The organism is Catalinimonas locisalis, from assembly GCF_038039535.1.
Lineage (GTDB): Bacteria > Bacteroidota > Bacteroidia > Cytophagales > Cyclobacteriaceae > Catalinimonas.
Map to the genome: position 1 here is coordinate 461,374 of NZ_JBBPHP010000001.1, position 57,671 is coordinate 519,044.

Sequence of the window (57,671 nt, forward strand, 5' to 3'; positions counted from 1 at the left end):
TCAGAAAGGGTAGCCACACGTTGGCCATGCCTTTTGGACTGATTATTACCCAGTGAAAACTGTATAGATATCTTATGTTGTGAAGCTTCCCTAACGCTCAAAAAGTCAGTCGCTATATTTAGATTATTGGATTGATACAGTAAGGGAGAGTTTTGCTGGTCGCTCAGCAGTATATGCTCATAGCCTAACTGATGTTGCCAGACAGATTGCTTTTCCTGAGCAAAGCTACGAATAAAAAATCCTGAGGTAATGAGCAACAGGAAAGCCTGGGCGGTGACTAAAACTCTTAACATAGGTTGATGGTTAGCTCCTTCGGTATAGCAAAATAACAGAATGAGTCTTCAAAAAAGGATGGTACTCTCACTCAAAATTGTGAAGTGGACAATCTTGTATGGGAAATGGACACTAGCAGGACAGCCATTTTTTGAATGCGGTGATCTTCAGCTTACTGATTTTTTGATTGGAAAGAAGATCGGGGGATAAGCTAAGCAGAATCTTTCTGGAAGGCAGGGTTTGGTAAGACTTTACCGCGTCGCGCGAAATGATAAGCTGGCGGTTTGCCCTGAAAAATGATGAGGCTAATTCTTTTTCAAGCTGATCTAAACTGGCATTCACCATATATTGCCCCCCATCTTTGGCTATGAGAAAAGCGATTCTATCCTGAAGAAAAATATAGGCAATTTCTGACTGAAGCAACTGAAAGGATTGGTTTCCGCGAAATGCCGGTATTTTTACCTCAGCTTGTATCAGCTCTTTTGGAGGCTTCTCATTTTTCACAATAATTGTGGAGTACAAAAGCTGCAGCACCATAATCCAGATCCAGCTAACCGGTAATTCAATCTGGAGAAAGTCAGAGTTTTCCGGCCAGTTGGTTTGCCAGAATAGGCTGACATATACGAAGTCCATCAAAGTCAGAAAGAGGGAAATGATCAGCAGGTTTGTACTGAGCTGATACAAAAATCTGGTTTTGAATATCTGGATATGATCAAAGCTGAATAAAACATATTTGAATATGAACCAGGCACCGTATGAAATGGCAATAGCCCAGAGGGAGTTGAATAGGGTGTAGACGCTTTGCAACTCATACAGTTCCAGTCCGATGTTGGATGAAAATACAGCAACCAGCGGGATAAAATAATACTTTATCCAATGGTCATTGTATACCCTACCAGATGGTTTTGAAAGAATCAATTACAAATAAACTTTTGCCTCTGATTCTAAAGATCGCTAAAATTTTTGAATACAAGTAAGTAAGCACATGATGAATCATGTGCTTACTTACTTGTATAGAGTTAGATTATCGCTTCAGGATCTTCAATGCATATGTTTTCCCCTGATGAGCAATCTGCAGCTGATAATGTCCGCTACTGAGGTGCGATAGAGAGCAATTGATCTTGGTATGATTGACGGCAGCAGTAAATACCAGTTTCCCGTGCGTATCAAAGATTTTTAATTCTCCACCTATCAGGCTAGAAGGTATTTGCAGATACAACATATCCTCTACCGGGTTAGGATAAAACCTAAGCTGCTGCCTGATCTCATCCTCAAAAGCCGTCACTTCTCCCTCTACTTCTTCTTTAGCCACAATGCTGATCTCTTCTCCGGCCACTACCGTAAGTTCCAGAGACTGTTGCGCTACCTCAAAGCTTGCGGAAGCATCCATTGGCAGGGCCTTGTGGTCCGCTTTGATGCTATAGCTTCCGGGAGATAGATTGGTAAACATAAACTTACCATCACCATCGGTAGAGGTAGTGGCTACTAAGTTTTGATCTTGATTGTCTATGAGGTAAATGGTAAGCCCAACTACGGGAATGCCATCCAAAGCTTCCTGGCTGATCATCAGTCGGCCATTACTGGCTTGTGCACTCTGAATAAATCTTCCCCGGAGCGTTATCCCTATTTCTTTCAATACTTCAGGAATTGAAATAGGTCTCAGACTAACTTCTGTATCTTGGGTGAGGCTTACTCTCTCAGCTTCAGACAGTAATAAGTACTGACCCAGATAAGTAGGAAGAAATGGACCTTGCTCCGCTTTTATCTTGAGCGTATACTCACCCTCCGCCAGGTTCTCGTAAGAGAGCGATGTTGTAAACATACGTTCCTGATTGATCAACTTATATACTCCATCCTGCTTTTTGAATAAGCTAAGCTTGAGGGGAAACGTGTTATTAGCTTCGGTATCAATACGGATACTCAACTGATGAAGCGTATCTTTTTCTATGATCTTTTCTTGTCCGATAATAAAGGTATGGTATACAGAGGCAGCTGGCAAATAATGATCGTTACCTTCCTGAGAAGCGGTAATAGTGACCTTTCCGGTATCTATCAGACTTACTGATTTTCCGCTTAAGACAATCGGACCATTGAAGGAGAAAGTCAGAGGCAGGCCAGCACTACTACTGGCCTCCAGGCTAAAGCTTCCTTCTTCCAGCAGCATATCCGGGATAGCAGTAAAGTTGATTTGCTGCGGTGCTTTGCTGATGTTAAAGCTTTGGCTGACCGTCTCAGCGGCAAGATATTCTCCATTACCACTTTGGCTGGCCTTTATAGTCACTGAGCCTACGCCTAGAATACTGACTGTCTGATCACTGATGCTGACAAACTCCTGCCCAGCAATCACTTCATAAGTAACTGCCAGCCCTGAAGAAGCTGTAGCACTTAGCTCAAAGCTCTCGCCATAGACCTTATCAGGGATAGTATCAAAAGTGATGGTCTGTGTCTCCGGACGAGTGTCAATGACAAAAATCTCAGCTTCAGTCTCACAGCCAGCAGGGTTGATCACGCTTACACTATAAGTACCTCCTTCCTTAATCCAGAGTGTGTTTTTACTGCCTATGCTGATATGCTCCTGGCCTTCAGTTTTGTACCATTCAAATGTTAAAGTATCAGCAGCATAACCCTCTATGGCAGTAAGCATGAGAGAGTCGGTATTCAAATTCATAGAGGCAAGTAGACTCACTTCGGGTGAAGGTTTTATGCTAAAATGATCTACCAATACCGTATCATCAAGATAAGGATTAGTGAGGGTAAGCCGAACGGTATAGTCACCTTCCTGATCCAAACTATGCACCAAAGTTGGAGAGGTGGTGATAGAATCTGATAAGATAATAGAGTAACCTGTGTCCCTACGAATAAACCAGCGATACGTCTCATACCCATTTCGTCCATTAGCAGTAAAACTAATCTCCTGATCTATACAGTTCTTAGAAGCTGAAACGGATAAAGTAGGTTCTTCATTTTCAGGACTTACATAAATGGTAACCGGATAACTGTAAAGGGTAAGATCAGGTGCTCCGGCATTTGTTACCTTACATGTATATCTACCTTCATCTTGGATAGTTAATGATGAGAAGGTATAGTAATTGACATTGGTAGTATCAAAAGCCACATCATCCTTAAACCAGACATATTGATTGTCAGTAATTTCCTCGTCTATGCCTAAGTCGATGGTATAAGAATCACCTTCATCTAAATATAAGCTAGCGTCTACGCCAATAGCCCGCTGAGGAGCGTATGCCTTACCTAAATAAGAATCAAAATATGTTAAATTGGGCAAGATATCATCAAAAGTGAGTTTATTAATGCTTGCAGAATGCATAAATGAGGGGCCTATCCCTTCAGGATAGACTGGTAATTTTGCAAGATGATTGCCCTCTATTGCTAAAGAGTCAAATTCTGAATCATTTTCTACAAAGATATTGAGTATTTCTTTAGGGAGCTCTCCGCTAAACTGGTTGTAGGATAATCCCAGATTGACCAAAAGTTTCAGCGCTGCTAATTCTTTTGGGATTAGTCCTTCTAGGTTATTGTAGCTAAGATTTAGTTCGCCTAAATTAGTTAATTGAGCTAACTTAACAGGGATTTCACCTTCCAACCGATTCTCAGACATATAGAGATAAGACAAACTATTAAGCTCTCCTATTTCTGAAGGTATTGTTCCGGATAAATTATTATTGTGTAACGATAAGCGTGACACTCGGTTTTTCCATTCACTTACTGTCACCCCATACCAACTATCAAGCGGTCCTGTAAGCCAGTTGTCATTTCTTGTCCAGTTATCTCCGTCGGTAGCATAATAAAGCGCTACCAGGGCCAGGGAGTCGGATACGAGCAGGGCAGAAGAAGTTTGGGCGGTAATTTCTGAAGATGACCCCGTACCACATGTGCTTCTTGGAGTTACTCTTACTGAATAAGAGGTTTCCGACATTAAACCCGAAGCGGTAAAAGTTGTACCTGTTATAATGTTTGAAATTTCAGGACTAGAAAACAAAGGGTCATCGTCTATCTCTACCACATAGTCAGTAGCCTGCTCTGTTGCATCCCAGTTTAGGGTGAATCCATTTTCAAAAGCAGCTGTAGCTAGCAGGTTAGCGGGCTGTGTAGGAACACCTTCAGTAATTATTGATTCAACGGTAGAAGTAATCGTTCCGCAGTCAGTCTCACTACTTACCCGGTAATAATACGTTTGTCCTGAAATAAGACCAGAGAAAGTATAATTAGTAGAAGCAATATTGCTGCTTGCAATGATATTACTAAAATCCGACTGCTCCGAAATTTCTACCAGATAGTCAGTCGCACCGGGTACAGCATCCCAATCAATATCAAAACCATCACAGGAAGTATTAGACGTACTAACTGAAGTAATAACCGGAGCCTCATGAATTGTAAAGTCAAAAGTATACATCGCTGGACAACTCCCTGAAGTAGTATAAGTCACCTCATGGGTTCCGGAAATGCTGTTACCAAGGTCTATCTCACCAGTCGTAGTATCTACAAAAACCAGCCCGGAAGTAGAAGAAAATGTGCCTCCCGGAGTGCCTGTGATATTTGCCACCGGATTGGCCTCATTCTTACAATAGCTTGACTGCGCATAAGAGAAAGAAGCATCTTCTGCTGTAACAATTTGAAGCATAAAAGAATGGCTACTGGCAGGACATGCTCCTGCGCTTGCAATAGTATTAGTTATGGTATACACGCCGGGTGTACTGGCTAACAGATCAATTTCTCCGGTATTTGCATCAATTAGCAGTCCTGGAGAAGAAGAGAAGGTGCCACCCAGAGTATGTATTTCCGGAAGCGGATTACTACTATCCTGACAATAAGTGGAATAGGCATAGCTGAAATTAGCAGATGGAATATTTTCAGTAAGTTGTATTTGTTGACTTACAGAGCATCCTGAACTTAAGCGGGTAGCTATTACAGTGTAGATATCAGTAAGATTTGTGCCTAAGGTATCGGGAGTAATGTAATCAGTAGCTACGATTTCAGCCGTTGGGCCAGTAGTAACAGTCCCTCTATACCAGACAAAGTCATATATGCTAGGATTATTAATTACGGCCTGTAGTTGTCCATTATAAGGTTGATTACAGGCAGTTTGAGGATTAGTGATTTCCACTGTCAAATCATCTATATTGATTTCCTTGGTTACCTCGATTGCTATACCATCAGTATATTTACCGCATTTGGTAACTGGATCAAACATACGAAGGTCGTATAAGCCTTCATCCAGACCAGTAAATGAGCCATTGTTATGTATAAGAATGGTATCCTGTACAGGGCTAAGCTGGATAAGCATATACCCATAATCTGAAGCATATCCTGTGGATGGTTTGGCAGAAATGGAGCCATTAGGACTTTTACAATTGGTGTTTACAGTAATTGTGGGATAATCCATCACCGGTCCATCCAATGTCATATCAATCGTTTCGCTACTCGAGCATCCAGTGAGTTTGTTGATAACCGTTACTTTGTACAGAATAGGTTTGAGGTTAGATACTGTATCGCCAATTGCTAATATTCCAGCCTGCTGCTCATCTTCCCATTCAATATCATATTCACTTTCATCAGCAGTTTGACCATTGATCAGCACTCGGGCTACTCCATCCGCAGTGCCGGGAACACAAGACGATACTGGCTGCAGTTCTTCTAAAGTAATAACTTGCGTATCCGGCCAGTCTTCAAGCCTTTCAACCTTTATAGTGTCTGCCAACCCAAGACAACCATAGTCTGTATTTTCAACAACGATCTGATATGTTCCTGAATCGAGACCAGTAAGTAAGGCATCTGTACCTACTACCTGGCCTGTTTGTATGTTGGTCCAGGTAAAGGAATAATTAGAAGTAGGAAATGGTGTGTCGTCAGGAGCTAGAACCTGTACCTCACCATTGTTTAAAGTTACATTTCCGGGGCAGTTTCTATTGTCCCTGATCTTTACCGCTTTTACCTCAAAAGATTGAGGTACTACCATTATGCTGAAAAGCGTAGGGGTATCATCACATTCTGCGATGCTTCCATTTAATTCAGTAAGCGGGTAGAATGCTTCGTTGCTACTATTGTTTTGCCCTATGTCATTAAAGGAAGCGAATAACTCATACTCGCCGGGTATCGCTTGTACGGTAATGATGGTATCTAATATTTGAGTGGCTTGCAAACTTTCATTCAGATTTAAATTGATAGTAGTCAGATAGGGGCTTTCATCAGTATTACTGTAAGTTGCAGTAGGATTGCCAGTATAGAAAGAAATTGGTATAGCTTCAATCACAGCTTTATTTCCAGTGTTTTTAAAGCGCAACCTTACATCTATTTCATTTTCAGCACAGCTGGCAGTAGAGATAATTTGAAGTCCTTCTCCTTCAAAATCTAATTTGGCAGCAGGAAAGACAGGGTCGCCACAAGGTGTGATGAGTGAAGATTGAGAAAGATATTTATTTAGGGGCAGTGTATTAGGGCAATTTGCGTCTAAACTTTGATGATGCGCCTGCTGATATCTGGGGATACTCAGATCATCATTGATATTGACATTGTAGTAGGCATACTGGTTCCACACTTTTCTGGTAGGAGCCCAGCCATTGCCCTGAGCCGCTTTGTAAGCGCGTATAAATCCATTTGTCCGGGTTCCACTGGTAGCAGGTGAGCTGCCGAATATATTTTCTGCTTCTCCGCAGGAAAGAATAATTTCCGTCTCTCCATCACCATCCACATCAGCGATGATAGGATACTCTACCTGTGTTTGAGAGCTACAAAAAGTACCTGAATACTCGGTTAAGGGGAGGCCGGTAGTACCATCAATAACATACAGGTCAATCTCATCCCTGTATAGAATCTCAGCACTTCCATCTCCATCAAAATCATAGAGACTAAGGCTGGTGATTCCTGAACCACTATCCCAGAAATCATCATGGTTAACCCATTTTTGGGTGAAATCCCTTTCCAGCGCGTAGAGTGATGAGCCCGATACAAAGGTTGCTTCCAGCTGACCATCTCCATCAATATCAGCCACGCTGATACTGCCCATACCCCTTTCCCAGTAACATTCATCGCCAGTATCACAATTATTACCTGCCAAATCTGAGTATGTTCCTCTGATCAAAGTAGGAATGTTATTTCCGGGTTTGGTTACAGTGAAAGTTTTTACGGCATCATTGGCGATGTCCCAAAAGAAAGCGGTAGTGATACTATCAATACCTCCATTGGCTCCTCCTATAAGGACATCCAGGTTTCCATCTTGATTATAGTCTACTACAGCGGTCTGGCTATGGGTTTGTCCGCCCCAATCCGCATCAGCAGGATAATAGCCTGCATAATCTGCGGGCAATAATCCCGCATTGTTCATATTCTTTGCCTCAGTTAAGCTATTGCCACTAATACCTCCGGTATTCGTGATATTTACAGTGTAAACGATATGACCCACAGCCAGTTCTAAGCCTGGGGAAGGCAAAATATCTACTGCGGCAGGAGTAGCATTTAACTCTTGATGCCAGTCATTGGCTGAAGGGTACATACTGCTGCCATGACTTCCTTTGAGTAATAGCGTGCCAGTTTCTGCATTCCAAATCTCATTTACAGAATATAATTCAGCTTTGCCATCATGGTTAAAATCCGCTAATGCCAGATGTCTACCGAATCCGGTAAAAGTGCTGGTCGCTGTCCATTTTAATGTGAGATCATGCTCATAAGCACGGATAACACCATTGAGATCAATGGTGAAAATCTCACCAAAGCCATCACCATCTACATCTCCTACTGTCGGATAGGCATACAGTTGACCAGTTTTCACTCTTACCTGATTCAAAGTACTACCTGTACGTCCATCCAGAACATAAAGCCAGCCAGTTTCACTGTTCATGCTAATGACTTCAGGATAACCATCCTGATCCAGGTCAGCAACACTAGGCATGCCTAATGCGGCACTCGTTTGTATATCTGAATCCCAGGCGGGTTCTGGTTCAAAACTTACATTTGCAGGAAAAGAAGTACATGCGGCTTCGTTACTAATATATTTATTGGGGTTGGCGGGATTATCCGAGCAATCCCTGTCATAATAATCAATAGTGCCATCTCCATCATCATCTATTCCGTTAAAACAGTTGGTTTCTTTATCACATTGGGGTAGAAAACCGCATTGTGGATCTTCACAGTCAATGAGACCATCACCATTATCATCAATGGCGTTACCACAGATTTCAGGTGACTGTGCATAAACGGAAAGGCTGAAACAAAGAGAAATGAATAGTAGAATTATATATTTCATGCAGTAAGTATTTATACTGCAATATTCTACTATAAAATTGTATTAAAAACAGAATAAATTAAGAAAAGCTACATGAAAGAATACTTATAATAAGTCGTGCGTCCGTCACACAGTATTGAAAATAAAAAACCGGAAGCTTTGGCCTCCGGTTCTTCAACATAATTTGTACGAAATTTAATGTTAGCCCGTAGCCCAGGTCTTGCCGCCTGCTTCTTCTACTGAGATACAACCTTCGTAGCGACCAGGTACCTGTGAATACTGTAGCACCTGAGTAGCCCCTATTTCAGAAGTATAGAAGCCAAGCATTACCAGTTCTTTGGCCATCAGGAAGAAAGGCTTACCTGCGCCTTCATAGCCCTGTACAGCATCAGCCTGCATCTGGATAATGGCATCCATCTGCTCAGGTTCCAGATTAGCAAAATCTTCGCCGTATTGACTTTGGCTGTCCTGGTTTAGCTTGGTAATGCCGTCTACAAAGTGTTGCTGCTCTTCTTCAGTATACACATCATTGAGCATCATGTCCATAAATTCGGGTATGCCTACATCTTTGGCACCGGGTGTGTCAGTTGCCGGAATGATGCGCTCCGCCAGCTCGGCAGTAGCTACCGCCTGGTCGTCAGTGAGGAATACCGGCTTCCAGTCTACCTGCTTTTCGGCAGTACAACCATTCAGTACACCGGCAATGGCAGAAGAGGAGAGAGCTCCTCCCATCATGAGCGCGGTTCTTTTTAATGCGGTTCTTCTATCCATCATATCTATAGATCGTTATTAGGTCAGAATTAAACATTCATTTTTTTCAACTCATTCACCGCATGATCAGCCGCCCTGGCAGTCAAGGCCATATAGGTCAATGAAGGGTTAACACAGGCAGCAGAAGTCATACAGGCACCGTCTGTCATATACACATTGGGTACATCATGCAATTGGTTATTGGCATTGAGCACCGAAGTTTTAGGGTCTCTACCCATGCGGGCAGTTCCCATTTCGTGTATACCCAACCCTGGCCAGCTTCCGGCATCATAAGTGTTGATGTTTTTCATACCGGCAGCTTCCAGCATCTCAGCAGCGGCTACTTCCATATCTTTACGCATGGCCTTTTCATTTTCTTTGAATTCAGCATCAAAGCGCACGGTAGGCTGTCCCCACTTGTCAAGATTGTCGTAATCCAGCATCATCTTGTTTTCATGATAGGGTAAGGTCTCGCCAAAAGCAGTCATCCCCAAAGACCAAGGGCCGGGCTGCACAATGGCGTCTTTCATTCCCGCGCCGAAATTGAGTTCACTGACTGCCGCAGTCCAGTTGTCACGGCTTCCGCCTCCCTGATATCCGTAACCACGAAGATAATCTTTTTGCTCGCTCTTTTTATCCACATTGCGGAAGCGGGGAATATAAAATCCGGTAGGACGGCGACCATAATAATATTTGTCACCAAAGCCATCATAAGTACCACTGGCACCTACGCGGAAGTGGTGGTCCATCAGGTTGTGTCCCAGTTCACCACTGCTGTTGCCCATACCTTCGGGGAAGGCATCCGATTTGGAATTCATCAGAATAGCGGTAGAGGCTACGGCAGAAGCATTGACAAAGATCACTTTTGCGTAGAACTCCATGTCTTCCATCGTTTCCTGATCCACCACGCGTACACCGGTAGCTCTTTTCTTCTCGGGGTCATAAATGATAGACGTAGCAATAGAGAATGGTCTTACCGTGAGGTTACCGGTGGCAGCTGCGGCGGGTAAGGTAGCAGCATTACTGCTGAAATAAGCACCATAAGGACATCCACGAATACATTTGTTACGAAACTGGCATTTGGTACGCCCGTTATGGTTTTGTGTTAGATTAGCTGTACGGCCGATCGTCACGACATGCCCCAGTTTGTCTTTTACACTTTTTCTGAAATGGTCTTCCAGACAATTCATCGGAATGGGGGGAAGGAAGTTACCATCAGGCAATTGGGGTAAGCCTTCTTTCTGTCCCTGAATGCCAGCGAAGCTCTCGGCATAATCGTACCAGGGAGCGATGTCTTTGTAGCGGATAGGCCAGTCCACGCCATAACCGTCACGGGCGTTTGCCTCAAAGTCAAGATCACTGAAGCGGTAGCTATGGCGCCCCCACATAATGGACCTTCCTCCTACATGATAGCCACGCATCCAGTCAAAGCGCTTGTTTTCCTGATAAGGGTGTTCGCTGTCTTTAACAAACCAGTGCTTGCTGGATTCGCGGATAGTATAACCAGTACGGCTTTGCTTGGGATAGTGTTCCGCTATCTCTTCAGGAGATACGCGGTCACGGTGGGGGAGTTCCCAGGGAGCTTTGGTTGCGGTGGGGTAGTCTTTGACGTGCTCCACATTTCTACCTCTCTCCAGTACCAGGGTTTTCAAACCTTTCTCGGTGAGCTCTTTAGCAGCCCATCCTCCGCTGATACCGGAGCCGATGACGATGGCATCGTAGGTATTAGCCTGTTTTGCTTTTGCGTTAATATACATTAATGAAAGTAAAATTTGGTGAAGTAAGATTACAAAAATAGGATTTCAATATAGCAGTTAGAGTCTGATTTTGAAAGAAATGTAATAATTGAACCTTTAAGTTCTCACTATAATAATGGAATAGCAGACTATAAAATTCCTTTTAACTCACTAAGACAATAAATTTCATAGGTTGTACGCGTTCTGTGGGACACTTTGTTAGGGTTAAAGTAGATGCAATCTATATTGGCATTATGCGCTCCGGCAATGTCAGTGAGCAGATTATCGCCAATCATAATACATTCCGAAACATCTGCACCGATAAGCTCAAGTAAATGTTTGAAAATACCAGGCCTAGGCTTGCGGAGGTCAGCGCCATCCGAAGTCACAATATGAGTAAAATAATCGGTGAGTCTGGCACTTTTGAGCTTGATATGCTGCACATCTGAAAATCCATTGGTCACAATATGCAACTGGTATCGCTCTTTCAAATATTCAAGGATATCATGCGTAAAGGGGAAGACATGAGGTTTAGAGGGGCATATCCTAAGGTATTCATCCTGAATGCTATGAGGGACAAGCGTCTCGGCCACGCCTAACTCTGAAAATATTTTCTTAAAACGGTCTGACCTTAACTTACTCTGCTCATAAGCTCCCTGCTGGTGGAGCGCCCATAAGTGATGGTTTACCCTGTGGAAAGTCTGGCAAAACTCCTGCACACTGAAATTACCCAGGCTGGTCAGCTGAAAGTTTTCATACAACTCACAAAGCGTTTCAGTAGCATTCTTCTCGAAATCCCAGAGGGTATGGTCCAGGTCAAATAAAATATGTTTGTACTTTGACATAAAGGTTTAACGCTTTCTCATCGGCATATGGTATTGGCTTTAAAAGGTAAGCATCTGCAAATAAAAATGTTGGTACATTTATCAGTTAATATTACAGTTTGAGAATTAAATTTCTTAGTCTGTCCAAGGCTTTCACACCTTTTCGGTAAGGCTCAACCAATTCCTTCTGATACCGTTATTTACAATGCACTTCCTTTTTAGTGCCTTCAATAGACCAAAGGGCTAATTTTGTTAAGAGTTTAAATCAATTATTTTTGCACCAAACCTATCCAATACAGAAAAATTATGGCTGATAAAAGTTATGATCTCATCGTCATCGGGAGTGGCCCGGGCGGTTATGTGGCAGCAATAAGAGCCTCACAACTGGGAATGAAAGTAGGTGTAGTGGAGAAAGCAGAACTGGGAGGCATATGCCTGAACTGGGGCTGCATCCCTACCAAAGCTCTACTCAAAAGCGCCCAGGTATACGACTATATCAAACATGCAAAAGATTATGGTATAGACATTAAAGACCATTCGGTAGATTTTGCTACCATGGTAAAGCGTAGTCGCAATACTGCCGACAAGATGAGTAAAGGTATTCAGTTCCTCTTTCGCAAAAACAAAATAGACATACTGGCCGGTCATGGCAAGCTCATTAACAAGGGTTCCGTGGAAGTAACCGACGAGGATAAAAAGTCAGAAATTTATAAGGCTAAGCACATTATCCTGGCTACCGGAGGCCGTTCTCGCGAATTGCCTAATCTGCCTATTGATAATGAAAAAATCGTTGGTTATCGCAAGGCGATGGTGATGGAGAAGCAGCCCAAGAAAATGGTGGTAGTAGGCTCAGGAGCCATCGGAATGGAGTTCGCCTATTTCTATCATACCATCGGTACTGAGGTAACAGTAGTAGAGTTTATGCCACGTATACTGCCGGTAGAGGACGAAGAAGTATCCAAGCAACTGGAGAAAATATACAAGAAGTCTGGCATCAAAATCATGACCAGCTCGGAAGTAACCAATGTAGATACCAAAGGCAAAGGCTGTAAAGTAAAAGTAAAAACGCAGAAAGGCGAAGAGACTATTGACTGTGATGTGGTACTTTCAGCAGTGGGTATCGCTACCAATCTGGAAAACTTAGGCTTAGAGCAGGTAGGGGTTAAACTCAACGATAAAAAAAACCAGGTAGCGGTAGATGAATATTACCGTACCAATGTTGACGGTGTGTATGCAATTGGCGATATCGTAAAAGGTCCTGCATTGGCACACGTAGCTTCTGCCGAAGGCATCATATGCGTAGAGAAAATCGCAGGCATGGAAGTAGAACCTATGGATTATAACAACATCCCTGGCTGTACCTACTGCTGGCCGGAAGTAGCTTCGGTAGGCTATACTGAGCAGGCTGCCCGCGATGCCGGTTATGACATCCGTGTAGGTAAGTTTCCTTTCTCAGCTTCAGGTAAGGCAAGTGCTGCCGGAGCCAACGATGGTTTTGTGAAGGTGATCTTTGACAAAAAGTATGGAGAATGGCTGGGCGCTCATATGCTGGGGGCCAACGTAACCGAGATGATTGCTGAGGTAGTAGCGGCTCGTAAACTGGAAACTACCGGTCATGAGATCATCAAGTCGGTACACCCTCACCCTACCATGTCTGAAGCCGTGATGGAAGCCGCTGCCGCAGCTTATGATGAGGTGATTCATTTGTAATGAAATAAAATAAGAGCAATAAAATAGAATGTACTTCTATTTTATTGCTCTTGCTTCTTGATGAAAAGGGGCTTTATCGGTTTTGGTTATGGGTGGAGTGCGGGGTTTCAGAGTACTCAGAGTCATATTACAAATAAATTTATTAAACGTTATTACTTTCAAAGTAGCGTTTAATTCTTCATTGCGGATAGTCAATGTTGTGCTCTCAGTTTATTTATGTTCGGTTATTCCTTCGTTACTAAGTTCTACAAAACTACTTCTCTTCAAAGCTTTTTTAATGATTAAAGTGTTATTTCTGAAAAGATTGAATAACTGTCTATTCTTCAGATTTCCAGTCGTAATTAGGAATAACTTCTTTGGCTTCCCCAGAGTCATATGTGAGTGGTAAAAATCAAAATCTTTGGTTACAACAGTAAGGTTTTCACGATCAGCAAACTTGGTAACTTACATGTCGGGTGTTTCATCTCCTTTTGGAAGTTCGTCAACGTGGATGGATTCCATTCCAAGCTGGCTCAGTACTTCACAAAGCTTTACTGGAAGTTGAGCATCCACGAGCAGCTTCATACTGAAATTTTAGTGTAGCTCGAGTACTTTGTTACTTTCGCTGCGTAGGCCAAACATGCTAAAATATCTTCTTCTTCCAGATTAGGATAATCTTCCAAGATTTCAGCATGAGTTGATCCGGCGGACAAAAGGTCAAGAATTAAATCTACAGTATACCGCTTATTTCTAATGGTGGGTTTACCGTGACAAATGTCAGGGTTGACGGTAATTCTATTTATAAGTGGACTTTCCATATCCTAAAATTACGAAATTTTCAATGGATCTGTTCCTCTCAAGGGAGCACAACTGGCAGCTATGTTATAAAATCGTATATGTTCTAATATTTCTATAATTCCCCGTATTTGATTTCTACGATGAATTATGGTATCCAAAACTGAAAAAACACTAAATAGCACAAAATAGAGGATAGTGGAGAAAAAAATGAACGATAGAAAAAATTTGTAAATATTCATGTTGGGAAGGTAGTTAACGAGTGCTAAAACAATTGTTATATATATACCTACTAAAGCAAGTTTGTTAACAGTGATGGAGGGCTTTGAGTACGAATGAACAAATCTGATTAAATCATCAAGACTCTGTCTGTCTTTTGTCCATTCTCCTATTTGCTTTTGAAATTCGTATGCTCTAATTTTTTTCATTGTTTCCTCCCAACATCTACAATCATTAGCTTTTGATATTTCCTGTGTTTTTTGACAAACCTGAAGCAGATGAGATTACACCTTCTATTACCAATATAAATTGACTGAATTGCACCGACTAAATTAAGTGAGTTAAAAATCCATAAAAGGATAGTACCTTTTGCTGGATGGAGAAGAGCAAGTTAAACATACGTAAGTGTAAAAAGCATGGAAAATGCAAGCCAAGAAAAAATCTCCATACGTGATTTTAAGAGCAGCTGATCATAAATGAGTCTCTGAAAGGAGCTTTTCTGGTATATTTTAATAAGAGGGATAATTGATAAGGGTTCCATAAAGCAGTTTATTTTTCGTAAAAGAACAAAATGGTATTATTGTACATACTTACTTAAAATCCGCTTTCCATAATACAATAGTCCAAAAACAGAAATAGCCAGCAAGACTACAAACATCAATTGGGCAGTAAAGTCTGAGCGGCCTTCTTCTATCAGTGTTCTTAGTTCCTGCGCCTGGCTTCCCAGCCAAATAAATAGCAGCGTACGGGGTAACATGCCAATCGTTCCCGCTAATAGAAATTCTTTCAGTCGTACTCCTGCTATGGGCAGCAGCACATTCATGATGGCAAAAGGTAGCACCGGAGAAATTCTGGCCATGATGATCAGACCAAACTGATTATGCTGTATGCCGTCCAGAAAACGCAATGCTTTTTCGCCTCTGCCTCCGGGAAGCTCTCTAATCGTTTGTATGAAATGCCCATTGTCTATCACATGGGTAAGCTGATAGCCTAAAAAAGAAGCCAGTATGTAGGCGATAATGACAAAAGGAGCGCAAAGCATGCCTAAAAAATACCCGCTCAGCAAGGCTATAAAAGTAGTAGGAGTAAGTGCCAGCGCCATACTAAAGCATGAAAGCACAAAAAATACTGCCCATTCCAACTGCCCAAACGTTTGGATAAATTGCTCATGACTTAAAGCATATAGGGTGATGAGTGAACTGACAGTAAGTGGAACAATGGCCATCCAGAGCGTGAGCAGGGCAGAACGACGGTTGGTACGTAGAATTTGGGTGAATAGTGTCAAAATTATTGGCGCACATTAAAGAATAAGAATCATATATTGGCTAATATTGTTCATAGCGCTCAAGCAGCCAAATTTTAAACGATAACAATTTTTTATATGAAGTTCGGAACGAAAACAATTCATGCTGGTGTAGAACCCGACCCTACCACCGGTGCGATTATGACGCCTATTTATCAGACTTCTACCTATGTGCAAAGCTCTCCCGGCAAGCACAAAGGCTTTGAATATGCCCGTACCCAAAACCCTACCCGCCTGGCGCTGGAAAAGAGCCTGGCAGCCCTGGAGAATGGTACACATGCCCGCTGCTTTGCCTCGGGAATGGCTGCCACCGACGCGGTGATCAAACTACTGAAGCCGGGCGATGAGGTCATCAGCACTAATGATCTGTACGGAGGAACATACCGTATTTTTACCAAAGTCTTTGCTAACTACGGTATCAAATTTCATTTTGTGCCTATGAATGATCTGGAACAGATCAAAGCCAAGATGAACAGCAATACCAAACTGCTTTGGATAGAGACGCCTACTAACCCTATGATGAACATCATAGACATCAAAGCAGTGGTAGATCTGGCCAAAGACCATCAGGCCAAAGTAGTGGTAGACAATACTTTTGCTACGCCTTATCTGCAAAACCCTCTGGATATGGGGGCTGACATTGTGGTGCACTCTATTACCAAATATTTAGGTGGCCATTCGGATACTGTGATGGGCTGTACCATCGTAAAAGAAGCGGAACTGGATGAGAAGCTGGGCTTTTTACAAAATAGCTGTGGAGCTGTACCCGGACCGCAGGATTGCTTTCTGGTACTTAGAGGCATTAAAACCCTCCATGTACGCATGCAGCGTCATTGCGAAAACGGTCGTATGATAGCTGAATATTTGAATGCCCACGAGAATGTGGATCGTGTATACTGGCCGGGCTTACCTACTTTACCCGGTCATGAAGTCGCGAAGAAGCAGATGCGTGACTTTGGGGGGATGATCTCCTTTGTACTAAAAGGAGATAAAATGGAAGATGCTTTCCGTGCTTTGGAGAAATTGCGAATGTTTTCTCTGGCAGAATCTTTAGGAGGTGTAGAATCACTGGCCGGTCATCCTGCCAGCATGACGCATGCCAGTATACCTAAGGAAGAACGGATAAAAACCGGACTGAGCGATTCTCTGATCAGGCTAAGCGTAGGTATAGAAGATGCTGAAGACCTGATTGCCGATCTGGAGCAGGCCATTGGCTAATCATATTATTATCTTATTGAACGGACGAAGCCTGCTGATCTCAGCAGGCTTTTTTTGGTGGCAAAGAAAATTTAGTAACACATTTCGCAAGGAAACTGAGGATAATTACTTACCTCTTGTCAGTATTTTATAATATTAGCTTTGGCGTCATAGCCTAAATAACTGATATTTGTAAGATTGTCCCGGACAGGATCGTCCCGGATAGGATAGTCTTGCTCAAAATAATTGTATGGAATTTATGGTCATTGCTTATGATGCCGATGATGAAAATGCACTGGCTCGTAGGCTAAAAGTAAGAGAAGCCCATCTTAAACAGGCAACCCTGATGAAAGAAAAAGGGCACTTGATTGAAGGAGGGGCGATCCTCAACGATGATGGACAGATGATTGGTTCTACCCTATACTGCCGCTTTGATTCCCGTACAGAACTAGATAAGTGGATTGCCAATGACCCCTACTGGCTGGGTAATGTCTGGATTAAGGTTGAAGTAAAGCCTATAAAACTGGTGAAGCTTTAAAATGATTAATCTCACAAACTATTTTACCGCTCCACCACAAATTCATAGCTTCCTGAAGCTAGTTTGCAGATAATTTTACCTTCTTCCTCTTTGATGTCGCTAATACCTTTGGCTCTTTTTAATCGCTTTCCACTTTCCTCAACAGTCTTTACAGAACCGGCAGGCAAATAAAGCGTAGCTGTGGAATTGGCAGGAACCCTAGCTTTGTACACCAACTGTCCTTCTTCCATTCTCCATTCGCTCTCAATTCTTCCGTACATGGAGTCATAGTAACCTTTGGCCCATGTCATTTCACCAGTAGGATCAGGGGTAGGCTGGAGGATAAATGTTTTGAATCCGGGCGTCTCTCGTTGTATACCCAGGGAATAGTTATACATCCAGGCGGCTACAGCTCCGAAAGAATAGTGGTTGAAGGAATTCATGCTGTTATTACCTCCAAAACCTTCCTCAACGGTATAAGAATTCAAACGCTCCCAGATGGTAGTCGCACCATTGATCACCGAATACAGCCACGAAGGATAAGAAGTTTGCTGTAATAGACGATAAGCCACATCATCATAGCCATTTTCTGAAAGCGCTTCGTTCAGCGAAGCCGTGCCTATAAAGCCGGTCATGAGCGAATACTCAGGGCGCATCACCATCTTTTCGTCCACATTCTCTCTTTTGACTGCTTCAGCCAGATATTGTGCAGCATAAGGTTGATGTTCTTCATTGAATACCTTAAAGGCCAGAGGAATAGCATAAGAAGCCTGTGTATCTACCAGGTCACCGGCTTTGGGCTTTTTGTCTTCCGGGATAGGAGGACCAAAAGTTGGACCCTGATGACCGGAATGTATGGTTTTATGCGTTTCGGGATCTACATAAGTTTGATTGAAAAAAGCTTTACGCTCTTCATATTGTTGCCAGAATTTTTCTGCTTCCACTTCTTTACCCAGCAGCTCAGCGGTTTTGGCCAGAATTTCCAGGTCCCGAACCTGATAGGCCGTCCATAGTAGGGTATTGTCATTTTTAAAACCTTCCGGGCTGAGCCAGTCTCCTAATGGTCCTTCATTCAGGATACCCGTTTCAGGATTTTGTTTAGAAGCCAGGAAGTTTACATAATCCTTCATGGCATCATAGTGCTCATTTAGTAGGGCCAGATCGCCAAACTGCTGATATACCTCCCAGGGCACAATGATGCCTGCACTGCCCCAGAGCGTACCGCCAAAACCACCACCTACCGGAGCAACATCAGTAAAGCGTCCATCTTCACGCTGAATATCCCGCATGGCCAGCATATGCCGTCTCATAAAAGGTTCTATATTGCCCAGATAGGTAGAAGCCCGGGAGAATACATTGATATCACCGCTCCAGCCCATGCGTTCGTTTCTGGCAGGGGTATCGGTAGGAATAGAAAGAAAATTACCCCGCATAGACCAGCTGATGTTTTCCCAGAGTTTATTCACCAACTCATTGGAAGTTTCGTAATGAGAAGCAAGTTCGTCAATGGAACTGATTACTTTACCTTTCACATCTTCCAGTGCCAGTGCTTCATCAATGCCGGTGATTTCTACAAAGCGATACCCATGAAAGGTAAAGCGAGGCTGTATCATTTCATCGCCACCTTTCAATATCCAAAGGTCCTGAGCTAGGGCAGCACGAATATTTTCCAGCATGATCATGCCTACATTATCACCATATTCCTCCAGCTCAGGGTACTTTACCTCGGCATAGCGCATGATGATGGTATCTCCGGCATTTCCATTCTCTATCTTTATCTGCGGAAAGCCTACCATATTCTGGCCCATGTCGTAGACAAATACGCCGGGCCGAACCTCTTCTACACTTTGGGCTTCCAGCGTTTTTACGATGCCGGGGTTCTCTCCAATCTGACCAATGAGCGAGAGCTCATCATAATCAAAAGTAGTGGTGTTTCCGGCACGATCAGTAGTGGTCTCCAGATAAGCAGTGCCCTCTAACGGAACTACTTCAGCGGCTTCCCACTGGCTGTCGTCGTAATCGGTAGTAGCCCATCCCTCAATGTTTTCTTCAAGCTGGGCATGATATACTTCGCCCTGAAAAAAGCTGCTGTAGCGAATGGGGCCATTGTCAAAATACTTCCAGTCATCAGGATTGGAAGTAATGGTTTGCTCACTGCCATCTTCATAAGTAATAACGAGTTTGGAAAGGAGCGACTGACGGTCGCCAAAAAAATTCCAGTGCTCACCGCTGAAGGTAATGTTGCCACTCCACCAGCCTTCGCTCAGCCAGGCGCCCAAAGCATTCTCTCCATCTTCCAGCAGCGCTGTCACATCATAGGTTTGATACATATGGGTTTTGTTGTACTGGGTGAGACCCGGGCTGAAATAAGATTCGCCTACTCTTTCTCCGTTGAGGTACATTTCATAAATACCCCGGGCAGTAGCGTATAACCTGGCTTTCTGAATGGCTTTGTTGTCGGTAGCAAACTCAGTGCGCAGCATAGGTGCTGCATTCCGGCTCAGGTCAGCCAGTATTAGTGTACCATCCTCACCTCCGCTTACCGTATAGCCCTCTTCAGATACAGAAATTCCTGCATTTGGTTGTTCAGTAAAAGCTGAGAAAGCTCCCTGATAACTCTCTGAGTTCTCTAAATCTTCGGCAAAGAGGGCATTAGAGGGCGCACGGTAGTTCCTTACCTCTACGTTTGAAAAAAGAGCTTGTTGACCGGCTTCTACCTCAAAACCAATATCAGCCACCATAGGATAGCTGATATAGTTATTGCCACTTCCAACGGGATTTAAGTTGATGCCACCACCACCAAAAGGAGAGGGAGAATCATCACTTACATTAATTTTATTCTCTTGCTCCTCTCCACCCAGGTAGATTTCAAACAGGCCAAAATTGGCTTTTACATGAAAATGATGAGGCTCATATTTATTTTTTTTGCTGACAAGACGTAAAGGAATATCATAACTTTTGAAGGGGACATCTTGATTATCTTCAGAAGCATAGCCTACCCGGTAGATGTTGAATTTGGCCAGACCTTCCTCCGAACCATCCACTTCGGAGATATCCAGTTCAAAGCTGATGAAACTCTCATCCTGCAGATTTTCTATTCCCTGAAGGTTGAGATCCTTATCCATCAGCCGTTTGTCATTACCACCCAATACAAAAGATGCCTGGGTGGAGCCGGAGGCTTCATCCAATTGTAGCTGATAGTTGAGTTTAAAAACAGACAGGTAATGAGGATAAAACACCAAATCATCATCACCGCCACCGATCCATTCAGCACCGTTCCAGGCTGCCAGAGATGGGTCAGGATTCATCAGGCCGGTCTCAAACCAGGAAGAATTTTCAGTAATATCGTTATCCTGGTCCCATACGGAGACTATCCAGGTATAACGAGTAGTGGGTTGCAAGGCAGAGCCTTCATAAGTAATGCCTAGAGAAATATCACTTTCCCTTTTTTGAGTATCCCATACCACTTTTTCTTCTTCATTCATCACCACAATGCGGTAGGCAGTCTGATAGTAACCTCGCTCTCCCGATGGGGATTCCATCTGCCAGCTAAAGCGAGGGTTTTCCACATCAATACCGAGAGGAGTATTCTGATATTCCGCTTGTAGATTGGTAATTTCGGTTTGTCCCTGCGCTTGCGCAAAGGCTTGAACCCCGCCCAGCAGTACAATCCATACAGTAATTCTCAGTAGGGCTGTTGTATTCATAGTATTTCAGCAGAAAGGTTGTTCGTAATCTTGTGTTAGTTGTGCTATGCTAAGGATCGCCGAGAGCAGACCATGCATTTACTCTTAAGAAGATAATTTTTACTTAAGAAGTTATCCTGTAGCATCCTGCTATTGTGTGTGGATAACACAATAATAATGTTGTATGGCTGCTTTTATCCAAAATTCGGTGATACTTCAAAAAATCTTTTCTTTTCCGTAATTTTGCGCACTTAAAATTTGTTCTTGCTTATTGAAACCGTTGGAGAGGATTTGATTTTTGAGGCAATACAAAGTTTTAGCGGATTCAAATAGCATTAAGAACAACATACATATAAAGAAAGCGAGCGCATTTACATGGCGAATCTTACACAAGAAATAGCGAAGAGAAGAACTTTTGGTATCATCAGTCACCCGGATGCGGGTAAAACTACCCTTACGGAGAAATTACTCCTTTTTGGAGGAGCGATACAAACTGCCGGAGCGGTAAAATCCAATAAAATCAAACAGCACGCTACCTCCGACTTTATGGAGATAGAGAAGCAGAGAGGTATCTCAGTAGCTACCTCCGTGATGGGTTTTGAGTACCAGAACGGTCATGCTGAACCCATCAAAATCAATTTGCTGGATACTCCCGGTCACCAGGATTTTGCTGAAGATACCTACCGTACCCTAACTGCAGTAGATAGCGTCATTATGGTCATTGACTGCGTAAAGGGAGTAGAGACGCAGACTGAAAAGCTTATGGAAGTCTGCCGTATGCGTAATACGCCGGTCATCGCCTTCATCAACAAACTGGACCGGGAAGGTCAGGATCCATACGATCTGCTGGATGAGATTGAAGCCAAACTGAATATCAAAGTGCGCCCGCTGAGCTGGCCTATTGGCATGGGTAAGCGCTTTAAAGGTGTATATAGCCTGTATAATAAGAGTTTATTTCTTTTCCAGCCCAGCAAGCAAAAGCTACAGAATGAAGGGGTGAGTATTAAAGATATCAACGATCCTGCGCTGGAAAAGCAGATTGGGGAAGATTTCGCCGCTCAGCTTCGTGAAGATGAAGAGCTGATCAATGGCGTATATCCTGAGTTTGACATTGAGGCTTATCGTCGTGGTGAAGTAGCACCCGTCTTTTTTGGCAGTGCCGTCAATAACTTTGGAGTAAAAGAGCTGCTGGATACTTTTATTAACATTGCTCCTTTTCCGAAAAGCCGTGCCACTGAGGAAAGAGATGTGGATCCTGAAGAAGAAAAGTTTACCGGCTTTGTCTTTAAGATACATGCCAATATGGACCCTCGTCACCGCAACCGTATTGCCTTCGTGAGAGTATGTTCCGGTAAGTTTGAGCGTAACAAAAACTACTACCATACCCGTCTGGATAAAAACTTCAAATTCTCCAATGTGACCGCCTTTATGGCACAGGATAAGGAGATCATTGAGGAAGCTTTTCCCGGAGACATTGTGGGTTTATATGATACCGGAAACCTGAAAATTGGTGATACTTTGACCGAAGGGGAGAAGGGTACCTTTAAAGGGATTCCCAGCTTTTCACCGGAGATTTTTAAAGAGGTGATTAACCAGGATGCCATGAAAACCAAGCAACTGGATAAAGGTCTTAACCAACTTATGGACGAAGGAGTAGCGCAGTTATTTACTTACGAGATGGGTTCCAGAAGAGTAGTAGGAACAGTGGGTGTGCTACAGTTTGATGTCATTCAGTATCGTCTGCTGCATGAGTATGGGGCTAAATGTACTTTCCAGCCTATCAACCTTTACAAAGCCTGCTGGATCAGTAGTAAAGATCCTAAAAAGCTGCGTGAGTTTATCCGTTCCAAAGAACGCTACATCGCCAAAGATAAAGAAGGCAAGTATGTGTTTATGGCAGAAACCAAAGCCTGGTTGCAAATGGTACAGGAAAACTTCCCTGATATTGACTTCCATTTTACCTCTGAATACTAAGCTAAGAGTGATCTCTTCATAGAAAGTCAATTGTAGAATTCAAGTATATTATTTGAAAATTTCAAATAATATGGGAGAAATACAATTTTTTTGAAAACAATTGGCAAGTGTCAGGTTAATCTTTAGTACTTTTAAGTACAAATTTTTGGAACAAATAAGACTATCGTATGAAAACTATGAAGAGTAAATTTTTTGCAATGTTATGCGCAAGCCTTTCTGTCCTGATGATTAGTTCGGCAGATCTTTATGCCCAAGGCCTACCAGGTGCTGCGCAACAGCAGCCGGTAAAAGAAAATTTTACCGATGAAGAATTAAAAACATTTATACAAGCCAATAAAAGTGTAGTGCAGGTGCAGCAGGCAGCTGAACAGAAAATGATTCAGGCGATAGAAGAGACCGAGATGGATGTGAATCGTTTTAATGAGATTGCCACTGCACAGCAGGACCCACAAGCTGATGCTGAAGCATCTGCAGATGAAATGGCTACTTTTAATGAAGCAGCACAAAAGGTGATGAATGTACAGAGAGAGACTCAATCTGAGATTGCCGCAGCGGTAGAGGAAGAAGGTATGGAGTTCGACGAGTACCGTCAGATTATGATGGCGTATCAGAATAGCCCCAAGGTGCAGCAACAAATCACTAAACTAATAGAAGAAGAACAAGGCCAAAATCCTGAAAACTAGGTATTAAACTTTTTCTGAAATTATATAAGACTGCTTCTCATTGGGAAGCAGTTTTTTTTTATCCTAACCTTCTTTTAAAATGATTTGCTCGGTCAAAACTAATTGTTACCCTAAAAGACAGGCTTTATTTACTGAAGGAGATTGGTTAAATTGAGTGAATAAGTTAATGAAAAATGAATCCCTCAGTTCCTTCCCTAGACCATTGGACCATCATCTTTCTGTTTGCTGCGGCTCAGGGGCTATTCCTTTCCTGGGTAATCTATTTTCATAAAAAAGGAAAGCGATCGGCCAATCACCTGTTGTCAGCCATCGTTCTGCTCTTTGCCATTTCGTTGGTATACTATGTAGCATACTGGACACAATACATCAATTACATTCACCGGGCCTTTGGCATTGTGCTGCTCTTCCCTATGCTTATCGGGCCACTATTTTTAGGGTATTTCCACCGACTCAACGGAAAAGCCTTTGAGCGAAAAGATTGGCTACATTATTTACCTTTTACCTTGGTTTTTGTATGGTATGCTCCCATTTACTTCAATGTAGAGACTTCAGCACTGAGCCAGAGCGTAACCAATGTATTGTATAGCAGGCAGGCAATGTTGTTCAGAGTTGTTTCGCTGAATGTTCATGTAGTAGCCTACTGCGTTTATCTCTTTATCTACCTAAGAATACAGCAGCAGCTCAGCCTGGAGGGAGATGATTTTACCTCAAAAAAACTGAAGTGGATGCATAAGTCAGCGTATTGTTATCTGGGATTTAGTTTAAGCTTCGTAAGTTACTATCTGCTCGTTCATACCATTGATTTCAATATCATGTACGATTACGCAATCTCAGCTTCTATGACAATTTTTATTTACACTGTAGGCTATATGGGATATTGTCAGCCGGAAATTATGGCGGGATATGCTGAAGAAACCGGTGAAAAATATGCTAAATCGGGACTCAATGCACAGGAAGCGGAAGCATATACTGCGCATTTACTACAATATATGAAGCAGGAGCAAGCCTATCTGTCTCCTGAGCTTAAGCTGGATGATCTGGCAGGTGCTTTACAGATTTCCCGGCATCATCTTTCGCAGATTATTAACGAACAAATTGGGCTAAGCTTTTCCGACTTTATCAATCGCTACCGTGTAGAGGAGGCTCAGCGCTTATTGGCGGATGCAGACTATCAGGATGTCAAAATTCTGGCAGTGGCTTTTGACGCAGGCTTCAATACCAAAGCATCCTTTTATAATGCTTTTAAGAAAACAACCGGAACCTCGCCTACTGAATTTCGTAAGCAGCAGCTTAAGCTGCAAAAACAGCTTAACTAATCTGGAATAAAGAGTCTAATCCTATCGGGATGTACCTTTAGCGATTTTATTCATGGCATTTTGTTGAAAAAGAACAGTTGTTATGAAAAAATGCAGTAACACATCTCATCTGCTTTTCTTCTTTTGTCTGCTAAGTTTTAATGCCTTATCCAATGATGAACCTCCTGCTCCGGAAAGTTATTTTGATTTCTGGCTAGGAGAATGGGATCTCAGGTGGTACCATGAAGATGGTAGTGTAAGCATAGGCTATAATCGGATTGTCAGAATTCTGGACGGAAAAGTGATACAGGAAAACTTTGCGTCATACAGTGAAAAGGAAGAAGTACCTCTGAAAGGGATGAGCCTTTCCGTATATAATCCCCGTTCTCAAAGCTGGCATCAGGCCTGGACAGATAATCAAGGGAGCTATTTCAATTTTACAGGTGAAGTAGAAGGAGATAAGCGCATTTTTTCTACCGAACAGCTCACCAAAGAGGGCACTAGCATTATACTCAGGATGGTATTTTCTGAGATTAAAGAGGATAGCCTGCTCTGGACCTGGGAGGCTTCAGAAGATGGAGGGAAAAATTGGCGGCAAATCTGGCAGATTCATTACCAAAGACGGCTAAAGAGTAAAGAATGACATCGGCATCTTTAATTTTTGCTGCATTGGTGGGGCCTTATCTTTTTTCACTTAGAGAAGCTCATTCGTATGAAAAATTATCGGAGACCCTCTTCAGATATAAAGTAGGAAAATGGCATATCAAATATTGTGAGCCTGGTGAGACTATGAGCATCAATAGTGAGGTAAAACTAATTCAGGGTAGAAACCTGATACAGGAGGATCTGGAAGTAAAAAAACTAGGCATAAAAGGCAGAGGGCTTAGCAAGTATCAATCAAGCACAGATACCTGGCATCACATGTGGACCGATAGGCGAGGCGCGTATTTTGAGTTCATAGGTTCATTTGCTCCTGATGGTGAGTTTTTTGAAACTACCATTACTTCATGTTGTGGTAAAAAAATCAGCTCGCGCATGAATTTTGAAGATGCGCAAAATAGATTCAGTCGTTTGTCAGTATATAACTATGAAGCATGTTGTTGGCAGAATACCGCGGAGATCAGGTGCGAAAAGCTGAAATAATGAGATTCGCATTCTCTGAAAAATGATTTTTTTGTAGCTTCACCCTTGATGATAAAACCGGATATTTTATATGAAGACAACCATTTGCTGGTTATCAATAAGGCGGCGGGTACTTTGGTGCAGGGAGATATCACAGGCGATGAACCTCTGGTAGAAGCTGGCAAGGCTTATTTAAAAGAAAAATATAACAAGCCAGGAGCGGTTTTTCTTGGTGTGGTACATCGCCTGGATAGGCCGGTAAGCGGAGTGGTAGTCATGGCTCGTACCTCCAAAGCACTTAGCCGGATGAATCGCCTCTTTCAAACCAAAGATGTACAAAAAACATATTGGGCGATTGTATCTTCCCGACCTGAGGCTCCTGAAGGTAAACTGGTGCACTGGCTACGAAAAGATAATAGCCGTAACGTGACCAAAACCTTTAATAAAGAAGTAAGCGAAAGTAAAAGAGCTGTGCTTGATTATGTTTTGAAAGCCCAGCAAAAAGATGATTATTTGCTGGAAGTAAAACCTTTAACCGGAAGGTCTCATCAGATCAGGGTACAACTGGCAGCCATGGGTTGCCCTATCAAAGGAGATATCAAGTACGGTTACCCCTCTCCCAATGCTGACCAGAATATTGCTTTGCATGCCCGCAGTATAAGTTTTGTGCATCCTGTCAAAAAAGAAAGAGTATTTTTTGAGGCATCACCCCCTGATACCATCTATTGGAGGGCTTTTCACCATCTCACATAAATTTATCTTGTATCTTATAAATAGCCAGAATGATGTTAGACATATTCTTACTGGAAAAAACAATTTGCACTCAAATCAACTACTATGAGCTGGCTTGAGAAATTACAGGGTCGTTGGGAAGTGAAAAGTATCTGGCAGGTCATCGTCATTCTGATCGTATTTGCCTGTACCGGTTTTACAGTGATGTTTTTAAAACAGCCTTTGTATAATTTAGCCGGCATTACAGAAGAAACATCGGCCTGGATCAAAGTCCCTTATTACCTGCTGACTATTTTACCTGCTTATCAGGTAATATTACTGGCTTACGGCTTTATATTTGGCCAATTTCGTTTTTTCTGGGCCTTTGAGAAGCGGATGCTCAGTCATATCGGTCGGCTTTTCGTAAGAAAAAACCAGTTGCCATAAAAAAAGCGAGCACTTCTCAGCACCCGCTTCCAATCTAAATCAGTAATCTTTCTTCCTAAGAGGCTTTTTCGGCCAAAACAGTAATGTTGTTGTTCAAAACCTCCACTACACCACCTTCTACATATACGTTGGCAGTAGTATCACGGGTACGATAGCTAATATCACCTTTGCCTAATGAGCTTACCAATGGAGCGTGGTTTCTCAATACCTGAAAAGAGCCATCGCTGCCGGGAAATGTGGCCATTTCTACTTCACCGTCAAAAACCTGTTTATCTGGAGTAATGATCGTCAGATGCATACTTTATGATATTAAAAAGCAGGGAAGTAATTATCCCTGCCGTGAATATTGCAAATATTACTTGGCTTCTGCCACCATTTTCTCACCCGCTGCAATTACCTGTTCAATAGTACCTTTCAGGTTAAACGCAGGTTCAGGCAGGTGATCAAGCTCACCATCCATGATCATGTTAAATCCTTTGATGGTGTCTTTAATATCTACCAGTTCCCCGGGGATACCGGTAAACTGGGTCGCTACGAAGAAGGGCTGAGACAGGAAGCGCTGTACACGACGTGCACGATGTACCACCTCTTTATCTTCTTCAGAAAGTTCGTCCATTCCGAGGATAGCAATAATATCCTGTAGCTCCTGATAGCGCTGTAATAGCTCTTTTACGCGTTGTGCAGTGTTATAATGCTCATCTCCTACGATACTTGCTGTCAGTATACGCGAGGTAGAATCCAGAGGGTCTACTGCGGGGTAAATCCCCAACTCGGAGATTTTACGGGAAAGAGAAGTAGTCGCATCCAGGTGAGCAAAAGTAGTGGCCGGTGCAGGGTCAGTAAGGTCATCTGCCGGTACATATACTGCTTGTATGGAAGTAATAGAACCGCGCTTGGTTGAAGTAATCCTTTCCTGCATGGAACCCATCTCAGTAGCCAGCGTAGGCTGATACCCTACTGCGGAAGGCATACGTCCTAAAAGAGCTGATACCTCAGAGCCAGCCTGGGTAAAGCGGAAGATGTTATCAATAAAGAAAAGAATATCATTTCCCTGATCGGAGCCGGCACCGTCACGGAAATACTCCGCTACGGATAGTCCGGAAAGCGCCACACGGGCACGTGCTCCGGGAGGTTCGTTCATCTGTCCAAAGATCAGCGTAGCCTGTGATGTTTTCAGTTCTTCCAGGTTTACCTTACTCAAATCCCAGCCTCCGGCTTCCATAGATTCTTTGAAGTCGTGGCCATACTTGATGATGTCAGCCTCAATAAATTCGCGAAGCAGGTCATTTCCCTCACGGGTTCTTTCACCAACGCCGGCAAATACAGAAAAACCGGAATAAGCTTTTGCAATATTATTGATCAATTCCTGGATCAGTACAGTTTTACCCACACCTGCACCACCAAACAGACCTACTTTTCCTCCTTTGGAATAAGGTTCTAAGAGGTCAATAACTTTGATTCCGGTAAACAGGATTTCTTCAGAAGTAGTGAGGTCCTCAAATCTGGGAGGGGTGTTGTGAATGGAGCGTCCTTTTCCAAAAGCAGGTTGAGGAAGGCCGTCAATGGCTTCACCCACTACATTAAAAAGTCTCCCCCGTATTTCATCGCTGGTAGGCATTTTGATCGGTTGTCCTGTATCAATCACTTCCATTCCTCTTGCCAATCCTTCAGTACCTTCCATAGCGATTGTACGTACTCTATCTTCACCCAGGTGCTGCTGCGTTTCCAATACCAGCTTAGAGCCATCCGGACGGTTGATGATGAGCGCATCCAGGATATTAGGCAGCTTAGAGTTTTCTCCTTCAAAGCTAATGTCTACTACAGGCCCGATCACCTGTACGACTTTTCCTTTATTTGCCATTATTCAATATAAGGTTAGATGAACTTTCTGATTCAAGGTCGCAAAAATAGAAGATTAGCACTTGGATTCCAATCTTTATCACCTCAAAATCAGCAGGAAAAGTCTTTAATCTACTTCTTCTACCCTGAATTTATTGGACAAAGCGAGCTGCTTTCCTTCGCAACGAATCAGATAGATGGATTGTGACAGACTACCTACACCCAATTCATAAGATTCTTTAGGCGCAAGCTGTAAGTCCTGCTCAAACACTTTGCGTCCGCTGAGGTCGGTGATCCACACGCGGTAGTCACCAGGCTCAATAGCACGGGTGAAAAGCTTGAGGCTTTGCTGTCCTTCACGGGCAAAGGCAGTAATCATAGGAATATCGTCGTCGGAGAGAGTAACTGTAGTGATGTCAGAGTATTCAAAGGAGCCGTCAAAATCTACAGTACGCAGGCGGTAAAATACCGAACCGCTCAGGCGATTGGCCACCTGCTCGTCTATGTAGCGGTACTCGAGAGGAACATTGGAGTTACCGGCAGCCTTGAGCCTACCTACCTCTTTAAAATCTTTACCATTTTCACTACGCTCCACTGCGAAGAAGTCAGAATTAATTTCAGAAGCCGTTTCCCAGTTCAGCTCCACATGCGGCTCCAGTAGAGAAGCAGAAAAAGAGGTGAGTTCTACGGGGAGGGGTTTGTTAACATCTGAAACGGTATATTGAGAGAAGCTAGATACATCTACCTCTATACTTCTCTCAGTTGCACTGACTACAGCATTTATAGGTATCTCATTAACTTGCACCCAGTTATCTTCAACTATCTCACTTCCTGAGTTTTTCCAAACTATTGCTACACTGGGGAAAACATTGTTATCATAAATAGAAGACCATGATAAAGTTAAGGAGCGTGAACTGAAATTATCATTATCTACACTGATATTCCAATATGTACGAATAGACTGAAATGTCTCCCCATTGACCTGATTTTGGATTATTCCTGCGCCACCAGTAATCCGCTCTACAAATAAGTTCGTAAGGGCATCTGAACCAGTCTCATCATTAGGTGCAATAGTTATCCCTAAAGCGCTAAAAGTTTCATTAGCAGGCACATTTTTAGGAATTGATGTGACTCTACCAATGATTCTTCCATTTTGCTCTGAAAGGCCCTCAATGGCTTGATCTGTTAATCGTAATCTTCCGTTTTGTTCCGAGTCAACAATGATATTTCCACTGTTTAATGTAATCTCATTGACCTGAATAACATTGTTTATACTAACTCCATTGTTGTTAATTAAACTTACGCTAAGGTTTTCAATAACAGGAGTATTGTTATTGTACGTAACTCCTATTAAAGTGGCGGCTTTGTCTACATCTAAAGCGTTAAATGAAATTGTGCTGCCATAAAGTGTAAGCTGTCCTGATTCATCCAGCGCAGAAAAAGCATTATCCAATAATTCTGGATCGTCATTATTACGCTTATAAATAGCTAAAGCAGCAAAGTTAGGTTGAAAACCTTCCGTTTGTAGTTCTGTATCTGTTGAGAGTTTTAACCAAGGACTATATTCAATATTTCCTGTAATTGACCCAGTCACGTCCTGTAGGATGCTACCTTCTGAACTCCACCAATTATTCGGAGCATTTACTAAAACACCAGAACCATTTAAAATAGCTTTATTAGTGTTTCCTGAAAGATTATTTTCACTGATGGTACCAGTAATAGATGCCCCGGTTTCAATTTGTATCCCATTTGTATTGTTGTTGATGAAATTATTACTAATGCTAACGCCTGCGTTTTGAGCTACTACAATACCCGAAGCAAATCCAGAAATAGTATTTTGACGAATGGTAAGCCCATTACCTCCCCCTAATAAAATAGCGTTTGCATTAGTATTGCCTATAAGCTCTAGCCCTACTATGGTTACACCACCAACAGTGATATTGAATAGTTGAGTATCACCAACAGCAGGTGCAAGGCTTGCGTTTTCACCTAGGCCGGTAATAGTTAGAGGTTTATTTACTAGAATATTTCCTTCTTCATATTCTCCCGCCAACACTTTAATAATATCATTATCTGCTGCCCGGTCAATGGCTTCTGTAATCGTAGCTAAGGGGTTGTTGATGCCATCGTTATTGTCATTTCCTACTGGAAATGGTGCAACTTGATAAGTTGTTGTTTGCGCAAAAGCACCGAGACTTAAACAAAGCCAGGCTGCCATTAGAAAAAATCGTATACTTCTCATAGTTCTAGTTTAATTAGTTCGTCAGTACAGGACTGTTAGCAATTTAACTGAAAAACAGCCTGATGTTCTTATGCATGTAAGTAATCCTATCATTTAAGTATTGCCACTTCAAAAAGTGTTTTCCAGCGTTCAACAAAGTACTGTCTGGCTGAAGGACAATGCTCTTTCCCCGAACAAAAATACTTTTTTTAACCTCTAATATGGTAATTTTTGAGCAAAATATTACGCAAAAGCATGAGATATTTAATAGTGGATTGAGAAAAAGAGGTCACGGTAGAAAACCTAATGGAAATATTTTTAAAGGTAGGAATTGAGAAAAACGTAATAAAAACCGATTGCGCATTTTTATATTTTGATAAGATACATAGGAATATCTCATATAATGCAGTGAATGATAAGTTTTTTTGAAATTTCTTTATATTTCATTGTTCATAATAATGATAAATAATTTTGTGGTTGTCTTATTATTTATGTTTAATTTTGGCAAGTTTTTGAGAAATTTATATCATTTTTTCAAACAGCTGTTTAGCTGAATCGTTATCTGATTAATTTATTTACACAAGTTAACTAACTGCTTATGAGAATTTTTACACAGCTTAGGTATATCCTAACGCTGCTTGGTGCATTTAGCGTTGCCAGTGTAGCGTATGCGCAAACCACGGTCTCTGGTACAGTAACGGCTCCTGAGGAAGGGGCTTTACCTGGTGTGAACGTATTGGTACAGGGCACTTCCACAGGTACTGTGACCGATCTGGACGGAAATTATAATGTTACGCTGCCAGAAGGCAGTGATGTGCTGGTGTTTTCATCTATCGGTTATGTAACCCAGGAAATTCAGGTTAATGGACGCTCTACGATTAATGTAGAACTACAGGCTGATGTCCAGTCACTTAGCGAGGTTGTCGTGATCGGATATGGAACACAAGAGAAAAGAGATGTAACAGGTGCAGTATCATCTGTAAGTTCTGAAAATTTTAACGCCGGAGTAATTGCTTCTCCTGAGCAATTAATTCAGGGACGTGCTGCAGGGGTGCAGATCACCCAGGCAAGTGGAGAGCCCGGTGCGGGCGTAAATATCAGAATTCGTGGTACTTCTTCTGTACGTGGTGGAAATAACCCTCTATTTGTAGTAGATGGTGTGCCGCTGGCAGGTGAGGACGTAAGTGGAGGTGGAGCAGATGTAGGTGCCGGTAGTTCTTCAGCCAGAAACCCGCTTAACTTCTTGAATCCCAACGATATTGCCAGCATAGACATTCTTAAGGATGCCTCTGCTACAGCTATTTATGGTTCTAGGGGTGCCAACGGAGTGGTGCTTATCACTACCAAAACCGGGGAAGCCGGAAAAAGTACTCTGAACTATTCTTATAATGTAGGGATCAGTAACATCACCAAAAAGTACGACCTCTTAGATGCTGATGAGTTTGTAGCGGCGTATGCTGATATTAATGGTCTTTCTGCTGGAGATGAGGCCTTGGAAACGCTGGATCTTGGAGCTAATACAGACTGGCAGGATGAAATCTTAAGAACCGCAATCTCTCACAACCATGACTTATCTTATAGTGGAGGTAATGACAACGGAAGCTATAGACTTTCACTAGGCTATACGGATCAGGAAGGTATTGTAAACAGGAGCGGATTGAGAAGGCTGTCAGCGCGTTTTAACGGATCAAGTAGCTTTATTGATGATCGTTTGACGGTAAGTACACAGGTAACTGTATCTGATATTCGTGATAATAACGTACCTATTTCTGACAATGCTGGTGCCACCGGTGACCTCTTGGGAGCTGCGTTGAAGCTTAACCCCACTTATCCGGTATATCAGGATGGTGAGCTATACCAAAGAAGTGTAACCGAGCTTAACCCTGTTGCATTTTTAGAGCTTAGTAATGATTATACCAATACTGTAAGAGCTTTGGGTAATGTAACCTTTGATTTTAAAATTGCCGAAGGTCTTAATTTCAAGACAGTTTTGGGAGGTGACCGTTCAGCTTCTACCCGTAAGGCTGGCTATTCCCCGGATCTGGTTGTACAGGGTATTGTGGGTCAGGGGCGCGCTGCTTTTGAAGATGTTAATGCCATCAATACACTGATGGAAAACTACTTTACATATAATAATGACCTATCTGATAACCTTCGGCTGGATGCGGTAGTGGGTTACTCATATCAGCGTTTCCAGAGAGAAACCAAAACAACACAGGCCGCTGGGTTCAGGGTAACAGATCTTGATTTAATTCTGAACAACCTTGCTTCGGTTAACTATACTTCAGGTTTAGGGGGCATTATCGCAAACTCTAGCTATAGAGTAGATGAACTGCAGTCATTCTTCGGTCGTGTGAACTTTGACATTGCTGATAAATATCTTTTGACGGCAACAGTAAGAGCAGACGGTTCTACCCGTTTTGGTGAAGAAAACAGGTATGGAGTATTTCCTTCATTTGCTGCAGCATGGAGACTGGGCGACGAAGATTTTGTGCCTGAAGCATTTACTGACCTTAAGTTAAGAGCCGGTTATGGTGTTACTGGTAATCAGGAGTTCCCGAGCAATCGCTACACAAGCCGCCAGCGCTATAGCGAGGAAGGCTTCAACGTATCTCCCACTGGAGTAACAGTAGTACCAAGTAGCAGACTACCTGTTGCGTTTGAAAACCCTGACTTGAGATGGGAATCTACTACGCAAATCAACATTGGGATTGATTGGGGATTTTTTAATAATCGGTTAAGAGGTTCAGTTGATTATTATAATAAGACTACTCAGGATCTCCTCTTTGTAACCCAGAGCGCACAGCCTGCACCTACTGACTTTGTGTGGGAAAATCTGGACATGGATGTAATTAACGAAGGTATTGAGGTGGTAGTAGATGCTGACCCGGTAGATACTGAAGTTTTCGGCTGGTCAATTTCAGCAAACGCTTCTTATAACGATAACCGCATAGAAAACTATGATGGTTTAGTAAATACAGGTGCCATTAGCGGTCAGGGGTTATCAGGTGCTTTTGCCCAACGTATCGCAAACAATCAACCTCTTTTTGCTTACTACTTACGTCCTTTCGGAGGTTTTGCTGATGATGGGCAAACTATCTACCCTGAAGGTGATGTGCAGCAATTTGTAGGCCGTAGCCCACTGCCAAAATACAATGTGGGCTTCACAAATAATTTTAATTACCAAAGGTTTGATTTGAGTATATTCTTCAATGGCCAATTTGGTCAGTATGTATATAATAATACTGAGAACGCCTACTTTACTGCCGGAGCATTGGCAGGGGGAAACAATGTCACGCGTGATGTGGTTGGAAATGGCGAGTCGCGTGTCAATGCCCCTGAGGTTTCTACCCGCTTTCTGGAAGATGCATCGTTTGTAAGGTTGCAGAACCTGACATTAGGGTACAATTTTAACATGGAAAATGTTGAGTTTTTATCTAACCTGAGGCTCTATTTTACCGGGCAAAATCTATTTGTCATCACAAACTACAGCGGGCAAGACCCGGAAGTGAATGTGAACAAAGCAATAGATGATGTGCCTTCTTTCGGGATTGACTATACTGCTTACCCCAGAGCAAGAACATTCTTGTTCGGACTCAATGTCTCATTTTAATGATTAAACAATCTTTGATATGTATTATCATAAATCTTTAAAAAGTTTAGCACTGCTTCTCTGTTTCAGCTTATTTTACATAGGCTGTACAGATTTGGAAGTGGAGGAACTGGAATCAATCGTAACAGAAACCGAAAGCGGTGAGTTTACTGGAGATGCCGGTGCGCTTTTAGAATCAGCGTATAATCAACTTGGTACCTTTGCTGATCAGGCGAATATTTATGCGCTTCAGGTGCATTCCTCAGATGAAATGATTCCCCCAACCAGAGGTACGGACTGGGGGGATAATGGTGTGTGGCGTTTGCTACATGCTCATAACTGGGATGCTACTCACCAGTATGTACTTGGATCATGGAACTTATTAAACAGCCGTGTATTCCTGACTAATCAGGTGCTTGCCTCAGACAATCCTGCTCCCACTGCGCAGCAGGAGGCAGAGGCCAGGTTTTTGAGAGCATTTTACATGTGGCACGTCATGGATATGTATGGGCAGGTGCCTTTTAGAGAAGTAAATGAGGGAGTAGAAGTAGATCCCAGGGTATTTAGCCGTGAAGAAGCTTTCAATTTTGTTTTAGAAGACCTTGAGGCAGCTTTGCCAAATCTTCCCTCGTTAGCGCCATCACCTACTAACGATCAGGCATCCAAAGCAGCAGCGGCTACCATGTTAGCCAGGCTTTACCTCAATAAAGGTGTATACATGGCAGAAGTAAATGAACAGGGTGCGCTTAGCCCTACTTTTGATCCGGCTGATATGGCCAAGGTAATTGAGTATGCTGATATGGTAGAAGCTGAAGGCTATGCGCTGGAGGAAGAATTTTATCAGAACTTCACAGTAAATGCTCAAAGTGAACTTATTTTCGTAAACCGTGAAGGTGCCGGTAATCCTGAAAACAGGTATTATATGACACTTCACTACGATAATAACCCTAGTGGTTGGAATGGTTTTGCTACCCTTGCCGACTTCTATGCGAAGTTTGAAGATAGTGATGTTAGAAAAGGAATTGAAGCCACTCCCGATGGGACTCCTTTCTCAGGTATTGGTCGTGGGTTCTTAGATGGGCAACAGTATAGTGATAGTGGTACAGTGATTATCAACAGCAGAAATAATCAGCCTTTGTCTTTTGAACCTGAAGTACCTTTGATTGGTGCGGATACTGACGATGGTTACCGCGCTATCAAGTACCACCCGGCTGACAAGGGAAGGTATATTCAGCTACGTTATGGAGATGTTTTCCTAATGAAAGCAGAAGCAATGTATAGAAGCGGACAGACAGGCGAAGCTCTGGCGATGGTAAATGAACTCAGAGAATTGAGAGGTGCAAGCCCGCTTAGCAGTCTGGATGATGCCGCGCTTCTGGATGAAAGAGGAAGAGAGTTATACTGGGAAGGTATCAGAAGAACTGATCAGATCAGGTTTGGTACTTTTGATGATACCTGGGGCGACAAAGAAGTTACTGACCCTTTCAGAGTGCTGTATCCTATACCACAGCAGGCTTTGGATTCCAATCCTAACCTGATACAGAATCCTGGATATTAAGCTGAAAGAATAGCTTTCTCAATAGTTAATAGAGCAGGTAGCTATATGCTGCTTGCTCTATTTTCTTTTTAAGATTTTATCTTTCGGGGAACTACTACTATGCTCCAGCCATTGGAAGGATAGAAAGAGAACAACATTTGATTAAGGGTATCATGAAACATAGCTTTTGGTTGATAGCACTGCTGGTTTGGGGCTGTTCGGATGCCGGTGACCACCTTTTTACCCCCCTCTCAGAAAGTGAAGTAGGCATTGATTTTACCAATGAACTCAGCCTCAGCAAAGACTTTGACGTATTCAGGTATCGTAATTACTACAACGGTGGTGGCGTGGCCATAGGAGATATCAACAATGATGGTTTCTCGGATGTCTACCTCACTGCCAATATGCAGCCTAATCGTCTTTATTTGAATAAAGCTAATGCTAAAGGTGAGACTTTTGAATTTCAGGATATTACTGAAGTAGCCGGTGTGGGAGGCGAAAAGATTTGGTCTACCGGAGTAAGCATGGCTGATGTGAATGGCGATGGCCTACTGGATATTTACGTCTGTAACTCAGGAGATATAGAAGGCGGCCATCGGGAAAACGAGCTTTTCATCAACGAAGGCAATGGTCCTGATGGCTTACCTACTTTTAGTGAGCAGGCAGCCGCTTATGGGCTTGACGATAAAGGCTTTAGCACGCATGCCGTATTTTTTGACTATGACAAAGATGGTGACCTGGATGTTTATGTGCTCAATAACTCTTTTCGGCCGGTTTCTACACTGGGGCTGGAAAATATCCGGCACGTAAGGGATAGTACAGGAGGAGATAAACTGTACCGAAATGACAATAATCGCTTTGTAAATGTTAGCCAGGAAGCAGGGATTTACGGAAGTGTAATCGGCTTTGGCCTGGGCGTGACCATTACCGATGTCAATCAGGATAACTGGCTTGATATTTATGTGTCCAACGATTTTTTTGAGAGAGACTATCTCTATATCAACCAGAAGGATGGCACCTTTAAAGATGAATTACCTCAGCGAATGGGACACATCAGTCATTTCTCTATGGGTGCCGATGCCGCCGACCTGAACAATGACGGTTACCCTGAAGTCTTCGTCACCGATATGCTTCCCGAGACCGATGAGCGGCTCAAGACTATGACCAATTTTGAGTCTTATGATGTGCACCAAACTAAGCTGAAAAACGACTATTATGAGCAGTACATGCGCAATACATTACAGCTCAATAGCCAGGACGGTACTTTCAAAGAAATAGGACAACTGGCCGGAGTGCATGCTACTGACTGGAGTTGGGGCGCCTTAATCGCCGACTTTGATAATGATTTCAACAAAGAGATTTTTGTCAGCAATGGCATTTACAAAGATGTGACCAACCAGGATTTCATCCGCTTTATCGGGAGCGATGAAGCCATGCTGGAAGCTATGCGCAAAGAAACCGTTGACTTTCAGGAATTGGTAGACCGAATGCCTTCCAATAAGCTTAGCAACTACCTTTTCAAAAAAGACAGTAGCCTTTCTTATGAGAATGTATCAACAAACTGGGGACTGGATGAGCCTTCTTTCTCCAATGGTGCAGCTTATGGCGATCTGGACAATGATGGTGATCTGGACCTGATCGTCAACAATGTCAATCAGGAAGTTTTTGTCTACAGAAATAATAGCGAGAAACGCCTGAAGAACAACTACCTCAAACTTTCGTTTGTAGGTCCTGACAAAAATCGTTTTGGAGTAGGGGCTAGGGTTCATGCCTACGTAAAAGACCATCATATTATGCAGGAGAATGTGCCTACTAAAGGGTTTCAGTCTTCTATGGATTATGCCATGATCATCGGGATAGATAGTCTGCAAAGCGTTGACAGTCTGATCATACACTGGGGATATGATGATAAGGTACAGAAATTATATGAGGTAAAAGCCAATCAGCATTTGACCTTAGATATCAAAGATGCAGATCAAACAGCATTACCTAGAGGCGATAATCAACAGACAGTTTTTCGGAAACAAAATAATGTGCTCAATCCCCCCTTTGCCCATCAGGAAGATCTTTTTGTAGACTTTGACTACGAACGTCTGGTCTATCATATGCTCTCCAAAGAAGGCCCGGCACTGACTGTGAGCGATATCAATCAGGATGGCCTGGATGATTTTTATATTGGCGGAGCACATGGAAAATCCGGTAAAATTTATCTGCAAAACAGCAAAGGAGGTTTTGAGATTAGCGAACAGTGGGATATAGCCCAGGACAGTATTTATGAGGATGTAGACGCTCAATTCTTTGATGCGGATAATGATGGCGATATGGACCTATACGTAGTCAGTGGAGGTAATGCCTTCCGCGAAAATGCCCGCGAGTACCAGGATCGTCTTTACCTGCTTACGTCCATTAGTAACGGCAGGCCAGTTTATGAACGGAATGAGCGTGCCCTGCCTCCTTTGCGTGAAATGGGTGCCTGCGTGCGGAATGCAGATTTTGATAATGATGGGGATCAGGACCTCTTTGTAGGCAGCCGAGGCATTCCGCTTCAGTATGGTGTAGCTGCCACCAGTCATATACTTGAGAATGATGGAAAAGGTAACTTCAGTGATGTTACCGCCACCGTTTCGCCAAAGCTGGCTTCTTTCGGTATGGTGACCGATGCGCAGTGGACTGATTTTGACAATGATGATGATCTGGATCTGGTAGTAGTAGGAGACTGGATGCCTATCACTTTGTTTAAAAATAATGGCGCCAATTTAGAACGTCTACACAATGTGCCCGGTCTCACCAAAACCAACGGATGGTGGAGGAGTATTGAGGTGAGCGATGTCAACAAAGATGGAGAAATGGACTTCATCGTTGGAAACTGGGGGAATAACAGCATGTTTAAGGCTAGTGAAGAAAAGCCCCTGGAATTATATATCAGCGATTTTGACAATAACCAGACAGTAGATCACGTATATGCCTGTTACAAGGGAGATAGTTTGTATCCTATGGCATTGAGACATGAACTGGTGGCACAGCTGAATTTTCTGAAGAAAGACTTTACTTATTATGAAGACTATGCCGGAAAGACTTTGTCTCAGGTGTTTAGCAAAGAGCAACTGAACAATGCAGTAGTCAATAAAGTACATCACCTGCAGTCATCTGTAGTAATCAATAATGGGGATGGCTCATACAGCCTTTATAATCTGCCGGAAGAAGTACAGTTTTCACCGATCTATGCCATTGCTGCTGATGATTTTGATCAGGATATGGAAACAGATTATGTGATGGCGGGAAATTTTTCGGGAGTAAAACCAGAAGAAGGACGCTATGATGCCAATACGGGGCTGATGCTAAAAGCTGAAGATGGCCAACTATTAGTGGTAAAAGGGAATAAAAGTGGATTACACATTGATGGCGAGGTACGCAAAATGGAAGTGGCAAAAACGATTGGAAATAAAAAACTGCTTATCGTAGCAAAAAATAATGACCTACCTGAAATATATGAATACCAAGGCGAGCCGAAGGCGAATACTGCCCTTACTATTTCTGATCGTTAGTGCAGCCTGCGGTGACCGCTCAGATTCTGAGCAGTTGTTTGAGTTACTACCCGCATCTTATACAGGGGTAGATTTTCAGAACACGCTGACGGAAACGCCTCAGATGAATATTTTTAACTACCTCTACTTTTACAATGGAGGAGGTGTGGCCGCTGGCGATCTCAACGGAGATGATCTGCCCGATCTGTATTTTACCTCCAATCTGGAAAATAATAAGCTATATATTAATAAAGGTAATTTCAAATTTCAGGACATTACCGAGCAGGCAAATGTAAAAGGAAAAGGAGGCTGGACTACTGGTGTGACTATGGCTGATGTGAATGGGGATGGCAAACTGGATATTTATGTAAGCCAACTGGGCGATTACCAGAATATCCGTGGGAAAAATCAGCTGTATATCAACATGGGCAATGATGCTGCAGGTATGCCTACCTTTGAAGAAAAAGCAGCCGAATATGGTCTTGACCTCAAAGGCTTCAGTACCCAGGCCGCTTTTTTTGACTATGACCTGGATGGCGACCTGGATATGTACATGCTCAACCACTCGGTACACTCCAATGGTACTTTTGGTAAAGCCAGCCTCAGAGACGAAACACACCCTCTCGCCGGTGATAAGCTATTGAGAAATGATGGAGGAAAATTTACGGATGTAACAGAAGAAAGTGGTATTTACAGCAGTGCTTTAGGCTATGGATTGGGTATCACAGTAGGAGATCTCAATTGGGATGGTTATCCCGATATTTATATTGGTAATGATTTTCATGAGAATGATTACCTCTATATCAATAATGGGGATGGCACGTTTAGCGAGAAGCTGCAGGAGTACATCAAACACACCAGCCGTTTTTCTATGGGCAATGACATTGGCGACATCAACAATGATGGCTTGCCCGATATTGTCTCCCTTGACATGCTTCCTGCTGATCCGGTCAAACTGAAAACCTCTGCCGGAGAAGATGCTTATGATGTGTATAATTACAAGCTCAAGTACGGCTATAATCATCAGTTTGCCCGCAATACCCTTCAGCTCAATATGGGCGAAGGGCACTTCAGCGAAATTGGCCTGATGACCGGCATGAGCGCTACCGACTGGAGCTGGTCCAGCCTCATGGCCGATCTTGACCTGGACGGTCACAAAGATATTTATATAGCCAACGGCATCAAGAGGCGGTCTAACGATCTGGACTACATCCGCTATATCTCCAATGACGCACTTCAGCATCGGCTGGAGGGTGACCTTACCAGTGAAGATATGGCGCTGGTAGAAAAAATGCCCATCGTCAAAATCCCTAATGTAGTGTATCAGAATAAAGGTGGGCTGGCCTTTGCAAATATGTCAAAAGCTTGGGGCCTGGGACAAGAGTCTTTTTCTAACGGAGCTGCCTACGCAGACCTGGATAATGACGGCGATCTGGACCTGGTGACCAATAACATTGATCAGGAAGCCTTTATCTACAAAAACCGTAGTATTGATAGTGCTCAAAAAGCGAACGATCATCATTATCTCAAGCTCAAATTTGAGGGCACAGCGCCCAATACCAAAGGGGTTGGCACCCGTGTAATCATTCCTCTTGATTCCCAAACGCTTATACAGGAAGTATACGCCACGCGAGGCTATCAGTCATCAGTACCTACTGATTTGATCATCGGCCTGGGGAATAGAAACCGACTGGACTCTCTGGTGGTAATATGGCCCGATCACCAGTACGAGGTGCTGTATGATGTGGAAGTGGATACCACATTAGCGCTTCAACAAAGTAATGCCAGCGGCAAGTATGATTTTTCAAAACCTCAGCAAACCCTCTTTAAAGATGTTTCTGACCAGTTGGATGTAGGTTATAAGCATGAGGAAAATACTTTCATTGAGTTTAACCGCGAGCTGCTCATCCCTCATATGTCCTCTACCGAAGGTCCTAAAATGGCAGTGGGAGACATCAATGGAGATGGGAAAGAAGATTTTTTTGTGGGAGGAGCGAAGTGGCAGCCCGCAGCAATTTATGTGCAGTCTGATAATAGTTTTCAAAAGTTACCACAAGCGGCTTTGCAGGCAGATAGCGTGGCAGAAGATGTGGGAGCAGAGTTTGTTGATGTTGACGGTGATCAGGATCTTGACCTGATTGTAGTGAGCGGAGGTAACGAATTTCAGGGAGAGGAAGAAGCGCTGATGGTAAGGCTCTATAAAAATGATGGAAACGGGAATTTTACCCGAGCTCGCGCAGCAATGCCTCAAATTTATGTCAATGGCTCAGTAGTATGCAGTGCCGACTATGATCAGGATGGCGACATGGACCTTTTTATTGGTGGTCGTGTGGTGCCCCGCCACTACGGAGTTACTCCTCAAAGCTATTTGCTGGAAAATGATGGAAACGGGAATTTTGTGGATGTAACCAAAGATAAAGCTCCCGGACTCTCAGAAGTGGGTATGGTCAAAGACGCAGCCTGGGCGGATGCAGATGGCGAAGGGCAGCAAGACCTTATTATAGTAGGAGAGTGGATGCCCATCACTATTTTCAAAAATGAAGGAGGTAGTCTGAAAGAAGCAGAACCAGCATCACTCGCCCAGACGCATGGCTGGTGGAATACCATAGAAATTACTGACATTGACGGAGATGGTGATCAGGATCTGGTATGCGGTAATCTGGGACTTAACTCCAAGCTAAAAAGCTCGGTAGAAGAACCGTTGACCCTCTATGTGAAAGATATAGATGACAACGGAAGTTTGGAGCAGATTATGACCTATTATGTAGGTGGAAAAGAATACCTCTTTGCTACCAAGGATGAGATAGGCTCACAATTGACCGATATCAAAAATCGCTTTGTAAAATACATTGATTTTGCCAGAGCAGATGTGGATGAGGTTTTTCCGGGAGATATGCTGGAAGGAGCAGAAAAATTGCAGGTTTATGAGTTGCGCTCCGGGGTTTTTGTCAATGAAGGAAATATGGAGTTCAGTTTTCAGCCTTTTCCTTTACAGGCACAGATGTCACCAGTACAGGCGATTTATACCCAGGATATGGATGAAGATGGGCTGGATGAGTTGCTGATGGCAGGAAACTTCTATGAAGTAACCATAGAAAGAGGCAGGTACGATGCCAGTTATGGAACTGTTCTCAAAAACAATGGCGACGGTTCTTTTGAGTGGATTCCTAACAGACTTACTGGTCTCTACATTGAAGGACAGGTACGCGATATCCAGAAAATTGATTTTAAGGGTGAAGATATTTACAGCATTGTCAAGAATAATGCACCATTAGAGTTTGTATACAAAGACTTAAAAAAACAGCCACTTACCAATGAGCAAAAGATTGCTACTGTACTGGGGAGCCATTAGCCTGATGATGGGATGCTCCACCAGCCCGGAATATTCCATCAAATTTTGCGATTCCCTGGACCAGCAAGAACAGTGCGTGGGAAATCAGGATCAGTTTAGAATTGGGCAGGAAATCTATGTGAGGTTTGAATTTGGAGATGATTTTGAGGGAAAAGAAATCAATGGTAAAATTTGTAGAATTACTGGAAGTGATACCCTTGTCTTGGGGGATAAAAAGTTTGAACTAAAGGCGGAAGACTACTATATTATCCAGGATCTTCCCTTTCATGAATTTGGTATGGAAGCATTGGGAAACTTTGTCATTCGTTTTGAGGATGGACAGGAGCATTTATTAGCAGAAAAAAGACTCAGCATCGTGAGTTCATAACATAGACCAGAAATAAAATATTTGAAGAAAGTTTCTCCACTATTTTATTGCTCCTGACTGTGATTTGAATACAACTAAAAAAATCCGCATGTAAACAAGCTATCACATGGCAAATCTTAATATCAAGGCAAATAAAGAACATACCTATGATGCTATCATCATCGGCTCAGGTATTAGTGGTGGCTGGGCTGCCAAAGAGTTTTGTGAGAAAGGGCTAAAAACCCTGGTGCTGGAAAGAGGACGCATGGTCAGGCACGTTCAGGACTATCCTACGATGAACAAAGATCCCTGGGATTTTGAGTTCGGAGGAGCGGTTACGCCTGAGCAGTACGAACGCCAGCATAAGCAGCACCGTACCGGTTTCCTGAGCGAATCTGACCGCCACTTCTTTGTAGATGATATTGATAACCCTTATTCCGAAGTCAAACGTTTTGACTGGATTCGGGGCTACCATACCGGCGGCAGGTCTATCATGTGGGGTAAGCACTGTTACCGCTGGAGTGATCTGGATTTTGAGGCCAACATGAAAGATGGCTATGGCGTAGACTGGCCGATCCGTTACCAGGATATTGCTCCCTGGTATGATTATGTAGAAACCTTTGCCGGTATTAGCGGCGAAAAACTTAACCTGCCTCAACTACCCGATGGGCAGTTTCTCCCGCCTATGGAGCTCAATTGCATAGAGCAGCATGTGCGCAAAAGAATAGAAGCTGAGTTTCCCGGCAGAAACCTCACTATCGGCAGAGTAGCCCACCTGACAGAGCCTACCGAAGAACATCTCAAACTGGGCCGGGGCAAATGCCAATACCGTAACCGTTGTTCCCGAGGCTGTCCCTATGGTGCTTACTTTAGCAGTAATAGCGCTACCCTACCCGCTGCGGAGCGTACCGGTAATATGACACTGCGTCCTCACTCAATCGTACATTCTATCATTTATGAAGAGGCGAAAGGTAGGGCCACCGGAGTACGCGTCATTGACGAGGAGACTATGGAAGCCTTGGAATATTATGCTCCCGTGATCTTTTGTAACGCATCTGCTTTGGGTTCTACACAGATTTTGCTCAACTCCACTTCCGACAGATTTCCCAATGGTTTAGGCAATGATAGCGGCGAACTGGGGCACAACCTCATGGACCATCACTACAAAGTAGGTGCTTATGGTACCTACGATGGTTTTGAAGATCAGTATTATAAAGGCAGAAGACCTACCGGCCCATACATTCCCCGTTACCGTAATCTTGATCCGGCTAAAGAAAAGCTGCCCTACTTAAGAGGCTATGGCTATCAGGGTGATTCGGGACGTGAGAACTGGGGACGTGGGGCCAATATGGCTGGAGTGGGTAAAGATTTTAAAGATCAGCTTTTTAAGCCAGGACCCTGGACCCTCTCATTAGTGGGTTTTGGCGAGTGTCTACCTTACCATGACAATAAAGTGACGCTGAACCATGAGTTAAAGGATAAATGGGGCTTACCTACTTTGACTTTTGACTGTGAGTTTAAGGAGAACGAACTGGAAATGCGCAAACAGATGATGAGCGATGCCAAAGAAATGCTGGAAGCCTCCGGTTTGCAAGACGTACAGACCTATGACAACATAGGAGCTCCCGGCAAAGGAATTCATGAGATGGGCACAGCCCGTATGGGTCGCGATCCTAAAACTTCTGTGCTGAACAAGTACAATCAGGTACATGCAGTACCCAATGTGTACGTAACGGATGGAGCCTGTATGACTTCCGCCTCCTGTGTAAACCCATCCATCACCTACATGGCACTTACCGCCCGTGCGGTAGATCACGCAGTAAGCGAAATGAAAAAAAGAAATCTTAAAGCTTGATCCTATGAACAGAAGAGAAGCATTAAAGCAAAGCGGGCTAATTTTAGGCTATACCCTTTCCGCATCTACCTTAAGTCAGTTATGGACCGCCTGTAAGTCGGAGCCTCAACTGACATGGAAGCCGCAGTTCTTTACCGAGGCGCAGGCCAAAACTGTATCTGCTATGGCGGAGTGCATATTGCCCAGAACAGAAACACCAGGGGCTAAAGACCTGGGAATTGATCAATACATTGATGTATTCGTCAAAAATATCTATTCAGAGAAAGATCAGCAGAATTTTACCCAGGGTATACAGGCCTTTGAAGAAGGCTGTCAGAAGGTACATGGAAAAACTTTTGCCAACCTTTCCGCTGAGGACCAGGAAGCTTTTTTGCTGGAACAGGAGAAAAAGGCCGGACATATCAACCATGCTATCTGGGGAGAGACTATCGGCGATATCAAGCCGGTGCCTTTTTATCGTCAGTTCAAAGCCATAGTGATCTCTGCTTACTTCTCATCGGAAGAAGTGGGTAAAAATCTGCTGACTTACGAACCGGTACCGGGTGATCAAAAAGGATGTATTCCGCTTTCAGAAGTAGGCAATGTATATTCACTATAGGGTGAACAGGAGTAGTATTGGCTAAGGTAAGTTGCGGGAAAATCTCAGGTAGTAGAAACTAATCACTGTTGTCTTACTGTTAGTGAAAATACAAGAAAAGCTGTTACTTTGCAGGTTCAGCAGTACAGATACACCTTTTCTTACGTGAGGAACAACGAACAATTGCTGATATAAAGAACTGATTATTTCTTATGAAGACATTCAAACACCTATTTCTTTCTGGTATCATTCTATGGGCAGTTTCCTGCCAGCCTAAAACAGAAATGGATTTTAATGACGGTGAATTGATCCATGGTGCCATGCAAAAGCTCACCGATATCATTGTGTACGATATTTTCTCACCTCCGGTAGCCAGTCGTATTTATTCTTATGCCAGTATGGCGGCTTATGAGGCCCTTATCCATGATCATCCTGAATACCAGAGCCTTGCCGGACAAATCAGTGGGCTTGAAGAGGCTCCCCAACCCGAAGAAGGTAAAGAATATAATTTTTCGCTGGCCAGTATTCATGCATTTACTACGGTAGGCAGAAATCTGATCTTCTCCGAAGAGAAAATGGACCAGTATCAGCAGCAGGTTTACAGCAAATATGAATCAGCCCTTTCTTCTGATGCTTACGAAAACTCCCTAGCCTACGGTCAGCAGGTGGCAGACCATATTATGGCCTGGGCAGACAAAGACAATTATAAGCAGACCAGAACTTTCCCTAAGTTTACTGTAAAAGATGAGCCTGGCCGCTGGCAGCCTACACCTCCGGATTATATGGACGGAATTGAACCACACTGGGCTTCTATTCGTACCCTGGTGGTTGATTCAGCTCAGCAGTTCAGACCTGCGCCTCCCACGCCATTCAGCATGGACGAAAACAGCCAATTCTACAAAGAAATGATGGAGGTATATAGTACAGGCGTAAATCTGACAGATGAGCAGGAAGAAATCGCTAAGTTCTGGGATTGCAATCCTTACGTTTCTCACCATCAGGGGCATGTGATGTTCGCTACCAAGAAGATTACTCCCGGTGGGCACTGGATAGGTATCACTGCCATAGCTTCTCGTCTGGCTAATGCCAGTCTGATGCAGTCAATAGAAGCATACACCCTAACCTCTATTGCACTGATGGATGGATTTATCAGCTGCTGGGATGAAAAATACCGCAGTAATCTGATTCGTCCTGAAACCGTGATTAACCAGCATATTGATCCCGACTGGACGCCGCTGCTTCAGACCCCTCCTTTTCCTGAATATACCAGCGGACATAGTGTGATATCATCGTCAGCAGCAGTAGCGCTGACCCATTTGTATGGTGAACCTTTTCATTTCAAAGATACTACCGAAGTAGCTTATGGTTTACCTCCCCGTGAGTTTGAGTCGTTTATCAAAGCCTCTGAGGAAGCAGCGATCAGCCGTTTGTACGGAGGAATCCACTATATGCCTGCCTGCGAAGTAGGCGTGAAGCAGGGGAGACAAGTAGGTAACTTCATTGTCAGTAACCTGACTACCAAAAAAGGACGTCCGGTAGCAACCGCTATGGTAGATGAAGTAAATATCAGAAGATAGATAAACTTCTCAAAAAATAACTTTAACCCTCTGGATCTTATTGAGCCAGAGGGTTTTTTATGCCTTGCTGCTGATACTGCTCCTACTTTCAGGATGAGGAGGGAGTGACTTGTTTTTCAAAAACATCAGAACCAGTCCAGAAATAATGAAAGGGATGCTGAGCCATTGCCCCATATTCAGAGTCATGTCAGCTTCAAAGGCTACCTGATCAGCTTTGAAAAACTCAATGAAAAAGCGTGCACTGAATAAAAGCACAAAGAAAAGCCCAAAAATAAAACCAGAAGGTTTATGAGTCTTCCTGTACAAAATGCTGAGGACTACGAAGATCAGAAAGTAAGCGATGGCTTCATAAAGCTGAGCGGGATGCCGGGGAACATCATCAACTTTAGCAAAAATAAAAGCCCAATCCACTGTAGCTGGTTTTCCAATGATTTCAGAATTCATAAGATTACCTAGCCTGATACAACAACCGGCCAAGGCACCCACCACACTGAGCCTGTCTAATAACCAAAGTAGCTCTACCTTATACTTCCTACAGAATAAAATAGTAGCGATAAAAACGCCTAAAATTCCTCCATGGCTGGCCAGGCCCTGAAAACCGGTAAACTCAAACTCAGGACTGAATCTTACCGGCAGAAAGATTTCTGCGATGTGCTGTGAGTAGTACTCAAAATCATAGAACAGGCAGTGCCCCAGGCGAGCTCCAATTACGGTAGCCAGCACCAAGTAAATTGTAAGCTTGTCTAATTTTTCCTGTGCTACTCCTTCTCTTTTGAAATAAACACTAAGAATCTGATAACTGAGGATAAAGCCCAGAGCAAACAGTAATGAGTACCAGCGAAGGGCGATAAATCCCAGGTCAAAGATGATTCCATCAGGATTCCAGACAATATAATTTATCATAAGTGAGGTGGCTAAGTATATAAAAAAAGACCCGGATAGCGGGTCTTTTAATTTTATGATATAAAACGAAATATTGAGATTAATTTATACAGAAACTGTACCCTTGGCTTTTTTGGGCTCAGTTTTACTCCTTTTCTTTTTAGGCTTGGTAGTACTTTCCTGCTCGCGTTGTTTTACAAACTCTTTGTAGCGACGATTGGTAGCTATACCGAAACCTATCATCAGCAGGATGGTACCAGCCCACAATATATTGATAAGCGGTTTTTCAATAGCCTTCAACACGATATAATCCTTTTGGGTAGTCTCAATCCCGATGGCAAAAGAGTTTTCCTCAGGTTTGATATTGAGTAAAGTAAGCCTAATGCCCAATTCATTAGAGGTAAAAGGTACGCGGCCCACCATACGATCACGGATGAGATAGTAAGGAGTAAGCACATATTCCTCGTTCTCACCGTACACTCTGATGTTTGCTTTTACTGCCAGATCACCCTCCTGTATGGGGGTGCCTTCTACTTCATCTACCCGCTCTATATTTTCGAGTACGGCTACATAATCATTGATGAAAAACTGCTTACCGATTTGTACTTCCGTTTCTTCGCGCTCACTCCACTCTTTTTCTTCTTCCTCATTGGGAATAGCAGATACGTGTGTATACAAATCTTTGCCAAAGGTGCGACGAATGTCAGGAGAGGCGATCAGGCCCATATTAGGGTTAACCTGAGAGCGTGGAAATAATGAGAACTCTTTACCGGTTTCTTTATGCTTATACACTACCTCATGGTAGGTGTTTTCAGCATATACTTTTACACTATCGCCTTTCTCAAAATATACTTCACCATCCTTAGCCAGATCTTTTCTGGCGATGGCAGTATAATCGTCATCAGTACGGATCAATGCGCTTTTTTCTACATAACCAGGCATATCTTTCACTTCAATGCGAGAGCCTTTGTAAGTAAGCTCATACTCTCCCATCTCCCGAGGCTCATTAATCCAGAGCAGCATGTTCTCCACATTAGCATCATCAGGAGCATCTTTGAAGAGAAGTAAGCCTGAATTATTAATAGACACTACGTTAGAATAACCGGAAGAGAAAAGGATTCCAATCAGGATCATAGCGATACCAATATGAGATACAGAACCACCGGACAAACGGTAGTTTTTACTACGTACAAACTTGATCAGTATTTTGGCATTAGCTACTACAGAATAGATAGAGGCAGTCAGTAGTAAAATATATACCGGGTCACTCACTTTACCGATTAGGATTGCCAGAGAACTCAATAACAAGGCAGTTACCACAGGAATGGTAAGCTCGCTTTTGAGTTTTTCCTTATCCATCTTCTTCCAGAAGAAAAACTGTCCGGTACCGGAAAGCAGAGCAATAGCAATTCCAAACCAAAGTTGAAATTTGGTATAAAAAGCAATTTGATCAGCAGGAGGAGCCATATTGGATATACCTCCGAACAGTTCTACAATAGCGTTCCAAACCGGAATGGAGGTAGGGATCAGGACCTGAAAGCTCATCAGGCAGAGTGTAGTCACCCCGATAAAGATCCAGAACTCTCTGCTATAAGCAGAGGCTTCTTTCTCTGAAGTAGGAATATGCTTCCAACGGATGGCCGCCAGTACAATGGCACCTACAGTAAAGAAAAGCAGGTAAACCAGTAGCTGTCCTGAAAGGCCCAAATCTGTAAAGCTATGTACTGAAGCTTCTCCTAAAATACCGCTTCTTGTAAGGAAGGTACTATACAGAATCAATACGAAGCTGGCAATAATCAGCACAATAGATGTCTTGAGCGCAGTACCGTTATTCTTAAAGATGATCAGGGTATGAATACTGGCAATCATGATGAGCCAGGGGATATAGACTGCGTTTTCTACAGGGTCCCAGTTCCAGTAACCACCGAAGTTAAGCGTTTCATACGCCCAATAAGCACCCATCATAATGCCCAAACCTAGCACTGCTCCACCGAAGATCATCCAGGGTAAGGCGGGCTTCACCCAGTTTTCGTAATCCTTTTTCCAAAGCCCGGCAATGCAGTAAGCGAAAGGAATAATGGTAATAGCAAAACCCAGAAATAGGGTAGGAGGGTGAATGACCATCCAGTAGTTTTGAAGAAGAGGATTAAGACCGGTTCCATCCTCAGGAACAAATTCTGGATTAGTAGCAAACACTGGCGCTTCCATCGCATCCCTCAGAAGGATAAAAGGAGAGCTTCCAATCTTCACATCACCGATGACTACCCCTAAGATCATAGAAGCCAGAAAAGCCTGTACAAAAGCGAAAACCGCCATCACCGGCGCTTCCCAGCGTTTATTGGTATTAATGACAATTACTCCCAGAAGCACATGCCAGAATATCCACAGCAGGAAACTGCCCTCCTGTCCTTCCCAGAAACTGGAAATCACGTAGTAGGCAGGGAGGTTGCGGGAAGCATGGCTCCAGGCGTAGTGGTATTCGTAATGATTATTGAAGATAATGTAGAAGAGCGTAGCTACCACTCCCAGTACGCTAATACCGTGCAGATAAAATGCGCCACGGGCGTAATTTCTCCACTGTTTCTGTTCGAGGTCGTGCGAGTTGCTTGCTTTGATGTAAGCAAAAGCGGCAACCAGTGAGGTAATGAAGGAAATGATGACGAAAAGATGCCCGGCATTTCCTAGAAAAGCATTGAACATAAGATTAGCTGATTTCTTTTTCCTGATACTTAGAAGGGCACTTCATCAATATTTGATCCGCCACAAAAACATCGTTATGGTAGGAACCGATTACCACTACCTGTTCGGAGCGGGTAAAGTCGGCAGGCATAGGCTCATTATAAAAAACCCTTTGCTCCTGCTGGTTTTCATCAACCATCACAAAGGAGAAAGAAAGTTTATCCTCAGAAGGTTGAATGCCTACAATATTCCCCTGATCGTCTTTGGAAAGTTGTCCGACTACATGGATTTTTTTGTCTTCACCCCCCGTGGCTAATGTTTTAGCTTCTTTAAAAGAAACATAAGTACTGGCATCACCAGCAGTGGACATAATGATCATAACACAGAGGGCAATGATAACGATGCCAAATATGTGGGTCTTCTTCATGATGAACGAAATGCGTTAAATTACGAATTTAAGGACCAAAAGCTTAGTAAGCTAACAGTAGTTGGTGGTTTTTAATTTCCCTATAAGCCAACTAAATCTTCAGTCTATATTTATTTTTCCAGCTCTTTCTCCAAACGGCTGACTTTACGCTCAATTCTAACAGCATATAGTATCAAGCCCACAAAAATTAGCAGGATAACGGCTACCACTACGTAAATCTTGCCGTCAGCACGGAAGGTATCCGCCATAGCTACTTCCTCTACCGGAGCGCTTTGTGCAAGAGCCGAAAGGCTAGTAACTAAGAATAAGCCAAGGCTAAGCAGAGTGCCCGGCAGGATGTCCGGTAGTACTCTTTGAAGTCGGAATATATTGTTCTTCAGTTTTTTCATCTATTTTCTGATTTATTTCTCTGATACGAATACGAAGGCTGGTAAACCACATACCTAATAATGTCCATCCCAGTACTGCCGGATAGAATACCAAACGCAGTTTACTGTCCAGATCATAAGCATTGAAACCTGGATTACCGCCATTACCAGGGTGTAATGAGTCAGTAAGTCGGGGTAAAATGAAAAGCAATGGAATCAGTGCTGAGAAAGCAAATATATTGTAGATCGCACTGATCTTAGCTCTCTGCTGCTCATCTTGTAATGAATTGCGCAGTACGAGATAAGCAAAGTAAATGAGCAAGGCGATGGCAGCTGCGTTTTGCTTAGGATCACTGCTCCAGGGGGAACCCCAGGTAAAGTTGGCCCACAAAGCACCCGACAGTATCCCCAGTACGCCAAAGAGAATACCCGCATTGGCAAATTCAATAGCATAGTTATCAATTTTTTGAGAAGGAGTACTAAGGTATTTGATGGAGTATACCACTGATACAGCGAGCAGTATCAGCATGCCAAACCACATAGGGACATGAAAATAAAGCACCCGTATAGTTTCATTGAGAATAGCCAGGCGAGGAACCTCAAATAGCAAACCAGCAGTGATGGTATAGACCATTAAGACTACAGTTAGTATTTTCCACCAGCTTTTTTTCAATAGAGAGCTCATAGTATTAAGCGTTAAAATCCATTTCGTATCAGCAACAAAATCTTTTGCAAATTAGTTAGCTTCGCCACAAATAGGGAAATAAAATGTAAGAAACTGTCCCTACAATCACATTGACTGCCGCTAATATAATCAGGTCATCATAGCTTACACTTATGTCCAGCCCATCAATTGCGTTTTTGGATACCCTGATCACCATAAGCAGTGTGGGGATAATCACCGGAAAACCCAGTATGGCCATTAAGGTACTGCTATTGCCTGTCTTGGATGCAATGCCTGATACCATCGTAAGCGTAGTAGAGAAGCCGGCCGCGCCCAGAAATAAATTGGCAATAAATAATCCCCAGTTCTGAATAGGGTTGCCTAATACCAGCGCATATACCAGCAAGCAGGTAAATGCCAGAATGAGCATTAAGACTACATTGTACAGTATTTTAGAGAGAATAATTCCCTGCGGACTGCTAAGGGTATAGTAGTAAATCTGCCTCCCGTAATTTTCCTGCATAAAACTTTTAGCAATGGCATTGATGGCGGCAAACAGCATAATAATCCAGAACAAAGCATTCCAGGTAACCACCTGTAGGGTCCCTCTTTGCAGGTTAAAGCTGAGGTAGCAGACAAAAACAGCACTCACTACATAAAGCAGAATACCATTGAAAGCATAGCGCTGTCGCCACTCAAGTACAATTTCTTTACGAACTAATAATTTTATTTCCTTCCAGAGCATAGTTTTTGTATTGCTTTGGGGGAGGCAAAGATATTGATTAATCGTGCTTCCGTATACTTTTGCTATACTTATTTGTATATAAATTAAGAACATAGGAAATCATAGAAAATAGCATGACTGGATTCTGATTTTCTATTTTTGTACAGATTTTAACCAAAATAAATTTTTATGAAAGGGATCATTCTGGCCGGTGGATCAGGAACACGCTTACACCCACTTACTTTATCGGTAAGTAAGCAGCTTATGCCGGTATATGACAAACCTATGATCTACTATCCGTTATCCAACCTGATGATGGCTGGTATTAAGGATATACTTATCATTTCTACACCCCACGATATGCCCAACTTCCAGAGATTACTGGGAGATGGAAGTGAGCTGGGTTGTAATTTTTCCTACGCTGTGCAGGAAAAGCCGGAAGGTCTGGCGCAGGCTTTTACGATCGGAGCCGATTTTATCGGTAATGATAAGGTAGCGCTCATCTTAGGTGATAATATTTTTTATGGCAGTGATCTCGCCCGTTTACTGCAAAGCAATGCTGATCCTGAAGGTGGCATTGTGTATGCCTACCATGTACATGATCCGGAGCGCTATGGCGTGGTAGAGTTTGACGAAAATGAAAAGGTGATTTCCATTGAAGAAAAGCCTAAAAAGCCTAAGTCAAATTTTGCTATTCCCGGGATCTACTTTTATGACAATGACGTAATTGATATTGCCCGTAATCTTAAACCCAGTGCACGTGGCGAGTATGAGATTACCGATGTAAATAAAGAATATCTGAAACGAGAAAAACTTAAAGTGAGTATTCTTAGTAGGGGAACGGCCTGGCTGGATACCGGTACTTTTGACTCTCTCATGCAGGCCGGTACTTTCGTACAGGTTATTGAAAAAAGGCAGGGCCTAAAAATTGGCTGTATTGAGGAGATCGCTTACCGGATGAAGTTTATTGGCAAAGCACAGCTAGAGAAGATGGCTCAGAAGCAGCTCAAAAGTGGGTACGGAGAATACCTCATGAACTTGTTAACTCAAAATATCAAGTAAGAACTTGTAGTAGGAAATTATGAAAAGCCCTGTTTTATTGCAGGGCTTTTTGCTTATTCATGATATACCACACTGGCTACGGTTTCACCAACTGCCTTTAACGTCTCCTTGCTGATAAGCTCCATATTATCCTCGTGCGTATGATGGTAAGCAGGGAAATACGCATCTGTGCCCGGAGCATAGTCAATAATGTCAATCATAGGAATCTTCGCATTGTAGTTTACGTAAATGTGATCGTCCACAATTTCCGGACTGTTTTCATAGACAAAGTAACGTCCATGTCCTAAACTTTGTGCCTGACCCCATACCTTCTTCACGATGCTGGGAGCAGCTCTCATAGAAACCCCTTCCCGATAAAACCGGGCACCTTCAGCACCCACCATATCCAGCAGAATACCATAGTAAGCTATATAGTTTTTCTGGTGCTTATTTTCAGACCAATATTGAGAGCCGAGACACCACCACACCTGATTGCCACTCTCGCTGGTCTGATGGTGGCCTTCCGGTTCTCCATAATCTTCTCCATCAAAAAGGATAATATCTACGCCTACTTCCGGCGGTTGTTGCTGAAACAAACGAGCCAGTTCCAAGAGTATACCCACGCCGCTTGCCCCATCATTGGCACCATCAATGGGCTCCTGACTGCGCTCGTCATCTTTATCTGCAAAAGGGCGGGAATCCCAATGGGCCGCCAGCAGAATACGTTTACTTGCTTTGGGGTTAAAAGAGGCGATAATGTTTTGCAAAGCTAAAGGAGTGCCGTCAAAAGCAGGAGCCTCAAAAGATTGGGTTTGCACCTCAGCACCATAATTTTCTAATTTTTTTCTAAGAAAATCAGCCGTGGCCAGATGAGCGGAAGTATTAGGAACTCTGGGACCAAAGTCCACTTGCTGCTGCACAAAGTGATATGCAGAGTCAGCGTTAAATGCAGGAACAGCAACTTCCTCCTTAGGAAAGCTATCCGTAGTTTTCTCAGAAAGTGCTTGCTCAGCGTCCTGCTGACAGGCAGTAAGCAATATAAGAGCGCTAAGAATAATTAACAGATGATTACGCATGACTAAAACTAGCTAAATGATCCAAAACTCAACAGACATAGTGGCTTATTAATTGTATTTGCCAGAAGATAAGTTCATCGCTAAGCAAGAAAATTTATGGTAAGCATAAAACTAAGGAGAGATAGGAATCTATTTAGTAAGAGGCTTGTTTGATATTATAGGTGAATAAATGTTTAAAGATTAGAAAGTCAAATCTTGCTTTCTGTTTGATTTAGGCAGAATTTTCACTACCTTTGTATCGTGGTTTCAAAACTAATACAGAGGGGGCAAATGTCCCCTCTTTTTTATTATTGAATAGAAGATATGAGTGCAGAGGTTAGGATATCACAATGGGTACAGGAAATGCTGGAAGGGGAGGATCAATCTCTTTTTTTGGTAGATGTCAGCATATCCAATGCTAAAAACAGCCAGAAAGTAGTGGTTCATCTGGACGGAGATGAAGGCATATCCATTGACACTTGTGCAGAAATCAGCCGTAAGTTAGGAACTTTGATGGAGGAAGAAGAACTGATCAGCGGAAGCTTTACACTGGAAGTCTCCTCTCCCGGACTTGATTTACCCCTGAAAATGCACCGGCAGTACAAAAAAAATGTGGGAAGAAAAATAAAAGTACTCCTGCAGGATAACACCACAGTAAAAGGAGAGCTGACGCAGGTAGATGAACAGCAGATCGTACTACAGGAAGAACTTAAAGTTAAAAGTAAAGATAAATCAAAAAAGCAGGGAGAAACTAAGGAAGTAGTAATCCCTTTTCAGGACATTAAAAAAACAAACGTCTTAGCTTCATTTAAATAAAATGATGGATACTACAACATTAATTGAGTCATTTGCGGAATTTGCCAAAGGCAAAAATATAGACCGCCCTACGATGATCCGTATATTGGAGGACGTTTTCCGTACAATGATTCGTAAGAAATATGGTGTGGATGATAACTTTGACGTCATCATCAATGCCGATAAGGGTGACTTGGAAATCTGGCGATTCAGAGAAATTGTAGATGATAATTCTGAAGATATCTGGGATCATGACAAAATTAGCCTGTCAGAAGCCCAGGAAATTGAGCCCGATTTTGAGATTGGAGAAGAAGTGGCTGAAGAAATAAAGCTGGAAGACTTTGGTCGCAGAGCAGTGCAAACGGCTCGCCAAACCCTTATCCAGAAAGTAAAAGACCTGGAAAAAGATATTCTTTTCCACAAGTATAAAGATCTGGTAGGAGAAATTATTGTTGGTGAAGTATATCAAATTCTGGGACGGGAGATTCTCCTGATTGATGCTGAAGGTAATGAACTGATTCTTCCTAAATCAGAACAAATACATAAAGATAAATTCAGAAAAGGAGATACGGTTCGTTCTATCGTACATCGTGTAGAGATGGTAAATGGCAATCCCAGAATTATTCTGTCTCGTACGGCACCTAAGTTTCTGGAAAGACTGTTTGAAAGTGAAGTGCCTGAAGTTTACGATGGCCTGATTATGATTCGTAAGACCGTGCGTGAACCTGGCGAACGGGCCAAGGTTGCAGTAGAGTCGTATGACGATCGCATAGATCCGGTAGGAGCCTGTGTGGGTATGAAAGGCTCCCGTATACACAGTATCGTTCGTGAGTTACAAAATGAAAACATTGACGTAATTAACTACACGGATAACCTGGAGCTCTTCATCACGCGTGCGCTTAGCCCTGCCAAAATCAGCACGATTAAGATAGACCCTGAAACAGGTCGTGTATCTGTCTTTCTGAAACCTGACCAAGTATCACTTGCCATCGGAAAGGGAGGGCAAAATATCAAACTGGCCAGCCGTTTGGTAGGTTATGAGATTGATGTTTTCAGAGAAACAGCAGGTACGGAGGACGATGAAGATGTGGATCTGGAAGAATTTTCAGATGAAATAGAAGGCTGGGTGATTGATGAGCTAAAAAGAATCGGTTTAGAT

Annotated in this window: 40 protein-coding genes and 1 pseudogene (2 of these 41 only partly in view); 21 read left to right on the forward strand and 20 right to left on the reverse strand. The window is 43.0% G+C overall.

Annotated elements, in window-relative coordinates:
- From WJR50_RS01970 to WJR50_RS01995, 6 genes are all read right to left on the reverse strand, one after another.
- A protein-coding gene (locus WJR50_RS01970) for a hypothetical protein (RefSeq protein WP_341291532.1) crosses the window boundary here: on the reverse strand, positions 1-293 show its beginning. Its footprint begins 538 nt before the window's first position; the window shows 293 of its 831 coding nt (coding positions 1-293); its start codon is at positions 291-293; its stop codon lies beyond the left edge, outside the window.
- Positions 294-405: 112 nt separating this feature from the next.
- On the reverse strand, positions 406-1,191 hold the full coding sequence (locus WJR50_RS01975; protein WP_341291533.1) for a LytTR family transcriptional regulator DNA-binding domain-containing protein: 786 nt from the start codon (positions 1,189-1,191) through the stop codon (positions 406-408).
- A 106-nt stretch (positions 1,192-1,297) separates the two neighbouring features.
- The gene (locus tag WJR50_RS01980; protein ID WP_341291534.1) at positions 1,298-8,530 is read right to left on the reverse strand and encodes an FG-GAP-like repeat-containing protein; all 7,233 of its coding nucleotides are present in this window, start codon (positions 8,528-8,530) and stop codon (positions 1,298-1,300) included.
- A 180-nt stretch (positions 8,531-8,710) separates the two neighbouring features.
- Positions 8,711-9,283: a gluconate 2-dehydrogenase subunit 3 family protein gene (locus WJR50_RS01985; RefSeq protein WP_341291535.1), complete on the reverse strand. Its 573-nt coding sequence runs from the start codon at positions 9,281-9,283 to the stop codon at positions 8,711-8,713.
- A gap of 26 nt (positions 9,284-9,309) precedes the next feature.
- Positions 9,310-11,016: a GMC oxidoreductase gene (locus tag WJR50_RS01990; protein WP_341291536.1), complete on the reverse strand. Its 1,707-nt coding sequence runs from the start codon at positions 11,014-11,016 to the stop codon at positions 9,310-9,312.
- Positions 11,017-11,144: 128 nt separating this feature from the next.
- On the reverse strand, positions 11,145-11,840 hold the full coding sequence (locus WJR50_RS01995; RefSeq protein ID WP_341291537.1) for a YjjG family noncanonical pyrimidine nucleotidase: 696 nt from the start codon (positions 11,838-11,840) through the stop codon (positions 11,145-11,147).
- Positions 11,841-12,125: 285 nt separating this feature from the next.
- Between WJR50_RS01995 and lpdA the strand changes: the two genes are divergently transcribed.
- Positions 12,126-13,529, forward strand: a complete 1,404-nt coding sequence (gene lpdA / locus WJR50_RS02000) for a dihydrolipoyl dehydrogenase (RefSeq protein WP_341291538.1) — start codon at positions 12,126-12,128, stop codon at positions 13,527-13,529.
- 210 nt (positions 13,530-13,739) lie between these two features.
- Here lpdA and WJR50_RS02005 read toward each other — a convergent pair.
- The 3 genes and pseudogenes from WJR50_RS02005 to WJR50_RS02015 form a co-directional block, all read right to left on the reverse strand.
- Positions 13,740-14,093 (reverse strand): annotated as a pseudogene (locus tag WJR50_RS02005) (DUF5615 family PIN-like protein).
- Positions 14,090-14,326 carry a DUF433 domain-containing protein gene (locus tag WJR50_RS02010; protein ID WP_341291539.1) on the reverse strand — a complete coding sequence of 79 codons (237 nt, stop codon included), beginning with the start codon at positions 14,324-14,326 and terminating at the stop codon, positions 14,090-14,092. The pseudogene WJR50_RS02005 and the gene WJR50_RS02010 overlap by 4 nt, the downstream one beginning before the upstream one ends.
- A 773-nt stretch (positions 14,327-15,099) precedes the next feature.
- Positions 15,100-15,807, reverse strand: coding sequence for a TVP38/TMEM64 family protein (locus WJR50_RS02015; protein WP_341291540.1), 708 nt, complete (start codon positions 15,805-15,807; stop codon positions 15,100-15,102).
- Between the two features lie 96 nt (positions 15,808-15,903).
- On the opposite strand from WJR50_RS02015, the gene WJR50_RS02020 reads away from it, so the two are divergent.
- Positions 15,904-17,043 carry a cystathionine gamma-synthase gene (locus tag WJR50_RS02020; RefSeq protein ID WP_341291541.1) on the forward strand — a complete coding sequence of 380 codons (1,140 nt, stop codon included), beginning with the start codon at positions 15,904-15,906 and terminating at the stop codon, positions 17,041-17,043.
- Positions 17,044-17,272: 229 nt separating this feature from the next.
- Complete coding sequence (locus WJR50_RS02025; protein WP_341291542.1) at positions 17,273-17,560, forward strand: YciI family protein; 288 nt, start codon at positions 17,273-17,275, stop codon at positions 17,558-17,560.
- 23 nt (positions 17,561-17,583) lie between these two features.
- On the opposite strand, the gene WJR50_RS02030 is transcribed toward WJR50_RS02025, so the two are convergent.
- Complete coding sequence (locus tag WJR50_RS02030) at positions 17,584-21,246, reverse strand: family 78 glycoside hydrolase catalytic domain (RefSeq protein WP_341291543.1); 3,663 nt, start codon at positions 21,244-21,246, stop codon at positions 17,584-17,586.
- A gap of 354 nt (positions 21,247-21,600) precedes the next feature.
- On the opposite strand from WJR50_RS02030, the gene WJR50_RS02035 reads away from it, so the two are divergent.
- The 7 genes from WJR50_RS02035 to WJR50_RS02065 all read left to right on the forward strand — a co-directional run bounded on the left by WJR50_RS02035 (position 21,601) and on the right by WJR50_RS02065 (position 27,457).
- Entirely contained in the window at positions 21,601-23,199 is a 1,599-nt protein-coding gene (locus WJR50_RS02035; protein WP_341291544.1) for a peptide chain release factor 3, read from the forward strand.
- A gap of 176 nt (positions 23,200-23,375) precedes the next feature.
- The gene (locus WJR50_RS02040; RefSeq protein WP_341291545.1) at positions 23,376-23,882 is read left to right on the forward strand and encodes a DUF4168 domain-containing protein; all 507 of its coding nucleotides are present in this window, start codon (positions 23,376-23,378) and stop codon (positions 23,880-23,882) included.
- A 173-nt stretch (positions 23,883-24,055) separates the two neighbouring features.
- Positions 24,056-25,198 (forward strand): helix-turn-helix domain-containing protein, encoded by a 1,143-nt coding sequence (locus tag WJR50_RS02045; protein ID WP_341291546.1) that lies wholly within the window; start codon positions 24,056-24,058, stop codon positions 25,196-25,198.
- 82 nt (positions 25,199-25,280) lie between these two features.
- On the forward strand, positions 25,281-25,820 hold the full coding sequence (locus tag WJR50_RS02050; protein WP_341291547.1) for a DUF1579 family protein: 540 nt from the start codon (positions 25,281-25,283) through the stop codon (positions 25,818-25,820).
- Positions 25,817-26,320 (forward strand): hypothetical protein, encoded by a 504-nt coding sequence (locus WJR50_RS02055; protein ID WP_341291548.1) that lies wholly within the window; start codon positions 25,817-25,819, stop codon positions 26,318-26,320. The genes WJR50_RS02050 and WJR50_RS02055 overlap by 4 nt, the downstream gene beginning before the upstream one ends.
- A 48-nt stretch (positions 26,321-26,368) precedes the next feature.
- On the forward strand, positions 26,369-27,052 hold the full coding sequence (locus WJR50_RS02060; protein WP_341291549.1) for an RluA family pseudouridine synthase: 684 nt from the start codon (positions 26,369-26,371) through the stop codon (positions 27,050-27,052).
- 84 nt (positions 27,053-27,136) lie between these two features.
- Positions 27,137-27,457, forward strand: a complete 321-nt coding sequence (locus tag WJR50_RS02065) for a DUF6787 family protein (protein ID WP_341291550.1) — start codon at positions 27,137-27,139, stop codon at positions 27,455-27,457.
- A gap of 55 nt (positions 27,458-27,512) precedes the next feature.
- Here WJR50_RS02065 and atpC read toward each other — a convergent pair whose 3' ends face one another.
- The 3 genes from atpC to WJR50_RS02080 all read right to left on the reverse strand — a co-directional run bounded on the left by atpC (position 27,513) and on the right by WJR50_RS02080 (position 31,538).
- Positions 27,513-27,755 carry an ATP synthase F1 subunit epsilon gene (gene atpC / locus WJR50_RS02070; protein ID WP_341291551.1) on the reverse strand — a complete coding sequence of 81 codons (243 nt, stop codon included), beginning with the start codon at positions 27,753-27,755 and terminating at the stop codon, positions 27,513-27,515.
- Between the two features lie 57 nt (positions 27,756-27,812).
- Positions 27,813-29,318 (reverse strand): F0F1 ATP synthase subunit beta, encoded by a 1,506-nt coding sequence (gene atpD / locus WJR50_RS02075; protein ID WP_341291552.1) that lies wholly within the window; start codon positions 29,316-29,318, stop codon positions 27,813-27,815.
- A gap of 105 nt (positions 29,319-29,423) precedes the next feature.
- On the reverse strand, positions 29,424-31,538 hold the full coding sequence (locus WJR50_RS02080) for a right-handed parallel beta-helix repeat-containing protein (protein ID WP_341291553.1): 2,115 nt from the start codon (positions 31,536-31,538) through the stop codon (positions 29,424-29,426).
- A 577-nt stretch (positions 31,539-32,115) separates the two neighbouring features.
- Here WJR50_RS02080 and WJR50_RS02085 point away from each other — a divergent pair.
- The 8 genes from WJR50_RS02085 (at position 32,116) to WJR50_RS02120 (ending at position 47,877) form a co-directional block, all read left to right on the forward strand.
- Complete coding sequence (locus WJR50_RS02085; protein WP_341291554.1) at positions 32,116-35,130, forward strand: SusC/RagA family TonB-linked outer membrane protein; 3,015 nt, start codon at positions 32,116-32,118, stop codon at positions 35,128-35,130.
- Positions 35,131-35,149: 19 nt separating this feature from the next.
- Entirely contained in the window at positions 35,150-36,667 is a 1,518-nt protein-coding gene (locus WJR50_RS02090) for a RagB/SusD family nutrient uptake outer membrane protein (protein ID WP_341291555.1), read from the forward strand.
- Positions 36,668-36,819: 152 nt separating this feature from the next.
- A complete protein-coding gene (locus WJR50_RS02095) occupies positions 36,820-40,191 on the forward strand; it encodes a VCBS repeat-containing protein (protein WP_341291556.1) in 3,372 nt (1,123 codons plus the stop codon).
- Positions 40,136-43,522, forward strand: coding sequence for a VCBS repeat-containing protein (locus WJR50_RS02100; RefSeq protein ID WP_341291557.1), 3,387 nt, complete (start codon positions 40,136-40,138; stop codon positions 43,520-43,522). Before WJR50_RS02095 ends, WJR50_RS02100 begins: the two co-directional genes overlap by 56 nt.
- Positions 43,485-43,889, forward strand: coding sequence for a hypothetical protein (locus tag WJR50_RS02105; protein WP_341291558.1), 405 nt, complete (start codon positions 43,485-43,487; stop codon positions 43,887-43,889). The genes WJR50_RS02100 and WJR50_RS02105 overlap by 38 nt, the downstream gene beginning before the upstream one ends.
- 106 nt (positions 43,890-43,995) lie before the next feature.
- The gene (locus tag WJR50_RS02110; RefSeq protein ID WP_341291559.1) at positions 43,996-45,723 is read left to right on the forward strand and encodes a GMC oxidoreductase; all 1,728 of its coding nucleotides are present in this window, start codon (positions 43,996-43,998) and stop codon (positions 45,721-45,723) included.
- A 4-nt stretch (positions 45,724-45,727) separates the two neighbouring features.
- On the forward strand, positions 45,728-46,321 hold the full coding sequence (locus WJR50_RS02115) for a gluconate 2-dehydrogenase subunit 3 family protein (protein ID WP_341291560.1): 594 nt from the start codon (positions 45,728-45,730) through the stop codon (positions 46,319-46,321).
- Between the two features lie 191 nt (positions 46,322-46,512).
- The gene (locus tag WJR50_RS02120; protein WP_341291561.1) at positions 46,513-47,877 is read left to right on the forward strand and encodes a vanadium-dependent haloperoxidase; all 1,365 of its coding nucleotides are present in this window, start codon (positions 46,513-46,515) and stop codon (positions 47,875-47,877) included.
- A gap of 57 nt (positions 47,878-47,934) precedes the next feature.
- Here WJR50_RS02120 and lgt read toward each other — a convergent pair whose 3' ends face one another.
- The 6 genes from lgt to WJR50_RS02150 form a co-directional block, all read right to left on the reverse strand.
- Positions 47,935-48,780 carry a prolipoprotein diacylglyceryl transferase gene (lgt, locus tag WJR50_RS02125; protein WP_341291562.1) on the reverse strand — a complete coding sequence of 282 codons (846 nt, stop codon included), beginning with the start codon at positions 48,778-48,780 and terminating at the stop codon, positions 47,935-47,937.
- An 84-nt stretch (positions 48,781-48,864) separates the two neighbouring features.
- The gene (gene ccsA / locus WJR50_RS02130; protein ID WP_341291563.1) at positions 48,865-51,459 is read right to left on the reverse strand and encodes a cytochrome c biogenesis protein CcsA; all 2,595 of its coding nucleotides are present in this window, start codon (positions 51,457-51,459) and stop codon (positions 48,865-48,867) included.
- A gap of 4 nt (positions 51,460-51,463) precedes the next feature.
- A complete protein-coding gene (locus WJR50_RS02135; RefSeq protein WP_341291564.1) occupies positions 51,464-51,865 on the reverse strand; it encodes a cytochrome c maturation protein CcmE domain-containing protein in 402 nt (133 codons plus the stop codon).
- 110 nt (positions 51,866-51,975) lie between these two features.
- Positions 51,976-52,254, reverse strand: coding sequence for a CcmD family protein (locus tag WJR50_RS02140; RefSeq protein ID WP_341291565.1), 279 nt, complete (start codon positions 52,252-52,254; stop codon positions 51,976-51,978).
- On the reverse strand, positions 52,181-52,906 hold the full coding sequence (gene ccsA / locus WJR50_RS02145; protein WP_445223448.1) for a cytochrome c biogenesis protein CcsA: 726 nt from the start codon (positions 52,904-52,906) through the stop codon (positions 52,181-52,183). Before ccsA (WJR50_RS02145) ends, WJR50_RS02140 begins: the two co-directional genes overlap by 74 nt.
- A 67-nt stretch (positions 52,907-52,973) precedes the next feature.
- Positions 52,974-53,642: a heme exporter protein CcmB gene (locus WJR50_RS02150; RefSeq protein WP_341291567.1), complete on the reverse strand. Its 669-nt coding sequence runs from the start codon at positions 53,640-53,642 to the stop codon at positions 52,974-52,976.
- Between the two features lie 168 nt (positions 53,643-53,810).
- Here WJR50_RS02150 and rfbA point away from each other — a divergent pair, with 168 nt between their 5' ends.
- Positions 53,811-54,683 (forward strand): glucose-1-phosphate thymidylyltransferase RfbA, encoded by an 873-nt coding sequence (gene rfbA / locus WJR50_RS02155; protein ID WP_341291568.1) that lies wholly within the window; start codon positions 53,811-53,813, stop codon positions 54,681-54,683.
- A 53-nt stretch (positions 54,684-54,736) separates the two neighbouring features.
- Here rfbA and WJR50_RS02160 read toward each other — a convergent pair whose 3' ends face one another.
- The gene (locus WJR50_RS02160) at positions 54,737-55,738 is read right to left on the reverse strand and encodes a M28 family peptidase (RefSeq protein ID WP_341291569.1); all 1,002 of its coding nucleotides are present in this window, start codon (positions 55,736-55,738) and stop codon (positions 54,737-54,739) included.
- 303 nt (positions 55,739-56,041) lie between these two features.
- Here WJR50_RS02160 and rimP point away from each other — a divergent pair, with 303 nt between their 5' ends.
- Positions 56,042-56,533: a ribosome assembly cofactor RimP gene (gene rimP, locus WJR50_RS02165; protein ID WP_341291570.1), complete on the forward strand. Its 492-nt coding sequence runs from the start codon at positions 56,042-56,044 to the stop codon at positions 56,531-56,533.
- Between the two features lie 4 nt (positions 56,534-56,537).
- Positions 56,538-57,671, forward strand: partial view of a transcription termination factor NusA gene (gene nusA, locus WJR50_RS02170; RefSeq protein ID WP_341291841.1) — the 5' portion only. 111 nt of this gene lie beyond the right edge of the window; 1,134 of the gene's 1,245 nt are visible here — the first part of the coding sequence; its start codon is at positions 56,538-56,540; its stop codon lies off the right edge, out of view.

Excerpts from the sequence above, each read along its gene's own strand:
- WJR50_RS02095 (WP_341291556.1), top strand. The coding sequence starts at position 36,820 with ATGAAACATAGCTTTTGGTTGATAGCACTGCTGGTTTGGGGCTGTTCG.
- WJR50_RS01990 (WP_341291536.1), bottom strand. The coding sequence starts at position 11,016 with ATGTATATTAACGCAAAAGCAAAACAGGCTAATACCTACGATGCCATC.
- atpC (WP_341291551.1), bottom strand. The coding sequence starts at position 27,755 with ATGCATCTGACGATCATTACTCCAGATAAACAGGTTTTTGACGGTGAA.
- WJR50_RS02080 (WP_341291553.1), bottom strand. The coding sequence starts at position 31,538 with ATGAGAAGTATACGATTTTTTCTAATGGCAGCCTGGCTTTGTTTAAGT.
- WJR50_RS02150 (WP_341291567.1), bottom strand. The coding sequence starts at position 53,642 with ATGCTCTGGAAGGAAATAAAATTATTAGTTCGTAAAGAAATTGTACTT.
- WJR50_RS01995 (WP_341291537.1), bottom strand. The coding sequence starts at position 11,840 with ATGTCAAAGTACAAACATATTTTATTTGACCTGGACCATACCCTCTGG.
- lgt (WP_341291562.1), bottom strand. The coding sequence starts at position 48,780 with ATGATAAATTATATTGTCTGGAATCCTGATGGAATCATCTTTGACCTG.
- WJR50_RS02040 (WP_341291545.1), top strand. The coding sequence starts at position 23,376 with ATGAAGAGTAAATTTTTTGCAATGTTATGCGCAAGCCTTTCTGTCCTG.
- WJR50_RS01985 (WP_341291535.1), bottom strand. The coding sequence starts at position 9,283 with ATGATGGATAGAAGAACCGCATTAAAAAGAACCGCGCTCATGATGGGA.
- WJR50_RS02090 (WP_341291555.1), top strand. The coding sequence starts at position 35,150 with ATGTATTATCATAAATCTTTAAAAAGTTTAGCACTGCTTCTCTGTTTC.
- WJR50_RS02160 (WP_341291569.1), bottom strand. The coding sequence starts at position 55,738 with ATGCGTAATCATCTGTTAATTATTCTTAGCGCTCTTATATTGCTTACT.
- WJR50_RS02050 (WP_341291547.1), top strand. The coding sequence starts at position 25,281 with ATGAAAAAATGCAGTAACACATCTCATCTGCTTTTCTTCTTTTGTCTG.
- lpdA (WP_341291538.1), top strand. The coding sequence starts at position 12,126 with ATGGCTGATAAAAGTTATGATCTCATCGTCATCGGGAGTGGCCCGGGC.
- WJR50_RS02055 (WP_341291548.1), top strand. The coding sequence starts at position 25,817 with ATGACATCGGCATCTTTAATTTTTGCTGCATTGGTGGGGCCTTATCTT.
- ccsA (WP_341291563.1), bottom strand. The coding sequence starts at position 51,459 with ATGTTCAATGCTTTTCTAGGAAATGCCGGGCATCTTTTCGTCATCATT.
- WJR50_RS02135 (WP_341291564.1), bottom strand. The coding sequence starts at position 51,865 with ATGAAGAAGACCCACATATTTGGCATCGTTATCATTGCCCTCTGTGTT.
- WJR50_RS02060 (WP_341291549.1), top strand. The coding sequence starts at position 26,369 with ATGATAAAACCGGATATTTTATATGAAGACAACCATTTGCTGGTTATC.
- rimP (WP_341291570.1), top strand. The coding sequence starts at position 56,042 with ATGAGTGCAGAGGTTAGGATATCACAATGGGTACAGGAAATGCTGGAA.
- WJR50_RS02120 (WP_341291561.1), top strand. The coding sequence starts at position 46,513 with ATGAAGACATTCAAACACCTATTTCTTTCTGGTATCATTCTATGGGCA.
- WJR50_RS02025 (WP_341291542.1), top strand. The coding sequence starts at position 17,273 with ATGGAATTTATGGTCATTGCTTATGATGCCGATGATGAAAATGCACTG.
- WJR50_RS02100 (WP_341291557.1), top strand. The coding sequence starts at position 40,136 with ATGAATACCAAGGCGAGCCGAAGGCGAATACTGCCCTTACTATTTCTG.
- WJR50_RS02110 (WP_341291559.1), top strand. The coding sequence starts at position 43,996 with ATGGCAAATCTTAATATCAAGGCAAATAAAGAACATACCTATGATGCT.
- WJR50_RS02115 (WP_341291560.1), top strand. The coding sequence starts at position 45,728 with ATGAACAGAAGAGAAGCATTAAAGCAAAGCGGGCTAATTTTAGGCTAT.
- WJR50_RS02085 (WP_341291554.1), top strand. The coding sequence starts at position 32,116 with ATGAGAATTTTTACACAGCTTAGGTATATCCTAACGCTGCTTGGTGCA.
- rfbA (WP_341291568.1), top strand. The coding sequence starts at position 53,811 with ATGAAAGGGATCATTCTGGCCGGTGGATCAGGAACACGCTTACACCCA.
- WJR50_RS02045 (WP_341291546.1), top strand. The coding sequence starts at position 24,056 with ATGAATCCCTCAGTTCCTTCCCTAGACCATTGGACCATCATCTTTCTG.
- WJR50_RS02020 (WP_341291541.1), top strand. The coding sequence starts at position 15,904 with ATGAAGTTCGGAACGAAAACAATTCATGCTGGTGTAGAACCCGACCCT.
- WJR50_RS02035 (WP_341291544.1), top strand. The coding sequence starts at position 21,601 with ATGGCGAATCTTACACAAGAAATAGCGAAGAGAAGAACTTTTGGTATC.
- WJR50_RS02140 (WP_341291565.1), bottom strand. The coding sequence starts at position 52,254 with ATGAAAAAACTGAAGAACAATATATTCCGACTTCAAAGAGTACTACCG.
- WJR50_RS01980 (WP_341291534.1), bottom strand. The coding sequence starts at position 8,530 with ATGAAATATATAATTCTACTATTCATTTCTCTTTGTTTCAGCCTTTCC.
- WJR50_RS02065 (WP_341291550.1), top strand. The coding sequence starts at position 27,137 with ATGAGCTGGCTTGAGAAATTACAGGGTCGTTGGGAAGTGAAAAGTATC.
- WJR50_RS02105 (WP_341291558.1), top strand. The coding sequence starts at position 43,485 with ATGAGCAAAAGATTGCTACTGTACTGGGGAGCCATTAGCCTGATGATG.
- WJR50_RS02010 (WP_341291539.1), bottom strand. The coding sequence starts at position 14,326 with ATGGAAAGTCCACTTATAAATAGAATTACCGTCAACCCTGACATTTGT.
- WJR50_RS02030 (WP_341291543.1), bottom strand. The coding sequence starts at position 21,246 with ATGAATACAACAGCCCTACTGAGAATTACTGTATGGATTGTACTGCTG.
- atpD (WP_341291552.1), bottom strand. The coding sequence starts at position 29,318 with ATGGCAAATAAAGGAAAAGTCGTACAGGTGATCGGGCCTGTAGTAGAC.